This is a genomic window from Pseudomonas sp. AL10 (assembly GCF_029960685.1).
GTDB classification, from domain to species: domain Bacteria; phylum Pseudomonadota; class Gammaproteobacteria; order Pseudomonadales; family Pseudomonadaceae; genus Aquipseudomonas; species Aquipseudomonas lactis.
This window is the reverse complement of the sequence record NZ_JASBQZ010000027.1, coordinates 1-55,888: the sequence shown is the minus strand read 5'-3', so window position 1 is coordinate 55,888 and position 55,888 is coordinate 1. Positions and strand designations below refer to the sequence as shown.

The window sequence follows — 55,888 nt, the reverse complement described above, 5'->3', positions numbered from 1 at the left end:
ACCACGAAGTTGAGGATGTGGGCGGCGGTGTCGTTGCCGATCAGCGAGAAGATCTGCACAAACGGGCTGCCGCTGTAGGCATCGCCTGACGCGCCGAGGGTTTGCAGCAGTTGATCCCACGGGTACAGCGACAACAGTACGGTGAGTGCGCCGACGTAGAAGATCAGGATGCGGTACACCACCTGGTTGATCGCTTTGGGGATCACCTTGCGTGGCTCGCTGGCCTCGGCGGCGGTGATGCCGACCAGCTCCAGGCCACCGAACGAGAACATGATGAAAGCCATCGACATCAACAGCCCCATGCCGCCATTGGGGAAGAATCCACCGTGGCTCCACAGGTTGCTGACCGAGGCTTGCGGGCCGCCGGTGCCGCTGAACAGCAGGTAGCAGCCGAGCACGATCATGCCGACAATCGCCACCACCTTGATGATCGCAAACCAGAATTCGGCTTCACCGAAGAACTTCACGTTCAGGGTGTTGATCAGGTTCACCGCAACAAAGAACACCAGTGCGCTGACCCAGGTTGGAATTTCCGGCCACCAGAACTGGATGTACTTGCCCACGGCCGTCAACTCGGCCATGCCCACCAGCACGTAGAGCACCCAATAGTTCCAGCCCGCCAGGAAGCCTGCGTAACCGCCCCAATATTTATGTGCGAAGTGGCTGAAGGACCCGGCCACCGGCTCTTCGACGATCATCTCACCGAGCTGGCGCATGATCAGGAAGGCGATAAACCCTGCCACCGCATAACCCAGGATCATCGACGGCCCCGCCGACTTGAGCACCCCGGCCGAGCCGAGGAACAAGCCTGTACCAATCGCCCCTCCCAAGGCGATCAGCTGAATGTGCCGGTTTTTCAGGCCTCGCTTGAGGCCCACCGGGTTAACCATGTCATCCGCCATTAACATTCCCTTCTACTTGTTTTTCTCAAGGGTGATTGCACGCCGCATCGGCCCCTCAGAACTGCTGAGGGTCAGATATTACTCTGGGTAAACTTTTCGTAATACAGCTGGACGCCATCAAGTGCCTGATCCACCAGCCATTGTTGGATGGATTCGACCATTGGAGGCGGGCCGCACACGTACATATCCGCCGATCTGTCCCGCAATTCGGCCAGCTCGAAATGCTCGGTGAGGTAGCCGCGTTTGCCCGTCCACTCGGTTGAGGCGTCGCTCAGCACTTCGGTGTAGCGAAAGTTCGGGATTTTTGCCGCGTAGGCGTGGATACGCGCCGCTTCACATAAATCTTCGGCGCCGCGCACGCCGTAGTACAGGTGCACAGGTTGTGTGCAGCCCGTGACGGCCAGCTCATCAAGCATGCCCAGCAATGCCGACAACCCGGTGCCGCCCGCCACCAGTACCAACGGTTGGGTGACGTGCCGCAGATAGAACGCACCCAAGGGCGCCTCCATCAGCATTTCATCACCCACCTGGCAGCGTTCACGCAGGTAGTTGCTCATCACCCCATCGGGCAGCAGGCGCACCAGAAACTGCAATTGACTGCCCGGCCGGTTGGCGAAGGAATAGGAGCGCCAACTATCGGTGCCCGGCACCGACAGACGCGCGTATTGGCCCGGCAAAAAATCCAGAGACTGGTCCAGTTGCACCTGCAAAATGGCGGTGCTGGTCGATACCTGCTGCACCGCGCTCACCGTACCGCGTACCTGCACAGGCCCGGGGGCGTTGCACAGGCTTGAATCGAAGTCGAAATAGAAGGTGGCGTCGGACTTCACCCGGGTCTGGCAACTGAGCATCTTGCGTTGTTGCAGGTCGAGGCTGGAGAGGGCTTCCTCATCGACATAGTCCTGGGTGTACTCGCCGGACTCACAGCGCCCCTGGCAGGTGCCGCACACGCCTTCGCGGCAATCGAGCGGGATCTTGATGCCGTTGCGCAGGGCCGCGTCCAACAGGATCTCATGGGCGCCCATCGGGAAGAACAGGGTCTTGCCATCGGCGAAGCTGAAGGCCACTTTGTGATTCATTCACATAACTCCGTGAATAGGTATGAACCCCCTGTAGGAGCGAGCTTGCTCGCGAAAAACCCAACGATGACGCAGAACATCCTGGATGCTCGCGGCGTACTTACGTTTTTCGCGAGCAAGCTCGCTCCTACAGGGCGATGCACCACCGTTACAGGTGATAGAAATCCAGCACCGAGTTGATGGTGTCGTTGAGCAACAAGGCGTGCTTGCGCATGATCAACCAGCTGTCGCCCGCAGGCTTGAGGCGGTACGTGGCATGCCCGTAAAACTGCTCGGAAGTAGCCAGCCGATAAAACAGCGTGTGCCAATTCAAGCGCACCTCCAAGGTGCCGTCACTTTGTTCGGCAATGCGTACGTTATTGATCAGGTGCAAAGTGCGCGGCATCGGCGTGGCAGAGGCGGCTTTGCCGGTGCGCAGGCGGAACACACGGTCTTCCAGGCCCGAACGGTTGGCGTAGTAGATCAATGACATCTCGCGCTTGGGGTCTTGGGTGTAGACGTGTTCGGAGTCCCATTGCGGCAGGTGGAATTCACTCTGCGGGTCGAACAACTGCACGTAGGCGTCCCAGTCCTGGGCGTCGCACAGCTCGGACTTGCGATAGAAGAACTGCTCGATCTGGTACTGCAATTGCGCATTCATCACTTCACCTCCCGCAGTGCCAGGGCTCGCTGGTCCAAACCCTTTAGCAGGAACTGCTGCCAGTTGCGATGCTGGTTGACGTACAGGCCTTCATGGGTGAATTCGGTACCGGTCATCGCCGGTTGGATGCCGATGGCCTCGCTGTTTGGCGTCGGCCCGGTCTCCCAGCGATGGCTGCCCCGTGAGATGTCGCTCCAGCGTTCCAGGCGGCCCTGAAAGCCACGCTGGGCTTCGCGAAACTCCACCAGGTCATCGGGCGTGCCCATGCCTGAAACGTTGAAGAAGTCTTCGAACTGACGAATCCGGTTTTCGCGGTCGGCGTCGGACTCGCCCTTAACCCCCAGGCACTGGCTGATGATCTCGGTCTTGTTCCAGGCCACCGGGCGGATGATGCGCAACTGCGAGCTGATCTGGTCGAGGAAAAACAGGCTGGGGTAGATATTCAGGTTGCGCAGGCGGTGCATCATCCACTCGGCCTTCTGCTGGCCGTGTTCTTCTACCAGGCGCGGCATGATGGTGGCGTAGCCGGAGCGCACGCTGGGGTTGGGCATGTCGCTAAACAACACGCTGTGGCCGTTGTTGAAGGCGAACCAGCCGTCGTCGGTATTGGCGTCGCCGGCGCCGAGCTTGCTGTAGTCCAACGTCGTGCTGGAACCTGCGCCGTTTTCGGTGTTGACCTGCTGGCGATGCTGCACGGTGGCCACGTAGTTGTAGTGCACGGTGCTGACGTGATAACCGTCCAGGCCGTTTTCGTTTTGCAGCTTCCAGTTGCCGTCGTAGGTGTAGGCGGACTTGCCCGGCAGCACTTCCAGCTCACCGGTGGCCGATTGCGCCACCATCATGTCGAAGAACACTTTGGCATCGCCCAGGAAGTCCTCCAGGCTGTTGGTGCCGTTCACGTCCAGGCTGATAAACACAAAGCCCCTGTAGCTTTCGATGCGCGCTTTTTTCAGGCCGCGGGTGGCCTTGTCGAAACCTTCCGGGTATTCCCCCGGCGCCTTGACCTTTACCAGTCGGCCATCGCTCTTGTAGCACCAGGCGTGGAACGGGCAGGTGAAGGTGGACTGGTTACCCTTGCCCACGCGGGTGAGGGTGGTACCGCGATGCTGGCAGGCGTTGATCAACGCGTTGAGTCGGCCTTCGCCGTCACGGGTGATGATCATCGGCTGGCGGCCGGCGCGCATCGTCACGAAGTCGTGGTTATTGGCCAGTTCGCTTTCGTGGCAGGCGTAGATCCAGTTCTTCTCGAAGATCAGCTCCATCTCCAGGTCGAACAACTCGGGCTCGGTGAACATGTCGCGGGCGATGCGGAACACTTCATCCGCCGGGCGAAAGTCCAGGCAGCTTTCGATAAAGGATTTCCATTGCTCGACGGTTCTTGCACCACTCATGGGAGGCACCTTTTGATCATGGCTAAACGGTGAGCCATTAAGCGGCTGCGATGCGGTGGCGGGCTATCCGCTTAATGGGGGAACGTAGGCCGCAAAGTTGGGCGGCAAATACCCATGACGGTGCGCGCCGGTGACGGCATGCGCTACTGTGATGGCGGGCGATGGTCGAAAAACTCTGGGGTTTATCCACATAGTCGACCGTTGCTATCCACCCAGTGAGCACTGCGCTGGCGTGGCCTGGAATTTGCTGTCGAGGTTCAACGACGCGCCGTCAGAGCGCGCAAACGCCTAACCGCCGTGGGTGCACCCTGATGACTAGTCAGACACGCGATATTCATATTCAACGCTTCGACCTGGAGGGCGCGTGCAGCTGGATGTCCGGCATCTGCGGGCCCCATCGCCTGGCGACGGCAACCCCCGAGCGCCTGCGCTTTCACCACAGCGCCAACGTGTTCAAATCCCGCGCCACCACCCTGGGCGTGATCGAGTACGGCACTGATGTGACCATCGACATCGAAGACGCCGAGCACTTCAGCAGCTACAGCTTGAGCCTGCCACTGGTGGGCGAGCAGGAGCTGAGCAAGAACGGTGAACGTCTCAGTTCCAACCGCGACCAAGGCGTGATCATTTCGCCCAATGAGCATCAGGTGCTGGCGATTTCCGGTGACTGCCGCAAGTTGCAGGTGGTAATCACCCGTGCGGCGATGAGCGAGTCGCTGGAAGGTTTGCTGCAACGGCCCATCGATGCGCCGCTGCGCTTTGAGTCGGTGATGGATGCTGTGGACGGAGCACCGGCTTCGTGGTGGCGCATGGCGCGTTATTTCATCGCCGAACTGGAGCGCAGCAGCGAACTGTACGAGCAGGCGGCGTTTACTCGCGACCTGGAAAGCTCGCTGATCAAGGGCCTGATCCTGGCCCAACCGAATAACTACTCCGAAGAACTGCGCGACGTGCTGGGGGTGAAACTGCCGCACTACCTGATCCGCGCGCGGCAATTTATCCACGACAACGCCCGTGAAGCGCTGCACCTGGAAGACCTGGAAGCGGCGGCGGGCGTGTCGCGTTTCAAACTGTTCGATGCGTTTCGCAAGTACTTCGCACTGTCGCCCATGGCGTATTTGAAGAAGCATCGGTTGGGGGCGGTGCGCCAAGAAATTCTGGAGCAGGGCTCGATCCGCACCATCTCTGAAATCGCCCTGGGTTGGGGGTTTACGCATTTGGGGCGGTTTTCGGCGGAGTACCGCAAGCTGTTCGATGAGTCGCCCAGCCAGACATTGCAGCGCAAGCGCCTGCGCATTACTTGAACTGGATGAAAAACAATCTGTGGGAGCTGGCTTGCCTGCGATAGCGGCCGGCCGATCAACACGATGCCAACTGATCCGCCGCCATCGCAGGCAAGCCAGCGCCCACATGGAGTATGGGGTGCCTGGAGGATCTCAGATCAACTCTTCAACCAGTTGCAGGCAATGAGTCAGCCCCGGCGACTGGTCATTCACCCGCCGGCTGAGGATGATCGGCGAGCTCGCCGTCGCCTCCACCACCGGCGTATAGCCAATATCCGCCCGATGCAGCACCTGCACCGACGCCGGCACCAGCGTCACCCCCATGCCTGCACCCACCAGGCCGATAGCGGTCTGCAATTCGTTGGTCCACTGCGCCACCTTCACGCTCAAGCCATGGGCGTCGAACAGTGCGATCACATGGTCGGCATAACTGGGGCGCGGGTTGCCGGGGTAGAGCACAAAGGGTTCGCCGGCCAACTGGGCGAGGGTGGCCGGGGCGCCCAGCAACGGGTGACCGCTGGGCAGCACGGCCACCAGGCGGTCTTCCACCAATACACGCTGGACGATGGCCGGGTCGTCAATGCGAATACGCCCGAAGCCCACGTCAATGCGCCCGGCCTTGAGCGCTTCGACCTGCTGCAACGTCGTCATCTCCGACAAGCCCAACTCCAGCTCCAGGGCCTCGTGAGTGCGCAGGCGTCGAATCAATTCCGGCAGCACGCCGTACAAGGTCGACGGTGCAAAGCCAATGCCCAGCCAGGTTTTCTCGCCTTGGCCGATGCGTCGGGTGTTGTCGCAGACCTTGCCCAGTTGTTCGAGCAGCACATTGGCATGTTCATAGAAAAACCGTCCGGCCTCGGTCAGGCGCAAGGGCCGGCTGCGTTCCAGCAGCTTCACCCCGAGTTCATCCTCCAGTTGCTGGATCTGCCGGCTCAACGGCGGCTGGGCGATATGCAAGCGTTCGGCGGCGCGGGTGAAGTTGAGGGTCTCGCCCAACACCTGGAAGTAGCGCAGGTGACGCAGTTCCATATCGACTCCTTTTATACCTTGAGGGTATTGCTTGAGACCAATTCTATATTGGAAGCCATAAAAAATGCGGCACAGAATCGGCGCAAATCTATAAAGAACCCAACGGGTATTGCCATGCCGATTTGCGCCATCGAGTCGATTGAAACTGTCATCGTCGATCTGCCCACCATTCGCCCGCACAAGCTGGCGATGCACACGATGCAAAACCAGACCGTCGTCATCATTCGCCTGCGTTGCAGCGACGGCATCGAAGGCATCGGTGAAGCCACCACCATCGGCGGCCTGAGCTACGGCAACGAGAGCCCCGACAGCATCAAGGTCAACATCGACCGCCACTTCGCACCGCTGCTGATCGGCCAGGACGCGAGTAACGTCAATGCCGCCATGTTGCGCCTGGAGCGCAGTATTCGCGGCAACACTTTTGCCAAGTCCGGTATCGAAAGCGCCTTGCTCGACGCCCTCGGCAAACGCCTCGGGCTGCCGGTCAGCGAGCTGCTTGGCGGGCGTGTGCGTGATGCGTTGCCAGTGGCCTGGACCCTGGCCAGCGGTAATACCGAACAGGACATCAACGAGGCCGAGAAGATGCTCGACCTGCGCCGTCACCGCCTCTTCAAACTGAAGATCGGCGCGGGCGAGGTCGACCGCGACCTGGCCCATGTGATCGCGATCAAAAAAGCCCTGGGCGAGCGCGCCAGCGTACGCGTCGACGTCAACCAGGCCTGGGATGAAGCCGTGGCCCTGCGGGCGTGCAAGGTGCTGGGCGAGCACGGTATCGACCTGATCGAACAACCGATCTCACGTAATAACCGTGGTGGCATGGCCCGGCTCAACCTGTCGAGCCCGGCGCCGATCATGGCCGATGAGTCCATCGAATGTGTCGAAGACGCCTTCAACCTGGCGCGTGAAGGCGCGGCCACGGTGTTCGCCCTCAAGATCGCCAAGAACGGCGGCCCGCGTGCCGTATTGCGCACGGCGGCGATTGCCGAAGCGGCCGGCATCGGCCTGTACGGCGGCACCATGCTTGAAGGTGGCATTGGCACCCTGGCCTCGGCCCATGCCTTTCTCACGCTGGACACACTGGCGTGGGGCACTGAATTGTTCGGCCCGCTGTTGCTCACCGAAGACATCCTCACTGAGCCACCGGTGTACCGCGATTTCCAGCTGCATGTGTCCACTGCGCCGGGCCTGGGCCTGACGCTTGATGAAGAGCGCCTGGCGTTCTTTCGCCGTGACAAACACTAAGAGGCCCCTGCCATGTTGTTCCACGTAAAAATGACCGTGAACCTGCCCCTCGACATGCACCCCGAGCGCGCCGCCAGCCTTAAAGCCGAAGAGAAAGCCTTGGCGCAGCGCCTGCAAGAGGAGGGCAAATGGCGCCACTTGTGGCGCATCGCCGGGCATTACGCCAACTACAGCGTGTTCGATGTCGACAGCGTCCAGGACCTGCACGACCTGCTGATGCAACTGCCATTGTTCCCCTACATGGCCATCGAAGTGAATGCGCTGTGCCGCCATCCGTCGTCGATCCATGCGGACGACCGCTGAGACGGCTTGCACCTATAACTACAAGATGAGGAATGCACCATGTCCATCCGTCTGTCCCAGACTGCCCACGCCCAACAGTTTCTCGAAGAAGCCAGCGGTAACCTCAATGACGCGGGCAACCCACGCACCAAGGCGCTGATTTATCGGATCCTGCGCGACACTGTGAACATCATCGAAGACCTGGAAGTGACCCCGGAAGAGTTCTGGAAGGCGGTCAACTACCTCAATGAACTGGGCAAAAACCAAGAGGCCGGCCTGCTCGCCGCCGGCTTGGGCCTGGAGCATTACCTGGACCTGTTGATGGACGCCGCCGACGAGCAGGCCGGCAAGTCGGGTGGTACGCCGCGCACCATTGAAGGCCCGTTGTATGTGGCCGGTGCGCCGCTGTCCAAGTACGAGGCACGGCTGGATGATGGCAAGGACGACGCGGTGCCGTTGTTCATGCGCGGGCAAGTGCGCGATACCGAGGGCACGCCGTTGGCAGGGGCGATTGTGGATGTGTGGCAGGCCAACACGGGCGGGACCTATTCGTGGTTCGACCCGACGCAGTCTGAGTTCAACCTGCGCCGGCGCATCGAGACCGACGCCCAGGGCAACTACCGTTTTCGCAGCATCGTACCTTCAGGCTACGGCTGCCCACCGAGCGGGCCGACGCAGCAGTTGCTCGACCAGTTGGGGCGCCACGGGCAACGGCCGGCGCATATCCACTTCTTCATCTCGGCGCCTGGGCACCGGCACCTGACCACGCAGATCAACCTGTCGGATGACCCGTACCTGCATGATGACTTTGCCTATGCCACCCGGGATGAACTGATTGCCGAGATTCGCTTCAGCGACGATCCGCAGTTGGCTCGGGAGTTTGGCGTGCAGGGGCGCTTTGCGCAGATTGATTTTGACTTTGAGTTGCAGGTGGCGGATGCGCCAATAGAGCAGCAGCGCATGCAACGAGTGCGTGCTCTGGAAGACTGATCAACTCGGTCAACTGTGGGAGCTGGCTTGCCTGCGATAGCGGTGGAACATTCACCACCGCTATCGCAGGCAAGCCAGCTCCCACATTGGTTTTGGGGTGTTTGTGTTATTTGCGCAGGACCAGGTCCAACACCTCATCCCGGTCCTTGATCTTCTGCAGCACAATCTCCGAACGGATATCCATCACTCCCGCCGTGCGGTTCAGGTGGTTCACAATGAAATCCGAAAAGTGCTTGAGGTTGCGCGCCTGCACCCGCAACACATAGTTGCTGGCGCCGGTGATCACATAGGCGCTCGCCACTTCTGGCCAGCCTTGCACCTTCTTGATGAACGTCTCATGCCAGTCCTCCACATCCTGGCGCAACGACAGGTGCACGATGGCTTCCAGCTCGATCCCCAACTGCTCGGCATTCAATACCGCACGGTAGCCGCTGATGATTCCCTCGCTCTCCAGCAGGCGCAAACGGCGCAGGCATGCGGACGGCGACAGCGCGACTTTTTCCGCCAATTCCTGGTTGCTGATGCGGCCATCCTGTTGCAGGAAATGCAGGAGGCGCAGGTCGGTGGCGTCGAGAATCATGCTTGGAAGATATCCGCGTATTTGGAGGTTAAATTCGAATTTCCTACAGCTTAAATAGCCCTTTACCCACCACTTTGCACGAAAATTCTCTAAAAGTTCGTTCATTATTTGGTCCATCCTCACTTATAAAAACCAGGACGACCCATGACCACTCGAAGCCATTGCCAAGCCCTCGACGCCCAGGACCCGTTGGCCTCCCTGCGCGCCCAATTCGCCTTGCCCGAGGGGGTGATCTACCTCGATGGCAACTCCCTCGGCGCGCGCCCGGTGGCGGCGCTGGAGCGGGCACAACAGGTGATCGCCGAAGAGTGGGGCAATGGCCTGATTCGCAGCTGGAACAGCGCCGGCTGGGCGGATTTGTCCCAGCGCCTGGGCAATCGCCTGGCGCCATTGATCGGTGCGCGTGACGGCGAGGTGGTGATCACCGATACCACCTCCATCAACCTGTTCAAAGTGCTCAGCGCCGCCTTGAGTGTGCAGCGCCAACGTACGCCGGCGCGTAAGGTCATCGTCAGTGAAGCGAGCAACTTTCCCACCGATTTGTATATCGCCGAAGGCTTGGCCGAACTGCTGCAACAAGGCTATTCCCTGCGCCTGGTGAACAGCCCGGCCGAACTGCCCCAGGCCATCGATGCAGACGTGGCGGTGGTGATGCTCACCCACGTCAACTACAAGACCGGCTACATGTACGACATGGCGGCGCTGACCGCACTGAGCCACGAGTGCGGCGCGCTGAGCATCTGGGACCTGGCGCATTCGGCGGGCGCGGTGCCTGTCGACCTGCACCAGGCCAATGCGGATTATGCAATTGGCTGCACCTACAAATACCTCAACGGCGGCCCGGGCTCCCAGGCGTTTGTGTGGGTCAACCCGGCGTTGGTCGATGTGGTGCGCCAGCCGTTGTCCGGATGGTTCGGGCATACCCGGCAGTTCGCCATGGAGTCCACCTACGCCCCCAGCGCCGGCATCGCTCGCTACCTGTGCGGTACGCAGCCGATTACCTCGCTGGCCATGGTGGAATGTGGCCTGGAGATTTTTGCCCAGACCGATATGGCCCGCCTGCGGACTAAATCCCTGGCCTTGACTGACCTGTTCATTGCCTTGGTCGAAAGCCGCTGTGCCGCCCACGGCCTGGAGCTGATCACCCCGCTTGAGCACGCCCGGCGCGGCAGCCACGTCAGCTTTGAACACCCTGAAGGTTACGCCGTGATCCAGGCCTTGATCGCCCGAGGCGTGATCGGCGATTACCGTGAACCGCGGATCATGCGTTTTGGCTTCACGCCTTTGTACACAAGCTTCACCGAGGTGTGGGACGCCGTGGAAATCCTCGGAGAAATACTCGACAAGCGCACGTGGGACCAGGCGCAATTCAAAGTGCGCAACAGCGTCACTTAAGAGCAATACAGACCAAATGTGGGAGCTGGCTTGCCTGCGATAGCGTCGGTGCATTCACTACCGTTATCGCAGGCAAGCCAGCTCCCACAGGTTCAGCGTCAGCCATCATCACAATAATAAAGGGGCACACCAGTGACCACGCCAGACAACGGCTTTGCAGAGATTACCCACCGTGAACTGGGCCTGAGGCGCCAGCTCACTTCCGGCCAGATGAGCATGATCGCCATCGGTGGCGCCATCGGTACCGGGCTGTTCATGGGCAGTGCCTACGCCATCGGCTATGCCGGGCCGAGCGTGCTGGTGAGCTACGCCATCGGCGCGTTGATCACCTTGCTGCTGATGGGCTGCCTGGCGGAGATGACGGTGGCCCACTCCACCTCAGGCTCCTTTGGCGCGTATGCCGAGTTCTACATCAGTCCATTGGCTGGGTTCCTGGTGCGGTATGCCTATTGGGCGGCGATTGTGCTGGCGGTGGGCGCCGAGGTGACGGCGGTGGCGATGTACATGAAGTACTGGTTCGCCAACGTGCCGGAGTGGGTGTGGATCGTGTCGTTCTCCAGTGTGCTGATTGTGCTCAATGCGATCAGCGTGAAGACCTTCGGCAACTTCGAATACTGGTTCTCGACGATCAAGATCAGCGCCATTGTCGGTTTCATCATCCTGGCAGTGTATGTGGTGTTCGGCTCTGGCAACCCTGACTACGGCGTGCAGAACTACACGGCCCACGACGGCTTTTTCCCCCATGGCTTGAGTGGCATGTGGATCGCGGTGATCGTGTCGATCTTCAGCTACCTCAGCGTCGAGATGATCGCCGTGGCCGCCGGTGAAGCCGCCGACCCGGAGCAGGCAGTGAAGAAAGCCTTTCGCGCTACCATCGTGCGGTTGGTGGTGTTCTACCTGCTGACCCTGGCGCTGATGCTCGCGATCGTGCCCTGGAACCAGGCCGGCCAGGCCCAGAGCCCGTTTGTCACGGTGATGCAGACCATCGGCATTCCCGGCGCCACTGGAGTGATGAATTTCGTGATCCTGATCGCGGCGCTGTCGGCCATGAACAGCCAGCTCTACATCACCACGCGCATGATGTTCAGCCTGTCGCGCGCAGGTTTTGCACCCAAGTCCATGGGCGCGTTGAGCAAGAACGGCATCCCGCTCAACGCATTGCTGCTGTCCAGCTCGGGCATTGCCCTGGCGACGTTGCTCAACGTGGTGTACCCGGAAAGCTCGTTCACCCTGATGATGGCGATTTCGATGTTTGGCGCGATCTTCACCTGGTTCATGATCTTCCTCACGCACCTGTTTTTCCGCCGCTATCGCAAGCGTCATGGCGGGGCGAAGTTGTCGTTCCAGTTGCGCCTGTTTCCCTACAGCACGTTGCTGGGGTTGGTGCTGATGGGGGCGGTGATGATCACCACCTATTTCACCGACGCCTTCAAGATGACACTGGTGTTTGGCGTGCCGTTCCTGCTGATTCTGTCGGCTGTGTATTACGGGTTCTTCCGCAAGGGCAGGGCCAAGGCCTCGAACAAAGCCCTGGCATAACTCGGCAGGTGCTCGAACGAGCGTGCGCATAACAACAGTTTGCGGCAGGCCCATTCTTCTTGCAGGGGGTGGGCTTTGAAGCTCCGTGCAGGTGGCCAACGGTCCAAGGCGGCCTGAGGCACGATGCCCAGGCCCGCGCCGCCGGCGACCATGCGAATCAACCCATCAAAACCGTCGGCGCGAATGCGCGTCCGCAAGCGAAAGCCTGCATGCAATGCCTGTTCTTCCAGGTATACCGCCAACGCGCTGTTGGCCCCCAGGCCCACGTAGTCGTATTGCAAGCTGTCGATAAAACTCGGGTTGGTCAACGGGTGGTCCAGGGGCATGATCAGCACCAGCGGGTCGTCGCGAAACGCCAGGGTCTGCAAGCCGTGGGTGTCCACTGCATCGGAAATAATCCCCAGGTCGGCCGTGCCCTGGCGCAACGCGTGGGTGATGCGCAGGCTGGGCAGCTCTTGCAGGTCGATATCGAGGTTGGGGTGTTCGCGCAAAAACTGCGCGAGCAGTTCCGGCAGGTATTCGCTGAGGGCGGTGGTGTTGCACAGCAGGCGTACCTGGCCTTTGACGCCATTGGCGTATTCGGCCAAGTCCTGTTGCAGGTGGTCGGCCTGTTGCAACAGTAGGCGAGCATGCCGGGCCAGGGCTTTGCCCGCAGGTGTCGGGGTGACGCCACGGCGGCCGCGCTCGAGAAACGCAATACCCAGTGAAGATTCCATTGCCCGGATGCGTGCACTGGCGGCAGCCAGGGACAGATGGCTGCGGGCCGCGCCGGCGGTGATATTGCCGGTGTCCAGGATGTGCAGGTAGAGGCGCAGGTCGATCAGGTCAAAGTGCATGGCTGCAGGTTTCCGGTGACTGGGCGGGCCTCATCGCAGGCAAGCCAGCTCCCACATTTTGAACTGTGAATACATTCAAATGTGGGAGCTGGCTTGCCTGCAATAGCGGTATCAGCCTCACACAAAACAAGAGGCTGCCTCAGTATATGGCGAATTTCACAAGCTATCGAAAAGCACCAGAATGCAGCCATGAATACCTTCCTCGCGTTCTACCAAAACCTCGGCCCCGCCCTGACCGCGTTGGTCATCACTACCTTCCTACTGGCCGGTACGGTCAAGGGCGTCATCGGCCTGGGCCTGCCCACCGTGGCCATGGGCATGCTTGGCCTGGCTATGTTGCCCGCGCAGGCTGCGGCATTGCTGATCATTCCTTCGACGGTGACCAACCTCTGGCAACTCACCTGTGGCGGCCACTTGGGTGCCTTGCTCAAACGCCTGTGGCCGATGCTGTTGCTGATTTTTCTCGGCACCGGGCTGGGCACCTTGTGGCTGGGCATGGGCAGCGGGCCTTGGGTGGTACGCGCCTTGGGCGCGGCGTTACTGGTGTATGCCTTGAGCGGGTTATTCCTGCCGACCTTCAGGGTCGCACCCCGCACCGAGCGCTGGCTGGGGCCTTTGTGCGGTGTGGTCACCGGCATCATCACCTCGGCCACCGGTGTCTTCGTGATCCCTGCGGTACCGTATCTGCAAGCCCTGGGCTTGAGCCGTGATCAGTTGGTGCAGGCGCTGGGGCTGTCATTCACCGTGTCGACACTGGCGCTGGCCGCCGGGCTGGCTTGGCGTGGTGCGTTGGGCGGTGCTGAAGTCGGTGCATCGGTGTTGGCGCTGTTGCCGGCCTTGCTGGGGATGTGGCTGGGCCAAGTGGTGCGTCGGCGCATCAGTGCCTTGTGGTTCAAACGTGGATTTTTCACCGGCATGGCGTTGTTGGGAGGCCATTTGTTGCTGGCTGGTTAATAATGACCGGGCATTTGTCAGCCGTTTAATGAAGGACTGCCCGTGAAAGCCCGATCTGATGAGCTACAGATTTTTGTCAGCGTGATCGAGTGCGGCTCGATTTCCGCCGCCGCCGAAAAAGTCGGGCAAACGCCATCGGCGGTCAGCCGCACGTTGTCGCGCCTGGAAGCCAAGCTCGACACCACCTTGATCAACCGCACCACGCGGCGCATGGACCTGACCGAAGAGGGCAAGTACTTCTTCGAACAGGCCAAGGTGATCCTGGCGCAGATGGACGAGCTGGAAGAGCGCCTGTCCTCGCGCCAGAAAAAACCGGCCGGGCGCCTGCGTATCAACGCCGCCGTGCCGTTCATGCTGCATGGGATCGTGCCGTACATCGCCGAGTTTCGCAGCCTCTACCCGGATATCCAGCTGGAGCTCAACAGCGATGATTTGATCATCGACCTGCTGGAGCAAAGCACCGACATCGCCATTCGCATCGGCGCCCTGGCCGACTCGACCCTGCATGCGCGCTTTTTGGGCAGCACGCCGCTGCATATCCTGGCCAGCCCCGGCTACCTCAAGCAGTTTGGCACGCCGACGACCGTTGCCGAGTTGGCTGATCACACCTTGCTGGGCTTCACCCACACCGAAACCCTCAACCACTGGCCGCTGCGCCATGGCGAAGGTGACCGCTGGCTGATCCAGCCCGGCGTCAGCGCGTCCAGTGGTGAAACCTTGCGGCAGTTGGCGCTGGAAGGGCAGGGCATTGCTTGCCTGTCGAACTTCATGACGGTGCACGACCTTGAAGCCGGGCGCCTGGTGCCGTTGCTGGAGTCGTTCAACAGTGGCTATCGCCAGCCGATCCACGCGGTGTTCTACCGCAACTCGCAATTGGCGTTGCGCATCCAGTGCTTTCTGGACTTTATTCAGGCCAAGCTGGCGCGGTATGCGAGCTGATTCGTGATCTGAGCGCAAGAGTGAATTGGGCCGCACGGGCTTATTCGACAGCGGTGTGGGTTGGATACTGGACGCATTACTTACCCAGTCAGGAGCAACCTCCATGAATGTATTCGTTACCGGCGCCGCAGGGTTTATCGGCGGTTCCATCGCTACCGGCCTGGTCAACGCCGGCCATCACGTCACCGGCCTGGTGCGCAGCGCTGAACAAGCCACCGAAATGACCGCCCTGGGCATCACGCCCGTGATGGGCACCCTCGATGACGCCGTCGTATTGACCGAGCAGGCGCACAAAGCCGATGCGGTAATCAATGCCGCCAGCAGCGATCACCGCGCCGCCGTGGAAGTCTTGTTGGCAGCCTTGAAAGGCTCTAACAAGCCGTTCCTGCACACCAGCGGTTCGAGCATCGTGGGCGATGCGTCGGGCGGCAAGGCCAGTGAAACTATCTACTTCGAAGACAACCTGCCTGAGCCGACCGTCGACAAGGCCGCCCGTGTGGCCATCGACAACCTGATTCTCGCGGCCGCCAACGACGGCGTGAATTCGGCGGTGATCTGCAACACCCTGATCTACGGCCACAGCCTGGGCGTGAAGCGTGACAGCGTGCAATTGCCGCGCTTGCTCAAGCAGGCACGCAAAAGCGGGGTGGTGCGCCATGTGGGCCCTGGGCAGAACATTTGGTCCAACGTGCATATTGAAGACGTGGTGGCCTTGTATCTGCTGGCGTTGACCAAGAACGTACCGGGCACTTTCTATTTTGTGGAAAGCAGCGAAGCGGCGTTCATCGACATGACCACGGCGATTGCCCAAGCCCTAAACCTGGGCAAGCCACAGGATTGGCCATTGGCCGAGGCTGAGGCCGAGTGGGGCTATGAAATGGCCAACTACGGGTTGGGCTCCAATAGCCGAGTGCGTGGCAAGCAGGCCCGTGAATTGTTGGGGTGGGCACCTAAGCGCACTTCGGTGGTGGAGTGGATTCGCGACGAGATGGTGTGATGTTCGCTTAGCACCGCGGTGCTGCCTTCGCAGGCAAGCCAGCTCCCACATTGTTCAGGTGTGAACCCTGTCAAATGTGGGAGCTGGCTTGCCTGCGAAAGGGGCGACTCGGTGCATCGGACCAGACACTTCACTAGCCCCACCCGCCGCAATTCCGTACCATTCCCCGCCTTATCCCCCGCAATTCCCTGGTACTCCATGAACCTCACCCGTCTGCGCGCCGACGCCCTGGCCGGCCTCACCACGTCTTTCGCCTTGCTGCCCGAATGCATCGCCTTTGCGCTGGTGGCCCATCTCAACCCGCTGATGGGCCTCTACGGCGCCTTCATCATTTGCACCCTCACCGCATTATTCGGCGGCCGTCCCGGTATGGTGTCCGGTGCGGCAGGTTCGATGGCAGTGGTGATCGTCGCGTTGGTGGTGCAGCACGGCGTGGAGTATTTGCTGGCGACGGTGTTGCTCGGCGGGTTGATCATGGTCGCTTTCGGCCTGCTGCGCCTGGGCAAGCTGGTGCGCATGGTGCCGCATTCGGTGATGCTCGGCTTCGTCAACGGCCTGGCGATCATCATTGCGCTGGCGCAACTGGAGCATTTCAAGAGCGGTGAAACCTGGCTCAGCGGCACGCCGCTGTACGTGATGGCCGGGCTGGTGGCGGCGACCATGGCCATTGTGTACCTGTTGCCCCGCCTGACCCGTGCCGTGCCGCCCGCGCTGGTGGCGATTCTGGGGGTGGGCCTGGCGGTGTACCTGCTGGGTTTGCCGACCCGTACATTGGGGGATATGGCGCACATTGCCGGTGGCTTGCCGACCTTCGCGCTGCCGCAGATCCCCTGGACCCTGGAAACCCTTGGCATCATCGCGCCCTACGCGTTTTTGATGGCGATGGTCGGCCTGTTGGAAACCCTGCTGACCCTCAACCTCACCGACGAAATCACCGAGACCCGTGGTTATCCTGACCGCGAAAGCGTGGCCCTGGGCGCGGCGAATATGGTCTCGGGCCTGTTTGGCGGCATGGGCGGTTGCGCGATGATCGGGCAAACCGTGATCAACCTCAGCTCCGGCGGGCGTGGGCGTTTCTCCGGGGTGTTTGCCGGGGTGATGATTCTGTTGTTCATTCTGTTTCTGTCGCCACTGATCGAGCGGATTCCGCTGGCGGCGTTGGTGGGCGTGATGTTCGTGGTGTCGCAACAGACCTTCGCCTGGGCGTCGTTGCGGGTGATCAACAAGGTGCCGCTCAATGATGTGCTGGTGATTATGGCGGTGACGATCATCACCGTGTTCACCGACCTGGCCACCGCCGTGCTGTGCGGTATCGTCATCGCCGCGCTGAACTTCGCCTGGCAGCAGGCGCGGGAACTGTACGCTGATGAACATCTGGAGGCCGATGGCAGCAAGCTCTATCGGCTGCACGGCACGTTGTTCTTCGCCTCGACCACGCCGTTTTTGAATCAGTTCGACCCAGCCAACGACCCGGCCCAGGTCACGCTGGATTGCCGTCACCTGAGCTTTGTCGACTATTCGGCAATTGCCGCGCTGATGACCCTGCGCGAGCGCTACACCAAGGCCGGCAAGCACCTGCGGGTGCTGCATTTATCCGAGCGCTGCAAAAAGCTGCTCAAGCGCGCCAAGGTTCATCACGACTGAACCCCTTCCTCTGTAGGAGCGAGCTTGCTCGCGAAAATCGTCAACGATAACGCGGGCATTCTGATGCACTACGGCGTTCTCGGGTTTTTCGCGAGCAAGCTCGCTCCTACAGGGGGCAAGGTCGCGATTACGGGCCGACCAGGTCTTCCAGCTCCTGGGCACGGGTTTGGGTCATGTCCAGCACGCAGCCTGTGCCATTGACCTGATCAATCGTGCCGCCGGTGGCGCTGCCGGCGAAGGCGCAATTGGCGTCGCGGTATTTGATCCACAGGCGCTGCACGTCTTGCAGTTGTTGTTTGCGCGCGCCTTCCTGGGCGGCGAGGGCGGTCTTGTAGGCGCGGTTCAGGCGGTCGTCCTGCACCTTGGTTTGCTTGGCATTGCAATTGACCATGTCTGCGGTGGTATTGGCGCTGTCCATGCATGTTTTCAAGGCAGCGTTGTCGGCGGCATAAGCGCTGCCGCACAAGAGCAGGACGCTGGCGGCAATTGTGGTGCGAATCATGAGCGGTTTCCTGGGCAGTGGATGCGCAGTCTATGACTCAAGGGCGGCGTTTGAGTTTCCGCCTTCTCTGATCTTCATGTAAGAACACCCCTCGAATTTTCATCCGTTAACGTCGGGCATATCCCCAAGCGACAGCGCTTATCCGTGGGCGAAAATTACTTTCATAAAAATTGAAAATCCTCCTCGGGAATGATTTATGAGTTTCACAACCTATTCGACGTGACCCTTTCCGAGGAGTACCGCATGGCCGCATTACCGGGCTTCGGGCTGTTGGCATACGCTGCCATCGCCATCATTGCATTGATCGTGCTGATTGCACGCTACCGACTCAATCCCTTTATCGTGATTACCCTGGTGTCCATCGGCCTGGCGCTGATGGCCGGGATGCCAGCGGACACCATCATGGGTTCGTACGAGGCGGGTGTCGGCAAGACCCTGGGGCATATCGCCCTGGTGGTGGCGCTGGGCACCATGCTCGGCAAGATGATGGCCGAGTCGGGTGGCGCCGAGCAGGTGGCGCGCACGCTGATCAACCGCTTCGGTGAGCGCAATGCCCACTGGGCGATGGTGTGTATTGCATTCCTGGTGGGGCTGCCGCTGTTTTTCGAAGTCGGCTTTGTGTTGCTGGTGCCGATTGCCTTTACCGTGGCGCGGCGCGTGGGCGTGTCGATCCTGATGGTCGGGCTGCCGATGGTCGCTGGCCTGTCGGTGGTGCATGCGTTGGTGCCGCCGCACCCAGCGGCAATGATGGCGGTACTGGCCTATAACGCCTCGGTCGGGCAGACGGTGCTGTATGCGATCCTGATTGGCATCCCCACGGCGATCATTGCCGGGCCCGTCTACGCCAAATTCATCGTGCCGCACATTCACTTGCCAGCGGAAAACCCGCTGGAGCGCCAGTTTATCGAGCGTGAACCGCGTACGCGCCTGCCCAGTTTTGCGCTGACCATGGGCACTATCCTGTTGCCGGTGGTGTTGATGATGATCGGCGGCTGGGCCAACGTGATTTCCACGCCGGGCAGCGGGTTCAACCAGTTCCTGTTGTTTATCGGCAACTCGGTGATCGCCCTGTTGGTGGCGACCCTGGTGAGCTTCTGGACCTTGGGCCTGGCCCAGGGCTTTAACCGCGAGTCGATCCTCAAGTTCACCAACGAATGCCTGGCGCCGACCGCCAGCATCACCTTGCTGGTGGGCGCGGGCGGCGGGTTGAACCGCATCCTGGTGGATGCCGGGGTCACCCATGAAATCCTCGGCCTGGCCCATGCGTTCCAGTTGTCGCCGCTGGTGATGGGCTGGTTGTTCGCCGCGTTGATGCGCGTTGCTACCGGCTCGGCCACGGTGGCCATGACCACCGCGTCCGGGGTAGTCGCGCCGGTCGCCTTGGGCCTGGGTTATCCCCACCCTGAATTGCTGGTGCTGGCGACCGGTGCAGGCTCGGTGATCTTTTCCCACGTGAACGACGGCGGCTTCTGGCTGATCAAGGAATACTTCAATATGACGGTTATCCAGACCTTCAAGACCTGGACCGTACTGGAGACCTTGATTTCGCTGGTCGCCTTCGGCCTGACCTACGGTCTGTCCCTTTTTTTATGAGCCTGTAACCCGGAGCCCCCATGGACATCCTCTATCAGATCCGCGCCCGCCAGGACGCTTTCAGTGCCGGCGAAGGGCGTATCGCCAAGCTGATGCTTGAGGATGTGGGCTTTGCCGCCTCCGCCAGCCTGGAGGAACTGTCGCAACGGGCTGAGGTAAGTACCGCCACCTTGTCACGCTTTGCCCGCAGCGTGGGCTGCCGTGACTTGCGCGATTTGCGCCTGCAATTGGCCCAGGCCAGTGGTGTGGGCAGCCGCTTTCTCGACCCGGCGGGCAAGCCAGAACAGTCAGCGTTTCATCGGCAGATCCTGGGGGACATCGAGGCGACGTTGCGTCAGCACCTGTCGGGTTTCAACCAGCGCAGTTTTGGCGATGCGGTCAAGCTGTTGGGCAAGGCGCGGATGATCCATGCGTTCGGCATGGGCGGGCCGTCGAGCCTGTGCAGCGATGAGTTGCAGGTGCGCCTGGTGCGGCTGGGTTATCCGATTGCCGCCAGCCATGACCCGGTGATGATGCGTGTCACGGCGGCGACCCTGGGGCCCGAACATGCCGTCATTGTCTGCTCGCTCACGGGCCTGACCCCTGAATTACTTGAAGTGGTGACGCTGGCGCGCAACTACGACGCGCGGATCATTGCCATCACCCTTGCCGATTCGCCCCTGGCGCAGTTGGCAGATGTCGTGCTGCCGCTGCAATCGGCGGAAACCAGTTTTATCTACAAGCCTACTGCGGCCCGCTACGGCATGCTGCTGGCTATCGACCTGCTCGCCACTGAGTTGGCGCTGGCCCTGCCGGACGATAACCAGGAACGCCTGCGCCGGATCAAACTGGCCCTGGACGATTACCGCGGCGGCCCTGGCAGCCTGCCGCTTGGAGACTGATATGAAGTACGACACGTTGATTCGCCAGGCGCTGATCATCGATGGCAGTAACACCCCAGGGTATGTCGCCGATGTGGGCGTGCACGCAGGGCGCATCCGCACGATTGGCGACTTGTCCACAGCCCAGGCCGAGCAGGTCATCGACGCCCATGGCCGAGTATTGGCGCCGGGCTTTATCGACGTGCACACCCACGATGACACGGTGGTGATCCGCCAGCCGCAGATGCTGCCCAAGCTCAGCCAGGGCGTGACCACGGTGATTGTCGGCAACTGTGGCATCAGCGCCGCGCCGGTCAGTTTGCGCAGCGACCCGCCAGACCCGATGAACTTGCTGGGCAGCCGCGAAGCGTTCTCTTATCCACGGTTTGCCGACTACCGCGCCGCGGTGCAACGAGCCTGCCCGGCGGTGAACGTCGCCGCGTTGATCGGCCACACGGCGCTGCGCAGCAACCATATGGACGACCTGCACCGCACCGCCACACCCTATGAAATCGCGGCCATGCGCGTGCAGTTGCAGGAAAGCCTGGAGGCCGGTGCCCTGGGTTTATCCACAGGCCTGGCCTACGCCAGCGCGTTCAACGCCGAGACCGATGAAGTGCTGCAACTCACCCAAGAGTTGACGGCCTACGGCGCGGTCTACACCACTCACCTGCGCAGCGAGTTCGAACCGGTGCTGGAGGCGATGGATGAAGCGTTCTTGATCGGCCGAGAGGCGAGGGTGCCGGTGATCATTTCCCATCTTAAATGCGCCGGCGCCGGTAATTGGGGGCGCAGCCCACAGCTGTTAGCGGCCTTGGAAGCGGCGGCCAAAGATCATCCGGTGGGCTGTGATTGCTATCCTTATGCAGCCAGCTCCTCGACTCTGGACCTCAAGCAAGTGACCGACGCGTTTCGCATCACCATTACCTGGTCTACACCGCACCCGCACATGGGCGGGCGCGATTTGCAGGACATCGCTGGCGAGTGGAACGTTTCGCTGTTGGAGGCCGCTCGCCGTTTACAGCCGGCAGGGGCGGTGTATTACGGGATGGATGAGGCCGACGTTCGGCGCATCCTCGCGCATCCGTTGTCGATGGTGGGCTCGGACGGCTTGCCTGAAGACCCGTTTCCTCATCCACGCTTGTGGGGGGCCTTCCCACGGGTACTCGGGCATTTCAGTCGGGATGTCGGTTTGTTCCCTTTGCACACGGCGGTGCACAAGATGACCGGCTTGTCGGCGGCGCGTTTTGGGCTGGCCGAGCGTGGCGAGATCCGTGAAGGCTACTGGGCTGACCTGGTGTTGTTCGACCCCCTGCGGGTGCGGGATGTGGCGGATTTCACCGCACCGCAGCGCGCAGCTGAAGGGATTGATGGCGTGTGGGTCAATGGCGTATTGAGCTATCGCGATGGGCAGGCGAACGGCGCGAGAGCAGGCCGGTTCCTGGCGCGTAGCGGGGATTTGCGTGGTGGGTTTACGGCTCTATAGTGGGGCTTCTTTTATACGGAGCTGTCGCCATGCACTTAGGAAAAGTCGTCCCCATTCTGCGGATTTTCGACGAGGTCAAAGCCTTGGAGTTCTACGTCGACTTCCTGGGGTTCAAGGTCGATTGGCAGCATCGTTTCGAAGCGAATTTCCCGTTGTACCTTCAGGTCTCGCTGGGGGAATGCGTGCTGCATTTGTCCGAGCATCATGGTGATGCTTCGCCGGGGGCGGCTGTGCGAATTCAGGCCCAAGGGGTCGATGCGTATCAGCAGCAGTTGCTGGGCAAAGAGTACCGATATGCCAAGCCTGGGGTTGAGGACACGCCCTGGGGTTCGCGGGAAATGAGCATCCGTGACCCGTTTGGAAATCGGCTGGTGTTTGTCGAGGACAGCGAGGTCTGAAGGGTAAATGGCAGGCAAAAAAAAACCGCCTTAGTAGGGCGGTTTTTTATTGCAAACCCAGTGAGTGGCTGGGGTTTGCTATCTCAAAGGACGCATTGACCCGCAGGTGGATACTAACTGCCGGTCACGTCGTCACGCAAGACGGAACGATGGCCGGCATGGATCCTTTAGGCATCTTTCTCTTGCCTGATTTTGACTGCAAAAGCTTGCAATGAATCTATCGGCGATACTGGATATTTGACCACTGTTAGACACACCTTAGACGGGAATGTTGGTTAGGATCTTCCCCGTTCTGCGTTTGTCGCTTTTGGGGGGGCCGGGTACGCGCGCGAATTCTGGACTGACCGCCACGGGCTAGTAATCCGTGCCGGATTGATGCGGAAGGCCCACTAGCCCGGCCACCTCAAAGGACGCATTGACCCGCGTCCAAAGGCTCACGTGTTCCGGTAAGTGCGCTGGAGGTAAGGCCCAACTCAAGGAGGGCCGAGTATGTCTAAGTTTGCACGACGTACGTGGAACCTCGTAGTGAATGCTCTACGTGTTTATCACGTGTGGACATTCCTGCGGGACAGCTTTGATGACCTGTAAGGTCTGAGAAGTGGAGCCGCCTCGGCTTAAATTGAGGCGGCTTTTTTGGTTTTTTAAACCCGGAAATGACTGACCATCTGCTGCAACTGGCTACCCAACCGTGCCAGCTCCACACTCGATTTGGCCGTCTCATCACTGGCCGTAGCGGTCTGCTCGGACACGTCCCGCACATTCACGATACTGCGGCTGATCTCTTCCGCCACGGCGCTTTGCTGTTCGGCGGCCGCGGCAATCTGCTGGTTCATCGACTGGATATTCGACACGGTGCGGGTGATGTTTTCCAAGGATACCCCGGCCTTGCGCGTCAGTTCGACGCTACTGTCGGTCAGGCTGCGGCTGTTGTTCATCACGCTGGCGACTTGTTGGGTGCCGTTCTGCAAGCCTGCCACCAGGCCTTCGATTTCCTCGGTGGATTTCTGTGTACGCTGCGCCAGGCCGCGTACTTCGTCGGCGACCACGGCAAAGCCACGGCCGGCTTCCCCGGCACGCGCAGCTTCAATGGCGGCGTTGAGGGCCAGCAGGTTGGTCTGTTCGGCCACGGCCTTGATCACGTCCATCACGCTGCCGATCTTGTTGCTCTCTTGTTGCAGGTGCGTCATGGCGTCGGTGGAGCGCGCTACTTCGGCCGCCAGGCGTTCGATCTGGGCGATGGCTTCGGCCACCACTTTATCGCCTTCGCGGGCCTGGCCGTCAGCGTCGGAAGCGGCTTGGGAAGCTTGCTCGGCATTACGCGCAACTTCCTGCACAGTGGCAGTCATTTCATGCATCGCGGTGGCGACCTGATCGGTCTCGATCTTCTGGCTGTTCACGCCGGCGCTGGTTTGCTCGGTCACGGCTGACAACTCTTCGGCGGCGCTGGCGATCTGAGTGACGCCGTCGCGGATGCCGCTGATCAGCTCGCGCAAGGTGGTGCCCATGCGCTGGATGCCTTGCTGCAACACGCCCAGTTCATCACGACGGGTCACTTGGATATTGTGGCTCAGGTCGCCCGAAGCGATGCGTTCCACCACGGCCAGCGTCTCCTGGATCGGACGGGTGATCTGGCGCGTGATCACCCACGCGGCAATCACGCCGACCAACAGGGCCAGTAAGGTGCTGATCAACTGCAGGCTGCGGGCCTGGGTGCTTTCAGCGTCGCGACGTTCCAGTTGGATGTCGTACAGCTTGTCGCTGATCGTCACGATATCGGCGCCCTGGGTGGTCATTTCGGCACGGGCGGTGACGATATTGGCGTTGGCCGCTTTGTAGCTCTGTACCGCGCTGCGATAAGCAACGAGGGCGGTTTCAAGTGCTGACAACGCGCTTTGCTGCCCAGTACCGAAGGCAACGCTGAGGCCTTTCAAACCCGCCACAGCTTTCTCCAGCTGTGTAGCAGCGCGCGCTTCGGTTTCTGCGTTGGGGCTATTGGTATAGCCGCGCACCTCGTAGCGAGCCTGCAGGAATTCGTTCTTGGCCTGGGTCACGGCCAGGAACTGCGTGAAGCGCTCCGGGCTGTCGGGTGACTGCTGCACACTGGTTTCCAGCGCATTGATCTGTGCGTTGGCGATGTCTGCCTTGGCGCCCATGACGTCGCGCGCAGCATTGCCATTGCGATAGGCCTCGCGCATTTTGTTCAGGGACTGGCGGTAAGCGGTAATGACGGCTTTCTGCTCATTGAGCAGCTTGAGGTTTTCCGGGCTCTTGAAGCTGTCCAGCAATTTCTGTTGTTGAGCTGCGAAGGCATCCAGGCTGGTCTGCACGTTCTGCGCCACGGCCTCGTCGCCATTGGCCAGCATGTATTGCAAGCGCACGATACGCAGCTTGGTCAACGAGGCGTTGAGCTGAGTGATATCGCTCATCCAATTGCTACGGTCGATCAAGCCGCCCAGGCTGGTCCAGCCCGTGAGTGCGAGGACTGAAGTGAGGACCAACACCAGGCCGAAGCCCAGGCCGAGTTTGAGATTGACACTGATGTTACCGAACCAGCTGTTCATCGAAAGCTCCTTGAAGAGTGATGTCTGTCTGCTGGACGGTGTGTTGTTGTTTGAGCCAGCCAAGATGTGTAGGGCTGTATCGGCGGCAAAGGATGATTCTGAAGTACTTTTCTTGCGGGGTGACGAAGGGGCGCCATTACCGTGCCGCAATGGCGATCCGATGCGCTCAGGACTCCGCCGTGTTGGGCACCACGGTAAGCCTGAGGCAGGAGGCGGCGGCGTGGCTCAGGTGCACCCTATTGTGGGCAACCCGAGGGTGGCTGGCTTGGCCTGAAGGCTCGCCGCTGTTGGGGTTGACGTCAAAGCGCGGGAAGTTGCTGCTGGCGATATCCAGGCGCAACCGATGGCCGCGCTTGAACAGGTTGCAGGTGGCGAAAGGTTCGATCAGCACCTTGACCCGTTCGCCGGGCTCCAGGGCCGTCGGCTGTTCCCATGAGTCGCGATAACGGCAGCGGCGGATGCCGTCGGTGATGTTCATCGCAAAGCCCTCGGGGTAGTCGGCGCTGGGCGGGTACACGTCCACCAGCTTGGCGGTGAAGTCGGTGTCGGGAGCATCGCTGTCGATCCACAGCTCGATCTGCACGTCACCGGCGACGATCAGGTCGTCGTCCAGAGGCTCGGTCTGGAACACCAGAACGTCATCGCGCTGAGCCAGGGGGCGGTTATCCCCTTGGGTGCCGAAAAAGTCGGGACGCTCCCGTTGGTCGAAGGCCCCGCCAACAAACACAGGGGCGCCGGAGGTCAGCGCGCCGCCGATGGTCGGGACCGGGTGGGCGGGGTCGGCGCGGTAACTCAAGTGGGCGTCAGCCTCGACAGGTGCCGTGCGGCTCAACTGCCTGTGTGCATTCAGGTAGAGGGTCAATGTCTGGCTGCCGGGGAGTGGCCATTGCGTGGTGTGCAGCCAGCGGCCGCCATGCTGCAAACGTCCGTTCTCATCGCGGTTACCGCTGCCACCGCCCATCAGGAACACCTGCACGCTGGCCGTCGTGGTGTGAGGCGATGGTTTGAGGGAATGCTCGAACCACGCCAGGCGGCAACTGAGCCAATCCTGATCGACCTGCCCATCGAAGGTGGCTTGCTGGCCGAACTCCACATCGCCGCTGTGGCTGATATTGCGGTCGCCATGCAGCCATGGGCCCATCACCAACCGCTGGCGGGCAGTGCCGTTCTGGGTGAAGGCGCGGTAGTTGGCCAGGGTTGAACTGACGTAGGCGTCGTACCAGCTGGACATGAACAGTACCGGGATATCGGGCAGTTGCGCGTAGTGGCCTTCGGCGTAGATGCCGGACTGTTGCCAATATTCACTGAAGGTGCCCTGGGCCCATTGGTCCAACACATAGGTTTCGTATTCCGGCACGTGGCGAAGCGGCGATTGGCCGGGTTGCCATGGCATGCGCGTGAACCACTGATGGATATCCTCTTGCTCTAACGCCTCACGAATCTGAGGGTTGGCCAGGGCCGCCGGGCTTTCCTTGGCCTGGCGAAAGGCCCAGGTCGCTTGCTTGAGTTCAAAGGCGCCGCCTTGGCGAATCCCGCACTGGTAAGCATTGGCGAAGCCGCCGCTGTCCAGCACCATGCTGCCAAGGCCCGGTGGGTGCAGGCAGGCCATCGCCAACTGCGTGTGGGCCGCGTAGGACAGGCCCATGCTGCCGATCCTGCCGTTGCACCAGGGCTGTTGGACGATCCAGGCCAGGGTGTCGAAACCGTCCTCACCCTCGGCCGTGTATTTGGTGAACGTGCCTTCGGAGGCGTAGCGCCCACGGCAGTCCTGGAAGATCGCGACAAAGCCTTGCTCGGTAAACCGTGCGGCCATTTGTGCACGGGAGATGTGTTGGCCGTCGAGCTGTTTTTCCGAGCGCGAGGGCTTGCTTTTGTCGTAGGGCGTGCGTTCGATCACCACCGGAAACGGCCCTTTGCCGCCCGCTGGCAGGTAGATATCGGTGGCTAGGTGGATGCCGTCACGCATCGGGATCATTTGGTCAGGCAGAATTTGCATGCAGATAACACTCATCGATTCAGTACCCGCTCGTCACCGCAATGGCCAGCAACACCATCGCCAGCACGGCGTAGATCAGGAACAGCGGCAGGATGTAACGCGCCCATTGGCCCCAGCCGACATTGGCGGTGGCCAACAGCACCAGCAGGCCGCTGGAGGTGGGGGTGATCATGTTGGTCAGGCCGTTGCCCATCAAGAATGCGAACACCGTGGTCTGCGGGCTGACGCCGGACAACTGGCCCAAGGGCCCGAAGATCGGCATGGTCACCGCCGCCTGGCCTGAGGTGGATGGGATCAGTACATCGAGCCCCAGTTGCGCGAAGAACATGCCATAGGCCGACACGATCGGGCCGTGGTCGCCCACCAGGTTGGCCAGGCTGTTGACGATGGTGTCCAGTACCTGGCCGGTACTGAGGATGATCTCTACGGCGGTGGCCAGGCCGATCAACACGCCGGCGATCAGCACCTTCTTCATGCCATCGACAAAGGCACTGGCAGCAGTGCTCGCGCCGAGCCCGGCGATCACACTGAAGGCCAGTGTCAGCAGCAGGTAGAACGCCGACAGTTCATGGTATTTCCAACCCCAGCGGTTGGAGGCGTAGACCAGGAAAGCGATGCCCGTCAGCAGTACGATCAGGTTGATCAGATGGCGCAGGGGCAACGGCGTACTTTCGAAAGTGATCTGCGCCGTGGCATCGTAACCGTGCTTGCGAATACTCCACAGCACGAAGGCAATGCCCACCAGCAGGAAGCTGCAGTAGGCGAGCACACGCATGCTCAGGCCACTGAAGATCGGCAGCCCGACCATCGGCTGCGCCACGGACAGCGCCACGGGATTGGAAATAGAAGCCAGGTAGCCGATCTTCACCGAGATCGTGACGATGGCCAGCCCGATCAGGTTCGATAGCCCCAGCCGATTAGCCATGGCAACCATCAACGGCACGATGAGGATAAATTCCTTGGCCAGCCCCATGAAGGTACTGCCGGCGGAAAACACCAGCATCAGGCATGGCACCAGTACATAGATATTGCCCCGGGTCAGCCCCAGCATGCGTTCCAGCCCGGCGTCGATCACTCCGGCCTTGTTCAGCACCCCGAACATGCCACCGATGAACAGCACCATGAAAATCAGCGCCGCACGTTTCTCGATGCCCTGGGGAATGGCCATGAAACCTTCCACCAAGGACACCGGGCGGGCCACGGTGTCGCCGGCTTTGCGCGGCTCCAGGCTGAACAGTTGGCCCAGGGAGTCGTGTTTTTCCAGCACCTGGTAAGAGCCCGGTATCACCAGGCCATTCTGGCGCTGGAACGTGCCCGAGTTCACCGCGTAGGTAAACGCCACTGCGAGCAGGACGATGCTCAGCAGGATGATGGCGGGATTGATCTGCTTGCGTTGCGTGGTATTTCCCACCGCTGCTTGGGTAGGGATGCTCTGGGATTCGCTCATGCTAGTGGCCCCGGCGTGCGCCGTTATTGTTATAGGGGTGACACGTGTGGGGCGGACACTAGGGCAAAGTTTTCGCGGCGACAACGTTATGCGTGGGGTGGGTTGGGCTATGCGTTTTGTGCGGCCAGACCCTGCTTGAGGTGCTCGGCAAACGCGTGTACCAGTTGCGAGCGCGGCTCATTGGCGCGAAACGCCAGGCCGAATGCGTAGGGCAGCGCCGGGCGAAACGGGCGGGTGACGATGGGCAAATGCCGGAAGTGGCTGGCCAGCAGACCATTGACGATCGACACCCCCAGGCCCTCGGCAACGAAGCTGCACGCTGCCCCGACCGAGTGCACCTCGACCCGCACCTGCGGTGTGAGGTTGGCGGCACGAAACACCTGGTTCAGCTCGGCCCGCAATGCGCGTTGCCGGCCGAGCATCACCAACGGCACATCGCGCAGGTGCTGCACTTGGATGCAGGCGTGACGGGTCAGCGGATGGTCGGCGGGCATCACGCAGACGCCTTCGGTTTGTAGCACCGGCTCGACATCGAAGTCAGGTATTTCCGTGGGCAGGCGTACAAAGCCCAGGTCGGCGGAACGGTCCAGCACCGCACGCTCGATCGTGTCGTAAGAACCGGTCAGCAGTTCCACGACAATGTCGTCATGCTCCTTGAGAAACTGCGCCACGATGCGTGGCAACAGCTCCTGGGTCATGCTGGTGGGTACCGCGACCTTGAGCAGGCTTTTGCGCGAACGCCCTACACGCATCTCGTCAGCCAGGCGCTGGATACGCTGCATCCCATCGACCAGTCCGGCGACTTCGGTGAGCAGTTCCTCGGCCTCTGGCGTGGCCATCAGGCGGCCTTTCTTGCGCAGGAACAGGGCAAAACCCACATGCTCTTCCAACTGGCTCAGCAGGCGGCTGACTGCCGATTGCGAGAGGCCCATGCGTGTCGCGGCACCGATGGTCGAGCCGGTAGACATGATCGCTTTGAAAGCTTCGAGTTGCTTGAGATTCACCGTGTTCTTCCTGTCGGTTGGCAAGGGCGGCGGGTGCTTCACGCATAGCCTGATGCGCTTCTCGCATAACGTTGTGGGGCAGTTGATGAGCCGTTAGTGTCCGCTGCAACGCGACATGCCGTCCAGCCTGTCGCGCCTGCGCAACTGCCCATAAAAAAACACAACACGGCATTGAGGAACGGTTTATGCGTGATTTTTTCACGAGGGGGGGAATAGTCTCCGCGGGGTTGCTAGCGAGCTTGTCGCCTGCAGTAATGGCCCAGGGGTTCTGGGAGGATTCCCAAGGCCGATTGACCTTGCGTAACTTCTACTTCAACGACGGCTACCGCGACGGGGGCGAAGACCGCAAGGAGTGGGCCCAAGGCTTCCTGCTCAATCTGCAGTCAGGTTATACCGAGGGCACTGTTGGGTTTGGCCTGGATGCCCTGGGGCTGGCGGGCTTGCGTCTGGACTCCAGCCCGACCCACGCCGGCACGGGTTTGCTGCCGGTGCATGACGATGGTCATGCGGCCAGCGAGTTTTCCAGCCTGGGAGTCACGGCCAAGCTGCGCTGGGGCGACGCGGTGGTGAAAACCGGTACGTTGCTGCCAAAGATCCCGGTGCTGGTGCACAACGATGGCCGCCTGTTGCCGCAGACCTTCCAGGGCACTCAAGTGGAATACACCGGCATTCGCGACCTGTACCTGCACGCCGGGCACCTGGATAAATTCAAGCTGCGTAACTCCACCGACAGCGTGGATATTTATCCCCAGGGCTACAGCGGCAAGAAGGGCAGTGACTTCGATTTTGCCGGCGCCACCTATGCCTTTACGCCGAAGCTCAGCGGCACCTGGTACTACGGTGAAATGCGCGAATTCTATCGCCAGCAATTCTTCGGCCTGGTGCATAAGCAGCCGCTGGGCAACGGCACACTGACCAGCGACTTGCGCTACTTCATTAGTAACGACGCGGGTGAGGCGCGTAACGGCGAGGTCGACAGTGACATGTTCAGCGGTCTGTTCACTTACCGCCTGGGCCCGCAGGCGCTGGGTGTCGGCTATCAGAAGGTCAGCGGCGAGACCGCGCTTCCGTATGCCAGCGTCTCGACCGTGTATTCCTTCAGTAACGCCGGTGTGGGCAAGTTCATCCAGGCGGGTGAGCAAACCTGGATGCTGCGCTACGACTATGACTTGGCGGCGGTACTGCCTGGCTTGAGTTTCATGACCCGCTACTACAAAGGGCAAAACGGCGACTTCAAAGGGCGTGAGGCACGGGAGTGGGAATCCGACACGAATCTGCGGTACGTGGTTCAGGACAGCACCTTCAAAGGCCTGGGTGTGGAGGTGCGCAAGGCCACTTATCGCTCAACCTATGCCAGTGACCGGGACAACTACCGGTTGTACCTGACCTATGATCTGGCGCTTTGGTAGCCGGGGTGGGGCTGATCACGGCCCGCTCATGTGTGCTAGTCTGCGGGCCCTTTTAGTTCTGGGCGGCGCGGGAAACTGTGGCGTCCTACAGCGGAGCCTCTTCATGTCCGAAGTTAATCTGTCCACCGACGAAACCCGCGTCAGCTACGGTATCGGCCGTCAGTTGGGCGACCAACTGCGTGACAACCCGCCACCGGGCGTCAGCCTGGACGCGATCCTGGCCGGCCTGACCGACGCGTTCGCAGGCAAGCCTAGCCGTGTTGACCAAGAGCAAATGGCGGCCAGCTTCAAAGTGATCCGTGAAATCATGCAAGCCGAAGCCGCTGCCAAGGCTGAAGCTGCAGCAGGCGCTGGCCTGGCTTTCCTGGCGGAAAACGCCAAGCGTGATGGCATCACCACCCTGGCTTCCGGCCTGCAATTTGAAGTGCTGACGGCTGGTACCGGCGCCAAGCCGACCCGTGAAGACCAAGTGCGTACTCACTACCACGGCACCCTGATCGACGGCACTGTGTTCGACAGCTCCTACGAGCGCGGCCAGCCTGCAGAATTCCCGGTTGGCGGCGTGATCGCCGGCTGGACCGAAGCCCTGCAACTGATGAATGCCGGCAGCAAATGGCGCCTGTACGTGCCGAGCGAACTGGCTTACGGCGCTCAAGGCGTTGGCAGCATCCCGCCGCACAGCGTTCTGGTATTCGACGTCGAGCTGCTCGACGTTCTGTAAGACCCGCTGGTTACCTGTTGGGACGAACGCGTTCGCCCCAACAGGCATTTGCCAGTTTCTTCATGGATGGAACTTGCCATTAAGCTCCGTCGCCGGGCGCAACGCTCGTGCATAGCAGAACAGAAACAGATTCCTCACCACTTCCTTCAGCACCCCAGGCTCACTGGAACTCAGGCCATTGACGTCCAGATCGCCCTGGTCCTGCAGCTCGTTCAGCGCTTCTTCTTCAAGCACCGCACAGACTTCACCGGTTTCCCGATGCAGGATTCGCAGGTAAGGGTGAGGGCGATCCAGCCAGGCATCTATCAAATAAGTCATGGTCGTTCTCCTTGATGGGTTTCAATGAGAATAATTCTTATTCGTAGAATAGCAAGCGTCTATTGGCAGTTTCTGTTTTTTTCTGTGTGGGTATTGCGTTCGATCAACGCAGAGGGCAAAACGCCACCCCGCGGCGGGCGCGGGATGGAATGCAGCAGGATCAGACTTTGCGCACGAACTCGGACTTGAGCTTCATGGGGCCGATACCGTCGATCTTGCAATCGATATCGTGGTCGCCGTCGCACAGGCGGATGTTCTTGACCTTGGTGCCGACTTTGACCACCAGGGAAGTGCCCTTGACCTTGAGGTCTTTGATCACTGTGATGGTGTCGCCGTCCTGCAGGACGTTGCCCACAGAGTCTTTCTTCACGGTTTCATCGCCAACCACTTCGGCCTCGCCAGTGGCGGACCATTCATGGGCGCATTCCGGGCAGATCAGCTGGGCGCCGTCTTCGTAGGTGTATTCGGAATTGCATTTGGGGCAGGGAGGCAACGTGCTCACTAAAGCTCCTAGAAAGTCAGGGATGGCTAAAAGTCGCACATTATATAGGGTTTTAAACGCGGATGGGGTTGGACTCGTCCTAATGTGGGAGCTGGCTTGCCTGCGATAGTGGCAGTGAATTCACTCCAGTTATCGCAGGCAAGCCAGCTCCCACATTAAACAGCGCGGAATCAGTGAGTACGGGCGACCGCAAACTCACTCAGCTCAACCAGGGCATCCCGGTATTCACTGGCCGGCAGGGCTTCCAGGCAGGTGATCGCCCGCGCCACGTAGTCACGCGCCAGTTGCGCGGTGTACTCCAGGGAACCCGAGGCTTCCACGGCGGCACGGATGGCCTCCAGGTCTTCGATGCCGCCTTTCTGAATCGCCTTGCGCACCAGAGCGGCCTGTTCCGGCGTGCCTTCGCGCATGGTGTAGATCAGCGGCAAGGTCGGCTTGCCCTCGGCCAGGTCGTCACCGACGTTCTTGCCCAGGGTTTCGGCGTCGCCCTTGTAATCGAGCAGGTCATCCACCAGTTGGAACGCCACGCCCAGGTGGTCACCGAACGTGCGCAGCGCCTCGGCCTGTTCGGCGGTGGCGCCACACAGCGCGGCGGCACTGTGGGTAGAGGCTTCGAAGAGCATCGCGGTTTTGCCGCGAATTACTTCCATATAGGTTTCTTCGGTGGTGCTGGCGTCGCGGACTTTGGACAGCTGCAACACTTCGCCTTCGGCGATGATGCGTGTGGCCTGTGAAAGAATCTTCATCACGGGCATCGAGCCCAGCTCGACCATCATTTCGAACGAGCGCGAATACAGGAAGTCGCCCACCAACACGCTGGGCGCGTTGCCCCACATCGCGTTTGCGGTCTCGCGACCACGGCGCATGCCGGACATGTCGACCACGTCGTCATGCAGCAGGGTGGCGGTGTGCAGGAATTCGATGGTGGCAGCCAGCAGGCGCAGGTCGTCGCCTTGACGGCCCAGGGCCTTGCCGCACAGCAACACTAATAAAGGACGCAGGCGTTTGCCGCCCGCCGACGTAATGTAGTCGCCAATTTTGGAGACCAGCGGCACTTTAGACGTCAGCTGCTGCTTGATGATGCCGTCGACGGCGCTAAAATCGTCCGCGACCGCGCGGTAGAAAGCTTGGGGTTGCATCAGCGACAGTCGCTCCAGAAGGGTTGCGCGGCATGCTAGGACCCTCACCCCGCAGTGTCAAGGCGCGATAGACGGCCCCTTGCAACACCTCTTTACCTTGCGTACAATCGCGCACCCTGAACTTCCTGGGCAGCACCTGCCTTACGCAATTGCATTCGGGACGTCCATCCCATGCAGCCATGCCAGCCAATACCTCTTCTTATAAAGCGCTGGGTGAGCAGGATTATCGGAGAAATACCATGTCGTACGCAGTAATTGTTACTGGTGGCAAGCAATACAAAGTCGCCCCAGGTGAATACCTGAAGATCGAGAAACTGGAAGTCGCTACTGGCGAATCCGTTACTTTTGATCGCGTTCTGTTGGTCGCCAATGGCGATGACGTGAACATCGGCGCTCCAGTTGTTGCTGGCGCTACCGTTGTGGCTGAAGTGATCTCCCAAGGTCGTCACGATAAAGTCCGCATCATCAAGTTCCGTCGTCGTAAGCACCACATGAAGCGTATGGGCCACCGCCAGTGGTACACCGAGATCAAAATCACCGGTATTCAGGCTTAATTTCAGCCTAATTCCTCACTAGGAGAATTGACTCATGGCACACAAAAAAGCTGGTGGTAGTACCCGTAACGGTCGCGACTCAGAAGCCAAACGCCTTGGCGTGAAGATGTATGGCGGCCAGAAAATCATTCCGGGCAACATCATCGTGCGTCAGCGCGGCACCCAATTCCACGCCGGTTACGGTGTTGGCATGGGTAAAGATCACACCCTCTTCGCTAAAATCGAAGGCGTGATCAAGTTCGAAGTAAAGGGCGCGTTCAACCGCCGTTACGTGAGCGTTGTCGCAGCTTAATTGCGAGATCGCTGGAAAAGCCCTGTCTTGCGACGGGGCTTTTTCGTTTGTGGAGTGAGTCTCTTGCAAAGCTGTCTGTGATGAGCTCAGGCGCTGGTTTGCGGTCGCTGATTGAGGTCGCTGCGCTCATTTTTGCAAGAGTCTTATGTCTTGGTTTCTTAAGCTCGTCCATGCGGCGAGAGGCGTTTTGTTATGAAGTTCGTTGATGAAGTTTCCATCCGAGTAAAAGCAGGCGACGGCGGTAACGGTTGCATGAGTTTCCGTCGCGAAAAATTCATCGAAAACGGTGGCCCGAACGGCGGTGACGGCGGTGACGGCGGTTCCATCTACATGATGGCCGACGAGAACCTCAACACTCTGGTCGACTACCGTTACACCCGGCACTTCGATGCCGAGCGTGGCTCCAACGGCGGCAGCACCGACTGCACCGGTAAAAAAGGTGAAGACCTGGTACTGCGCGTACCGGTCGGCACCACGATCATCGACTCCGCGACCCAGGAAGTGATTGGCGACCTGACCAAGGCCGGCCAGAAACTGATGGTTGTGCAGGGCGGCTGGCACGGTCTGGGTAACACCCGCTTCAAGTCCAGTACCAACCGTGCACCGCGCCAGACCACGCCGGGCAAGCCCGGCGAGCAGCGTGACCTCAAGCTGGAAATGAAAGTACTGGCGGACGTGGGCCTGCTGGGCCTGCCGAACGCGGGTAAAAGTACCTTCATTCGCTCGGTATCGGCCGCCAAGCCGAAAGTTGCCGACTACCCGTTCACGACCCTGGTGCCAAACCTGGGTGTGGTCAGCGTAGACCGCTGGAAAAGCTTCGTGGTTGCCGACATTCCTGGCCTGATCGAAGGCGCTTCCGACGGCGCAGGCCTGGGTATCCGCTTCCTCAAGCACTTGTCCCGCACCCGTTTGCTGCTGCACCTCGTCGATATGGCGCCGCTGGATGACACCAGTGCCGCCGATGCCGCCGAAGTCATCGTCAGCGAACTGACCAAGTTCAGCCCGGCCCTGGCCGAGCGCGATCGCTGGTTGGTACTGAACAAGTGCGACCAGATCCTGGAAGAAGAGCACGAAGAGCGCGTCAAGGAGATCGTTGATCGCCTGGAGTGGGAAGGTCCGGTCTACGTCATCTCGGCCATCGCCAAAGAAGGCACCGAGCGCCTGACCCGCGACATCATGCGTTACCTGGAAGACCGTGCCGACCGCCTGGCGGCCGACCCGGTGTACAAGGCCGAACTCGCCGAGCTCGACCAGCAGATCGAAGACGAAGCCCGCGCCCAGTTGCAGGCCCTGGACGACCAGCGTGCCCTGCGTCGCAGCGGCGTGAAGTCGGTCCACGACATCGGCGACGATGATTGGGACGAAGAAGACGTGGATGATGAAGACGGTCCGGAAATCATTTACGTGCGTGACTGATCCGTTGCGATAAACTTGAACGCCGCTCCTTGGAGCGGCGTTTTGGTATCCGGGTATAACGTTATGGGCAGCGCTGGGTCGCGCGGCCCTCACTCTAAGGTTGAAGATGATGCGGAGCAAAGTGACAGGTGCGCAGCGCTGGGTCGTGAAAATCGGCAGTGCGCTGTTGACGGCGGATGGCAAAGGTCTGGATCGCGCAGCCATGAGCGTCTGGGTCGAGCAGATGGTGGCCTTGCATGAAGCAGGCGTTGAGTTGGTGCTGGTGTCGTCCGGAGCGGTTGCCGCCGGGATGAGCCGCCTCGGCTGGACCGCGCGACCCAGCGCGATGCACGAACTGCAAGCCGCCGCCGCCATCGGCCAGATGGGCCTGGTGCAAGCCTGGGAGTCCAGCTTTGCCGAGCACGGCCGCCACACGGCGCAGGTGCTGCTGACCCACGACGACCTGTCCGACCGCAAGCGCTACCTCAACGCCCGCAGCACCTTGCGCGCGCTGGTGGAGCTCAAGGTCATCCCGGTCATCAACGAGAACGACACCGTGGTCACCGACGAAATCCGCTTCGGTGACAACGACACCCTGGCCGCCCTGGTGGCCAACCTGGTAGAGGCCGACCTGTTGGTGATCCTCACCGACCGCGATGGCATGTTCGACGCCGACCCGCGCAACAACCCCGATGCCCAGCTTATCTATGAAGCCCGCGCCGATGACCCGGCGCTGGATGCGGTCGCCGGCAGTGTCGGCGGTGCCCTGGGCCGCGGTGGCATGCAGACCAAGCTGCGCGCTGCGCGCCTGGCCGCGCGTTCGGGGGCCCACACCATCATCGTCGGCGGGCGCCTGGAGCGCGTGCTCGATCGCCTCAAGGCCGGTGAGCGCATCGGTACGTTGCTGTCGCCGGAGCGCGGCATGCTGGCGGCGCGCAAGCAATGGCTGGCCGGTCATCTGCAAACCCGTGGCACCCTGGTGCTGGACGCAGGCGCAGTAGCGGCGTTGTCCCAGGGCAACAAGAGCCTGCTGCCGGTGGGTGTGAAGTTGGTGCAGGGCAGCTTCCGCCGTGGCGAGATGGTGGTGTGCGTTGCGCCAGACGGTCGCGAGATTGCGCGCGGCCTGGCCAACTACAGCGCCCTGGAAGCACAGAAGATTATCGGACAACCCTCCGACGCCATTGTCGGACTCTTGGGTTATATGGCAGAACCGGAACTGGTTCACCGCGACAACCTGATCCTGGTCTAACCATAGGAAATACACGATGCGCGTGATGAAGGGATTGCTCGGCCTGCTGTTGGCCATGCCACTGCTGGCCTCGGCCGAAGAGGTCGGCCAGGTGTCGACGGTGTTCAAGTTCGTCGGCCCCAACGATCGGATTGTGGTCGAAGCGTTTGACGACCCCAAGGTCGATGGCGTGACGTGCTACCTGTCCCGCGCCAAGACCGGCGGCGTAAAGGGCGGCCTGGGCCTGGCCGAAGACCGTGCCGAAGCCTCGATCGCCTGCCGCCAGGTGGGCCCGATCCACTTCAAGGGTGAGCTCAAGGACGGCGACGAAGTGTTCAAGGAGCGCACCTCCCTGGTGTTCAAGACCATGCAGGTCGTGCGTTTCCTCGACAAGAAGCGCAACACCTTGGTGTATCTGGTCTACAGCGACCGGCTGATCGAAGGCAGCCCGCAGAATGCGGTGACGGCGATTCCGATTTTGCCCTGGCCGACCGCTCAGTAACCTGCAGGCGAGTTTCGTCATCGGCGTCTATGATTGCAGCTTTGCCGGTTGTAAGCTCCGAAGGGCTGCAATGCAAAGAACATGGGATATCTGGAGTTCGTCATGAGTGCTTTCCACGATCTGAAACTCAAAGCCTTGGACGGACAAGCGCTACCGCTGGCGCCTTTCAAGGGCCAAGTCGTGCTGGTGGTCAATGTGGCGTCCAAATGTGGTTTGACCCCGCAATACGCGGCGTTGGAGAACCTCTACCAGCAGTACAAGGGCCAAGGGTTTACGGTGCTCGGCTTGCCGTGCAATCAGTTTGCCGGTCAGGAACCGGGCAGCGAGGAAGAAATCCGCGAGTTCTGTAGCCTGAACTATGGCGTGACCTTTCCACTGGGCAGCAAGATCGACGTCAACGGCCCTGATCGGCACCAGTTGTACCGCTTGCTGGCGGGCGAGGGCGCTGAATTCCCCGGGGATATCACCTGGAACTTCGAGAAATTCCTGTTAGGTAAAGATGGCCGCGTACTTGCGCGCTTCTCACCCCGTACGCCCCCAGAAGATCCCTCCATCATCCAGGCCATCGAAAAAGCCCTGAGCTGACTCCCATCCGCTGTAGGAGCAAGCTTGCTCGCGAAAAACGCCAACGATAACGCGCGCCTCCTTAAATACGCGACGTCCTCAGGTGCTTCGCGAACAAGCTGGGAATGCCACCCTGGACGCTCCGCGTCCCGCTTTTACCCCTTAATCATTTAGATCAATAGTGCTACTCAGCGCTGCAAGCTCTCCATATTATCCGCATCATAAATTCAGTCCCCCGTGGAGCGTTCCATGCCCGTCCAAGCCTTGTTCAAACCCTTCCAGCTCGGTGCATTGCAACTGTCGACCCGCGTGGTCATGGCGCCCATGACCCGTTCGTTCTCCCCAGGTGGCGTACCCAACTCCAAAGTCATCGAGTACTACCGTCGCCGTGCCGCTGCCGGTGTGGGCTTGATCATCACTGAAGGCACGGTGGTCGATCATCCAGCCTCCAACGGCTACCCCAACGTGCCGCATTTTTACGGTGAAGCCGCCTTGGCTGGCTGGAAGAAAGTGGTCGATGCGGTCCACGCTGAAGGCGGCAAGATTGTCCCGCAGCTGTGGCATGTGGGCAGTGTGCGCCGTATCGGCACAGAGCCTGACGCCAGTGTGCCGGCTTATGGCCCGATGGAAAAGCTCAAGGACGGCAATGTCGTTGTGCACGGCATGACCAAACAGGACATCAAGGAGGTGATCAACGCCTTCGCCCAAGCCGCCAAGGATGCCCAGGCGATCGGCATGGACGGCGTGGAAATCCACGGTGCCCACGGCTACCTCGTCGACCAGTTTTTCTGGGAAGGCAGCAACCAGCGCACGGACGAATACGGTGGCAGCCTGGCCAACCGTTCGCGCTTTGCCATTGAGCTGATCCAGGCGACCCGCGCCGCTGTCGGCCCGGACTTTCCGATCATCTTGCGTTTCTCCCAGTGGAAGCAGCAAGACTACACCGCGCGCCTGGTACAAACCCCTGAAGCGTTGGGTGAGTTCCTCAAGCCACTGGCTGACGCTGGCGTGGATATTTTCCACTGCTCCACTCGCCGTTTCTGGGAGCCGGAATTTGAAGGCTCCGACCTCAACCTGGCCGGCTGGACGCGTCAGCTCACCGGCAAGCCAACCGTCACGGTGGGCAGCGTAGGCCTGGATGGCGAGTTCCTGCAGTTCATGGTCAACACCGACAAGGTCGCCCAGCCTGCCAGCCTGGAGAAACTGCTGGAGCGCCTGAACAACGATGAGTTCGACCTCGTGGCCGTAGGCCGTGCGCTGCTGGTGGACCCGGATTGGGCCGTGAAGGTACGCGAAGGGCGCGAGGGTGACATCTTGCCCTTCAGTCGTGAGGCGCTGACAACGCTGGTGTAAGGGAAGTGCTCCCTGTGAGGGTCACAGGGAGCACTTCGCCTCAGTGATTAATACTCTGGGCGCTTGTTCAGCTCTTTGCTGTGATCAGTCTTGAGTGCGTCTTTATGCCCTGGCTGGCCGTAAGTTGACGGCTCTGCGCGGGATTGATCCAGCCATTGTTGCTGTTGGGTCCATTGTGCCGTTGGCATGTTCACGCCATTGCGTACACCCATTCCATAAATTGCCATTTCGCGGTCTCTCTATTCGTTGAAAGGCCTGCTCTATTGCAGGTGCTTCTGATTGGCACCGCACGGCTGCTGGTTCCTATTTTAAATATTAGGCAAAACTTAAAGGGCGTACCCCAGGCGCTTCCCTGCCTGTTGCGAAATACGCCTTCAAGGCACGTAAGGTTGCGCTGAGAGGGCATAACGCTGCGCACACACACCGCGTAACTGCTGCTCGAATTGCTCGATAATCGCCGGCCAGCCCTGGCGGCTGGCATGCTGGCGGGCGTTCAGTCGCATACGGCGTAAACCTTCTGCATCCTCCAGTAGCCAGTTGGCGGCCTCGCAAAACGCACGCTCATCCCCTGGCATCGCCAGCACGCCGTTGTAGCCGTGGCGTAGATGCTGGCTTGCGGCAGCCTGGTCATAAGCTACTACTCCAAGCCCCGACGCCATGGCTTCCAATACCACGTTGCCGAAGGTTTCGGTCAGGCTGGGGAACAGGAACATATCGCCGGATGCGTAGTGCCGCGCCAGTTCCTCACCGCGCAAGGCACCGCAGAAAACCGCTTCGGGCAGGTCCTTCTCCATCATGGCCCGCTGCGGGCCATCGCCGACGACGATCAGTTTCATCTGGCGTAGCGGGTACCTGTCCTGCAGGGTGTCGAAGCAGCGTTTGAGCAAGCCCAGATTCTTTTCCTGGGCCAGTCGCCCGACATGCAGTACGGCGATCTGGTTACTGCTCAACCCCCAGCTTTCACGTAGTGTGTTATCGCGCTTGGCCGGGTGGAACAATTGGCGGTCGACCCCCCGGGACAACAGGTCCAGGCGCTCAAAATGTCGGCGCTCCAACTCCAGGCGCTGGCTGGCACTTGGCACCAGGGTCAGGCTTGAGCGGTTATGAAACCAGCGCAGGTAATGGGTGACCACGCGGCTCAACAGGCTCAAGCCATACTGGTTCGAATACTGCTGGAAATTGGTATGAAAGCCGCTGACCACGCTGATGCCCAAGCGCCGTGCGGCGCGCAACGCCGAGAGCCCCAGCGGCCCCTCCGTGGCGATATACAGCACATCGGGGCGCTGGCGCGTCCAGCGTCGCAATAACTTACGCATTGACGATTGGCCCCATTGCAGCCCTGGATAGCCCGGCAGTGGCCAGCCGCGGCACAGCAGCAGTTCATCGTCGCTGGGGCGGCTTTGGTCGGCACTCTGGCGTGGGCGTACCAGCTCGACCTGATGGCCGCGTGAGCGCAAGCCCTCGCACAGGCGGCCAAGGGTATTGGCCACCCCGTTGATTTCCGGCGGGAAGGTTTCGGTAATGAGGGTGATGTGAAGCGAGGCTGTCGTCATGACCCACAGTGTCGGCGTGGGCCATGTCGCCATTGTGTCAGTGCGATGATGGATTTATGACTTGACCACCGCTTGCTGCGCCATCGCTTCGGCGCCTTGCTCACGCACCCAGAACAACGTCGCCCCGGCCACCGCCGCTGGCATCATTAACAGGTTGACCACCGGCACCAGCAGCACCAGGTAAACAATGCCGCCAAAGCTCATGCTCTGCCAGCGCTTCTGGCGCAGCCAGGCGAGCATTTCGTTCCAGCCCAGCTTGTGGTTGTCGGCAGGGTAGTCGATGTACTGGATCGCCATCATCCACACGCCAAACAACAGCCACAACGGCGCCGCGATCAGGTTGACCACTGGGATGAACGACAGGATAAACAGGCCGATGGCACGTGGTAGGAAATAACCCAGCTTGCGCATCTCCCGCGCCAGGGTGCGCGGAACCATGGCGGCCAGTTCAGCCCAACTGAACGGCGGGAAGTCATCGGTGCCACGTACCACGACCTCAACCTTCTCGGCGAGAAACCCGTTGAACGGTGCGGCGATGATATTGGCGAGCATGGTGAAGGTGAAAAACACCATCAGCACCACCAGCACCACAAACAGCGGCCACAACAGGTAATTCAAAAAACCTAGCCAGTGGGGCAGCGTCGGCATCAAGCTATCGACCCACAGGCTGAACTGATGGCCGGCAAAATAGATCAACCCGACGAACAGCACCAAGTTGATCGCCAACGGTAGCAACACGAACAGGCGCAGGCCAGGGCTCAACACCAGTTTGAGGCCTTCACGCAGGTATTGCGGGCCGGAAAGGGCAGGGGCGGGCATGGAGTACTCCGAGCAAATGGCGAACGCGCCGACCTTACCGGCTTTGCACCTGTTGTGAAAGCGCGGGCAGGCAGGCGACATCCAGGGTTACAAAGGTGTCGATTAACTTAATTGCGCGCATAGAGAACACCTATGAGCTGGATTGTTAATGCGTATTTCCTTAATCTTGCCCCCCTCGATACGCTGCACCCATTATTTTCAGGACCTGGCGAGTTAAAGCCTTCCCCAAGTGCTTCGCGGTCCTTTTTTATTCCCGCCGCCCTGTGGTTTGGGCGGTCGGTAGGAGTGAGTCATGTCTGATACCCGTCATTCCCGAGTGATTATTCTCGGTTCCGGCCCTGCCGGTTACAGCGCCGCTGTCTACGCTGCCCGGGCCAATCTCAAGCCGCTGCTGATCACCGGCATGCAGGCGGGCGGTCAGTTGACCACCACTACTGAAGTCGACAACTGGCCGGGCGATGTCCACGGCTTGACCGGCCCGGTGCTGATGGAGCGGATGAAAGAGCACGCCGAGCGCTTTGAAACCGAGATCGTCTTCGACCATATCAACAAGGTCGACTTCTCGAAAAAGCCTTATAGCCTGACCGGTGACAGCGGTGTGTACACCTGCGATGCGCTGATCATCGCCACCGGCGCCAGTGCTCGTTACCTGGGCCTGCCGTCGGAAGAAGCGTTCATGGGCAAGGGCGTTTCGGCCTGCGCCACCTGCGATGGTTTCTTCTACCGCAACAAGCCGGTTGCCGTGGTCGGCGGTGGCAACACTGCCGTTGAAGAGGCGCTGTACCTGGCCAACATCGCCAGCACCGTGACCCTGGTTCACCGCCGCGAGACCTTCCGCGCCGAGAAGATCCTGATCGACAAGCTGCACGCCCGTGTCGCCGAAGGCAAGATCATCCTCAAGCTCAACGCCACCCTGGATGAAGTCCTGGGCGACAACATGGGTGTGACCGGTGCCCGCCTGAAAAACAACGACGGCAGCTTCGACGAGCTGAAAGTCGACGGCGTGTTCATCGCCATCGGCCACACCCCGAACACCTCGCTGTTCGAAGGCGTGCTGGAAGCCAAAGACGGGTACCTGGTGGTGCAAGGCGGCCGTGAAGGCAATGCGACCGCGACCAACATCGAAGGTATCTTCGCTGCGGGCGACGTGGCAGACCACGTTTACCGCCAGGCCATCACCTCGGCCGGCGCCGGTTGCATGGCGGCCCTGGATGCCGAGCGTTACCTCGACGGTTTGAAGGACGCTTCGTTCTAAACCCGCTGACTAAAAAAAACCGGCGAAAGCCGGTTTTTTTATGGTGCGATCTAACCTACTCCGCTAAACAAATGTGGGAGCTGGCTTGCCTGCGATAGCGGTGTGATAGTCACCACCGCCATCGCGGGCAAGCCCGGCTCCCACATTGAGCGGGGTTGGTTATGAAATCAGCGGCGGGTCAGAGGCTGTTCAGCAAATTTCACTGCGGCCAACCCATGGGCAATCAACGCTCGGATATTGCCATGGTCACTGCCCTCAGGCGTCGCCACCACCGACCGGTAATGCTCACCAAACGCCAGCAGTGCTTCCTTATCACTCAACCCTTCCAGCAGCGCCAAACCCAGGGTCTTGCACGAACCTTCGTTCTGTCCGGCAGCGTTTTCCACACCGCCGTTGGTGAAAGCTTGCGGCTGGTAGTTGTAACCGGCCGCGACGAACGCCAGGGTGTCGGCAAAGAGGTGTTCGCCACTGTTGAGGCTGGCGCGCAGGGTGTTCAAATCAGTCATGAGGCTTACCTTTGGCAAACGCGGCCTGTTGGTCGGCGTTGGCTTCTTGCTGGTATTGGGCTTTCCACTCGGCGTACGGCATGCCGTACACCACTTCACGGGCGTCATCGAGGCTGAGCTCGATCTGGCGTTCGTCAGCTTCGGCCTTGTACCACTTGGACAGGCAGTTGCGGCAGAAGCCGGCAAGGTTCATCAGGTCGATGTTCTGCACATCCTTGCGGCTGTCCAGGTGGGCTACCAGTCGGCGAAAGGCGGCGGCTTCGAGTTCGAGGCGTTGTTGGTCGTTCATAGGGCTCACTTGCTATCAGCGGCTGGCGGCCAGAGTGATCGAAACCGACTCGGCAAAACGCAGCGCGTGGGGTTTGTCTACTTCGACTTCGGCGTACAGCACCGATTCGTTGCTCATCACCAGGTCCAGCAATTCCTGGGTCAGGCGCTCCAGCAGGGCAAAGCGATTGCCTTCGACGTGAGCGATGATGGCCTTGGTGATGGTGCGGTAGTTCAGGGCGTGGTCGATGTCGTTGTCACGCACGGCTTCCTGGGCGGCATACAGGATGGTCAGGTTGATCAGCACATCCTGCTTGTTGAGGATCTCGTCCTCGTTGATGCCGATAAAGGTGCGCAGGCACAGGTCCTTGACCCGGATACGCGCCATGCCTGGTTGAAGTTGTGGCATTGCTACTTGCTCCGTCCAATCAGTTGCAGGAACTCCATGCGGGTGGTGTTCGACTCGCGAAAGGCGCCGAGCATCACCGAGGTGTTCATGGTTGAATTCTGTTTCTCCACGCCTCGCATCATCATGCACATGTGCTTGGCTTCGATCACCACCGCCACGCCGGCGGCCTGGGTCACGTCCTGGATGGCATCGGCGATTTGCCGCGTGAGGTTCTCCTGGATCTGCAGGCGCCTGGCGAACATATCGACAATGCGCGCCAGTTTTGACAGGCCCAGCACCTTGCCGGTCGGAATATAGGCCACATGGGCCTTGCCAATAAAGGGCAGCAGGTGATGCTCGCACAACGAGTACAACTCGATGTCCTTGAGGATCACCATCTCGTCATTGTCTGACGCGAACAGCGCGCCGTTGACGATCTCCTCCAGATTCTGCTCATAGCCATGACACAGGTACTGCATGGCCTTGGCCGCGCGCTTGGGCGTATCGAGCAGGCCCTCGCGCTGCGGGTCTTCGCCCAGGCCCTTGAGGATCTCGCGGTAGTGGTGGGGCAGGGATAAGGTCATACAACATCCTCAAAAACGGCTTACTTGATATGCCGCCCACCGTTGACGGTCAGGGTGGTACCGGTGACATAGGGGTTGTCCAGCAGGTAACGCACGCTCTGGTAGATCACCTCGGGCCCGGGCTCGATGCCCAGGGCCGACTTGGCCAGGACCTTGGCGCGATAGGCCGCGTCATCGCCTTCGTTGAACATCACCATCGCCGGGGCGATGCCGTTGACCTTGATCAGCGGCGCGAACTGTGCGGCAAACGATAACGTGAGGCTGTCGAGCCCGGCCTTGGTGGCGCAATAGGCGATGTGCTGCCGGCTGCCCTTGCGCACCACGTCATCGCTGATATGCACGATATCGGCGGGTGTCGAGCGTTGCAGCAAAGGTGAACAATGCAGGTTGATCAGGTACGGCGCAAGCATGTGCACGCTGAACATGTCGATAAAGGCACGGCTTTCGTCGCCCGGGGTTTCGGCGACCCAGGCGGAAGCGTTGTGGATGATCGCCCGCAGGTTTTGGGTATGGGTTTTGACGGCGCCAATGAACGCCAGCACTCCGGCTTCGCTGGAGAAGTCGGCAAACACGCCGATGGCGCCCCGCTCACGCAGTGCCTGCACGCCGGGGCGTTCGCTGCGGTAGCTGAAAATCACCGATTGGCCTTCATCCAACAGGCGCTGGGCACAATGCAGGCCGACACGCTGGCCGGCACCGGTGATCAGGATCGGAGCGTTGGTTGCATTCATGGGAGGCTCAAGTCGCTGGCAGGCTCAAACTATACCAGCGCCCCGGCCTCCCTGTACTCAAGCGGCGGCTTCAGTGACTTTGCGAGGGGGCGAAGGGTGCAGCCAGTTCGCCAGCAGGTGGGTCGACAGCGGGATAAAGAGATATACCATCAACGGGGTCAGGGCTGCGGTGCTCACCAGTACGCGGCTGAACAGGTCCAACTCGCTGAGCAGCGGCCCCAGGCCGAAGTTGAACAGCAACGATACCGGGAAAAATGCCAACCAGATGGCTACCGCCTGTTTCCAGCGTGGCGGGCGGGCACCCACTGCGCCAAACCAGCCATCGATACCGCTGACGCGGTGTTCCGACGGGTCGGCAAACAGCTCGCTGCCACGGCTTAGCCACGCGCCGCGCGAGGCGGAGAATTCCCACGCATGCAGGGTTTTTTCATCGGCAAAGCGGAAGATGATCTGGAACTCATCATCATGGGGTGGTGGGGCCAGCACGCCGGAACCCAAGTAACCGGGGAAGTCAGTCGCCAATTGCTCGCCTTCGCGCAGCCAGGCCATCAACTCTTCGTAGCGACCCTTGGCCACGCGGCGCGCAACCATCAAGGTGACGGGTGAGGTAGACATCGTATATCTCCAAGTCAGCAGGTGCGCCAGACCGGGTAGGCGGCGCACGAACGAAGCTGCGGGGTGATGCAGCGACGCAAAAGAACAGGCAAGGATTATTCCGGATTTGCCCAAATACGCCAGAAACTTCGGATGGATCGCCGTAGATCTTGAATCATGCAGATCAATCGGCGTTAAATGGTATTCAAATTCATACAATTTTTTAGACCGCTGATGCCCGAAATCACTGCGCCTCTTCGCGAAACGACACCCGACAGCCACACTGACTGCGAGGGGCTGTTTCCGATTCGTGAAGTGGCAAGACTCACAGGTGTGAACCCGGTGACGTTGCGTGCGTGGGAGCGTCGCTACGGTTTGATCCAGCCTTTACGCACCGAAAGTGGGCACAGACTTTACTCAAGCACCGATATTGAAACCGTGCACCGCATCCTCGACTGGATCGAGCGGGGCGTGGCGGTGAGCAAAGTCGGCAAGCTTTTGGCACGCGACCCACAGCCCAACGAGCCGGCTACCGCGTCACGCAGCGATACCGAACTGGAGTGGCGCCAATGGCAGGCGCAACTGCGGCAGGCCATCAGTGCTTTTGATGATCGTGAGCTCGACCGGTTGTACGGCCAGATCTTCAGCGTCTATTCGACGACCGTGGTGTTCCAGGACATTTTGGTCCCGCTGTGGCAACAGTTGTTACGTCACCAAGGCCGCTTTGGCCAAGCCAGCGAGTGGCTGTTCTTCGACAATTTCCTGCGCTCGCGGGTCGCACGGTGCCTGCAAATGGCCTGTGCTTCGCCAGCGCCCAGGGTGTTGCTGTCAGCCATTGCCGGAGAGTGCCGCGAGCTGGAGTTGCTGGTGGCGGGCTTGTTGATGTCGAGCGATAAACTGGCGGTCAAGGTCTTGGGCGTTGGCCAGCCACTGGATGAGTTGACGCTGATCTGCGAGCGCACCCGACCGCAAGCCTTGGTGCTGTTTTCCAACCACGCCCCTGGCACAGAGTTGGCGTCGCGGCTCAATCGCCTGGCCTTCACCCTCGATTGTCCGTTGTTACTGGCTGGAGAAGCGTCGGACCTGGCAGAGCACAGCCTGGAGGGTTCGTCGATTGGTTGCCTGGGCAATGACGGACGCTTGATGCCGCGCCGCTTGCAGCAACTGCTCAGCGGCCATCTGGAGCCCGAGTCTCAGGCGTGAACGTGCGGATGCACCAGGCGGTGTTGGTGCAGGATGAACTGGCGTAGCCGTTCGATCTCATCGGCATCGCTTTGGCTCAGGCGATAGGCGAACAGGCCGCGGGCGGTTACCCGCTCCAGCGTACCGCGCAGGGCGATGCGTTCGTAGCCGGAAGGGCTGAACCACAAAGAAAAGGTCTTTGGCGGTTTGACCCGGCCACGCACTTCTACCAGCACCCCTTTGAATGACACTTCGTGCACCCACAGCGCGCTGGGGTAGCCCTTGATGTTTTCCAGCGCCACCGGCGTTTCAAGCGCCAGGCGCCATGGGCGGATCATCGGCCCATCTTCAAAAATACTCGGTACGCCCAGGCGCAAATGCACAGCATGAAACTCATCTTCCACCAGGTGCAACGGGAAGGTGAGTTGCTGGTTGTCGAACTGCGCCTGGATGGTGACCTGGTCGTGGGCGGCCAGCCGCGTGAGCAAATCGCGAATCTGTGCGCCGCCATTAACCGTCAGGCTCGACCATGCATCCCGCAGGTTGAGCTGCGGGTTGTGCTGCATGTCCTGGATAAAATCCAGCTCGTCCTGCGTCAATAGCGTGTCGCGTTGCATTGATCTAGCTCAAGGCTGAGGCATTAAAAAGCCATTATCGCTCTAAAGACCGCGTTTTTTACAGTTTGTTAAATCCACTCGTCGCCTTGAGTGTGGCGATCTCACTTTTGAGCTCGGCTAACTGGGCTTCCAGTTGGGCGACGCGCTGCTGTGCCTTGACTTGGGTGGTGACGTCTTTTTGCACACCAACGAAATAGGTTTGCTTGTCGACCTCGTTGTACACGGTTGAAAGCGATAGCTCGTTCCAGAAAGGCGTGCCGTCCTTACGGTAGTTACGCAGTATCTCTCGGCAGGCGCCGCCGCTGTCGAGCGCATCACGAATGGCGATCAAGGCCGGTTGGTCGCGGTCCCCCGCCTGCAGGAAGCGGCAGTCCTGATAGAGGATCTCGTCCAGCGTGTAGCCGGTCAGCCGTTCGAAGGCAGGGTTGACGTAGATCAGCGGTTTTTCCCGGCCTTCGCGCTCGGCAACAACGATTCCGTCGTTGGACGCATTGACGACCATTTGCAGCAGTTTGGCGTTAATCATAGAGCGGTCCCTGGCCTGGTTTTGACCCTGCCAGTTTATGGCAAGTCTTGAATGTTGCACGGTGCGCACTGAAATATTGGCACAGGCTGCTAATATCCCACGCTTTCACTCAACTACAGGATCAGATTGATGAAAGTCGCCATCCTCTCCGGCTCGGTCTACGGTACGGCTGAAGAAGTCGCTCGCCACGCGGAAAAAATCCTCAAGGACGCAGGTTTTGATGCCTGGCACAACCCTCGTGCCACGCTGGCAGACGTGCAGGCCTTTGCTCCCGATGCATTCCTGGCAGTGACCTCGACCACCGGCATGGGCGAGCTGCCCGACAATCTGCAGCCTCTGTACTCAACCCTCCGCGACCAACTGCCCGCCGCCTGGCGCGGCCTGCCGGGAGCGGTCATCGGCCTGGGCGACGCCAGCTATGGCGATACCTTCTGTGGCGGCGGTGAACAAATGCGCGAATTGTTCGCCGAAATGGGCATCCGCGAAGTGCAGCCGATGCTGCGCCTGGATGCCAGCGAGAGCGTTACCCCGGAAGCCGACGCCGAGCCTTGGCTGGCCGATTTGATCACCGCGTTGCGCGGTTGAATCCCAAGGAGCGCCGTTGTTGACGGCGCTTGTCTGACACGTATTTGTACTATTCTCTTGACTGACTCGCTCAGTCATCAAGCTGGCTGCTAAGGAAACTCCTTACGCCTCGGCGTCTGACTAGACTGGCTCTCACTTTAGACACCATAAGAAGTGCGCCAAGGAGGTCATTGCCATGAGCCTAGCCCCTGCTCCATCGCCACAAAACGTCAAAGCCCAGGTCAGCCCCGCTGAATGGCAAACCCGTGTGGACCTGGCGGCCTGTTATCGGCTGGTGGCCATGCACGGCTGGGATGACCTGATCTTCACGCATATTTCGGCGAAGGTGCCGGGCACTGAAGATTTCCTGATCAACCCCTATGGGCTGATGTTCCACGAGATCACCGCGTCGAGCCTGGTCAAGGTTGACCAGGCCGGCAATAAGCAAATGGACAGTTCCTACGAGATCAACCCCGCGGGCTACACCATCCACAGCGCCATCCACGAAGTGCGCCACGACGTGACCTGCGTGCTGCATACCCACACCGCTGCGGGTGTGGCGGTATGTGCGCAAAAGCAGGGCGTATTGCCCATCAGCCAGCAATCGCTGTTCGTGCTGTCGAGCCTTGGCTATCACGCCTATGAGGGCGTGGCGCTCAATCACGAGGAAAAGGCCCGCCTGCAAGCGGATCTGGGCCAGAACAATTTCCTGATGCTGCACAACCACGGCCTGCTGACCTGCGGCGGCACCATCGCCGATACCTTCCTGATGATGTTCACCTTCCAGCGCGCCTGCGAGATCCAGGTGCTGGCCCAGAGCGGCGGCACCGAGTTGATTGCCATCGAGCCGCAGATTCTCGCCGGTGCCAAGGCGATGGTGGCAGCTGTCACAAAAAGCGCCCAAGGTATGGGTGGTGCGCTGGCCTGGCCGGCGCTGCTACGCAAATTGGACCATCAGGACCCCGGGTATAAAAGCTGATGCCACTCGCCGAGATACCGCTCAGAGCCTGGCGCAAGCGCGGCCAGGACTTCGTCTTTCGTGGTCACTCCGTGCGGTATTGGGTGGCCGGGCAGGGCGAGCCGTTGCTGCTGATTCATGGTTTCCCCACGGCCAGTTGGGACTGGCATTACCTGTGGCAGCCCCTGGCCCAGCGCAACCTGGTGATCGCCTGCGACATGCTCGGCTTTGGCGACTCCGCTAAACCCTTGAACCACGAGTATTGCCTGCTGGAACAGGCCGACTTGCAACAGGCGCTGCTTGAGCACCTGCGGGTAGAGCAGCCAGTGCATGTATTGGCCCACGACTATGGCGACAGCGTCGCCCAGGAATTATTGGCCCGGCATTACGAGGGACGATTCCAGATGGCGAGCTGCGTATTTCTCAACGGCGGCCTGTTTCCCGAAACCCATCGGCCGACGCTGGTGCAAAAGCTGCTGCTCAGTCCTCTGGGCTGGATGATCGGGCGGGCCTTTGGGCGCAATGCCTTGGCCAGCAGTTTCAACCAGATCTTCGGCCCCCAGACGCGGCCCAGTGAAAGCGTGCTGGATGACTTCTGGAGTTTGATCAGTTGCAATGACGGCCCGCGTATCCTGCACAAACTCATCGCCTACATTCCCCAACGCCGCCGCCTGCGCGAGCGCTGGCTGGCGGCCATGCAGCAAGGCGAAGTGCCGCTGCGGGTGATCGACGGCGAGGTAGACCCGATTTCCGGTGCCCATATGGTCGAGCGTTATCGCCAACTGGTGCCCGATCCCGACACGATATGGCTGGCCCATATCGGCCACTACCCGCAGATCGAGGCGCCGGTCCAGGTGCTCAGGCACTACCAAACGTTTCGTGAGCGCATCGGCCAGCCTTCACCGCGTGCGGCCTATTCCTGAGCCTGCGCATCATCCCGCTGCCTTATCAGGCACCATTCAGCCGTGGGCGTCTTTATTGTGACCAAAGGCTGCGTGCGTGACACTCTGCCTATTCCCATTGTCGCCAGCGGAGTTCGGTATGAGTGAGTCAGTGCAGTTCCAGGATAAGGTCGTGATCGTCACCGGCGCCGGTGGTGGCTTGGGCCAGGCCCATGCGCTGCTGTTCGCCAAGCACGGGGCCAAAGTGCTGGTCAACGACCTGGGTGGCTCAACCCAAGGCGAGGGGGCCAATGCCTCGGCGGCTGACCGGGTGGTGGCGCAGATTAGCGCGGCGGGCGGCATTGCCGAAGCCAACCATGACTCCGTCACCGACGGCGACAAAATCGTACAGAACGCCTTGGATGTTTTCGGCCGGGTCGACGTGGTGGTCAATAATGCCGGGATCCTGCGCGACAAGACTTTCCACAAAATGGACGACAGCGACTGGGACCTGGTTTACCGGGTGCATGTCGAAGGCGCCTACAAAGTCACCCGCGCCGCCTGGCCGCATTTGCGCGAGCAGGGTTATGGCCGGGTGATTTTCACGGCGTCGACGTCCGGTATCTACGGCAACTTCGGCCAGTCCAACTACGGCATGGCCAAGCTGGGCTTGTATGGCTTGACCCGCACCCTGGCGCTGGAAGGGCGCAAGAACAACATCCTGGTCAACGCGATTGCTCCTACCGGTGGCACGCGCATGACCGAAGGGCTGATCCCGCCGCAAGTGTTCGAGCGCCTCAAGCCGGAACTGGTCAGCCCATTGGTGGTGTTCCTGGGCAGTGAAGCCTGTGAAGAAACTGCCGGCTTGTTTGAAGTGGGGGGCGGCTGGATCGGCAAGACCCGCTGGGAGCGTAGTCTGGGTGTGGGTTTTGATCCAGAGGCCGGTTTTTCGCCGGAAGATGTGGCCGCGCACTGGCAGCAGATCTGCGATTTCGAAGGGGCTGCGCACCCCAAGGACAACATTGAGGCGTTGAAGGAAATGATGGCTAACTTGCAGAAGTTCAGCCTCTGATCATTGCCGGTAAATCAATGAATCCCACGGGGCGTCGATGACGCCCCGTTTTATTTGGGGCATAAAAAAGGCCGCTGCATAGGCAGCGGCCGAAGTAAGACGTTGGATCAAGGAGCGACAAATCAACGTCAGTGAACACCGGGAACAGACTGATTACTGGATCAATCCGTTATAAATCGGCTTTTCTCCCCGATGCGGGAGCGGGCGTTTGCCCTGAAAGCCAGGCAAGAATAATCGGTTGTAACAGAATGAGTAATAGCAAATCGGGACAAGGACTATTACCAGATCGGCAATAATTACAAGGCGCCATCGATTCTTCTGATAACCCTTCATCCATCGCATGCATGCCACCAGGCCAACGCCCGGCCAGAGAACCCTTTCATCCTTTCGAGCGACAACACGAATACCTCCTTGGTGCGCTTATCGCTCCTCAAGGGCGGCAGTAGGGTGGGGCCTTCTGTCACTCACCGGGGAAGACGCATGACAAAAACAATAATGCGCGCCATCTTCACGCCACAGGCGCTGGCCACTGCGGTTGCGCTGGGCTGCTGTGCCCAGGCGCAGGCTGTTTCGTTCAATATCGGCGAGATCGAAGGGCAATTCGACTCCTCGCTGTCCGTCGGCGCCAGTTGGGGCATGCGCGATGCCGATAAAAGCCTGGTCGGCACGGTCAATGGCGGGACGGGCCAGGCGTCCACCGGGGATGACGGGCGCCTCAACTTCAAGAAGGGCGAGACCTTCTCCAAGATCTTCAAGGGGCTGCACGACCTTGAGTTGAAGTACGGCGACACCGGCGTATTCGTGCGTGGCAAGTATTGGTACGACTTCGAGCTCAAGGACGAAGACCGCGAGTTCAAGCCCATCAGCGACCACAACCGTAAGGAAGGCGCCAAGTCCAGCGGTGCGCAGATCCTCGATGCCTTCGTCTACCACAACTACTCCCTGGGCGACCTGCCCGGCACCGTGCGCGCCGGCAAGCAGGTGGTCAGTTGGGGCGAAAGTACCTTCATCGGTAACTCCATCAACAGCATCAACCCGATCGACGTGTCGGCGTTTCGCAGGCCCGGTGCCGAGATCAAGGAAGGCTTGATCCCGGTGAACATGCTGTTTGCCTCCCAGAGCCTGACCAATCAACTGACCGTGGAAGGTTTCTACCAACTGGAATGGGACCAGACGGTGCTCGACAACTGCGGCACCTTCTTCGGTGGGGACGTGGCGGCGGACGGCTGCACCAATAACTACACCGTCGGCAGCCCAGCGATCCGACCGCTGCAACCGGTGGCGGCTGCCTTTGGCCAAGGGTTTGGCGTGACCAATGAAGGGGTGATTGTACGGCGTGCCGGTGACCGCGATGCGCGTGACTCCGGCCAGTTCGGCGCGGCCCTGCGCTGGCTGGGTGATGACACCGAATACGGCCTGTACTTCATGAACTACCACAGCCGCACACCGACCGTCGGCACCCTGACCGCCAATACCAACCTGGCGACCATCGGGCGCATCATCAACACCGCCAACAGCCTGGCACCTGGCTCCGGTGCCGGTTTGGCGCAAAGCACCATGCTCGGCCGTGGCCAGTACTACCTGGATTACCCCGAAGACATCCGCCTGTTCGGCGCCAGTTTCTCTACTACCTTGCCCACGGGCACGGCGTGGACCGGCGAAATCAGCTATCGGCCCAATGCGCCGGTGCAGCTCAACACCACTGACCTGACCCTGGCCCTGGTCAACCCCATCGCGGGCCAACTCGCTTCACCCATCCGCAGCAATTTCGGCGATGACAACAAAGGCTACCGCCGCAAGGAAATCACTCAGATCCAGACCACCATGACCCAGTTCTTCGACCAGGTACTGGGCGCCGAGCGCCTGACCTTGGTGGGCGAAGCGGCGGTGGTGCACGTCGCCGGCCTGGAAGACAAAAGCAAACTGCGCTACGGCCGAGACTCGGTATACGGCGCCTATGGTTTTCAAGGTGACACCGACGGTTTTGTCACCTCCACCTCATGGGGCTACCGGGCGCGGGCGATCCTTGACTACAACAACGCCATTGCCGGTGTGAACCTCAAGCCCAACCTGTCCTGGTCCCATGACGTGGCCGGTTACGGCCCCAACGGCCTGTTTAACAAAGGCGCCAAGGCCATCAGCGTCGGCGTGGATGCGGACTATCGCAGCACCTACACCGCAAGCCTGAGCTACACCGATTTTTTTGGCGGTGACTACAACACCCTGACCGACCGCGACTTCCTCGCCCTCAGCTTCGGCGTGAACTTCTGATCTGGCTTAAAAGAAGGACAAGACCCTATGCGTAAGATGATTGCAGTGTTGGCCCTGAGCGTATTGGCCGCCAACGTAATGGCGGCAGTATCGCCCGAAGAAGCCGCCAAGCTCGGCACCACCCTCACCCCGGTCGGCGCCGAAAAAGCCGGCAATGCCGACGGCTCGATCCCGGCCTGGACCGGCGGAATCCCGAAAAACGCCGGCGCGGTGGACAGCAAGGGTTTCCTGGCTGACCCCTTCGCCAACGAAAAACCGCTGTTCGTGATCACCGCCGCCACGGTGGACAAGTACAAGGACAAACTCTCCGACGGCCAAGTGGCGATGTTCAAGCGCTACCCAGAAACCTACAAGATCCCGGTGTATCCCAGCCACCGCACGGTCAACTTGCCGGCGGACATTTACGAGTCGATCAAGCGCAGCGCCGTGAATGTGAAGGCGATCAACGATGGCAACGGCCTGGAGAATTTCACCGGCAACCGTTACTACGCGTTCCCTATCCCCAAGAATGGCGTGGAGGTGCTGTGGAATCACATCACCCGTTACCACGGCGGCAACCTGCGGCGCATCATCACCCAGGCCACGCCGCAGACCAATGGCAGCTACACGCCGATCCGCTTCGAAGAAGAAGTGGCGGTGCCCCAGGCCATCCCGGATATCGACCCGGCCAAGGCCGCCAACGTGCTCAGCTATTTCAAGCAGTCGGTCACCGCCCCGGCGCGGCTGGCAGGCAATGTGCTGCTGGTGCATGAAACCCTTGACCAGGTGAAGGAACCCCGCCTGGCCTGGATCTACAACGCCGGCCAGCGCCGTGTGCGGCGCGCGCCGCAGGTGTCCTACGACGGCCCAGGCACCGCCTCCGATGGCCTGCGTACCACCGACAACTTCGATATGTTCTCTGGCGCGCCCGACCGTTATGACTGGAAACTGGTGGGCAAGAAGGAGATGTACATCCCCTACAACAGCTACAAACTCGATTCGCCGAGCCTCAAGTACGACGACATCATCAAGGCCGGGCATATCAACCAGGACCTGACCCGTTATGAACTGCACCGCGTGTGGGAAGTGGTCGGCACCGTCAAGCCTAACGAACGGCACATCTACGCCAAGCGCCACATGTATATCGATGAAGACAGCTGGCAGGTTGCGCTGGTAGACCATTACGACGGTCGCGGCCAACTATGGCGCGTTGCCGAAGGCCATTCGCAGTTCTACTACGACCACCAGGTGCCGGCCTACACCGTGGAAACCCTGTACGACCTGATTGCCGGACGCTACATCGCGCTGGGCATGAAGAACGAGGAGAAGAGCAGCTTCGTGTTCGGTTTCGCGGCCAAGGCGGCGGACTACACCCCGGCGGCACTGAGGACGGAGGGTGTTCGCTGACTCCGCATCGAAGTAGTGAGGTTGAAAAGGTAGGAGCTGGTTTGCCTGCGATAGCCATAGGTATCTACACAACGCTGTAACGGTGGACGGTAACCACGATGCGAAGCGAGTCGCTCTTGATTGGCTCTTGATCTTGATCTTAGGCGCCCCGTTAAACCACGCTGGCGGATTACGGGCACACCGAGCCT

General features: G+C 60.4%; 57 protein-coding genes (1 of these 57 cut by a window edge). 31 read left to right on the top strand and 26 right to left on the bottom strand.

The annotated features are described in order from the left end of the window. From QK296_RS20945 to antA, 4 genes are all read right to left on the bottom strand, one after another. Positions 1-902: the 5' portion of an amino acid permease gene (locus tag QK296_RS20945; RefSeq protein ID WP_005791366.1), read on the bottom strand. The gene continues 499 nt to the left of window position 1, outside the view; the window shows 902 of its 1,401 coding nt (coding positions 1-902); its start codon is at positions 900-902; the stop codon falls past the left edge of the window. Between the two features lie 71 nt (positions 903-973). Further along, complete coding sequence (gene antC, locus QK296_RS20940; protein ID WP_094774908.1) at positions 974-1,981, bottom strand: anthranilate 1,2-dioxygenase electron transfer component AntC; 1,008 nt, start codon at positions 1,979-1,981, stop codon at positions 974-976. Between the two features lie 148 nt (positions 1,982-2,129). Next, on the bottom strand, positions 2,130-2,621 hold the full coding sequence (antB, locus tag QK296_RS20935; RefSeq protein WP_003194110.1) for an anthranilate 1,2-dioxygenase small subunit: 492 nt from the start codon (positions 2,619-2,621) through the stop codon (positions 2,130-2,132). Next, the gene (antA, locus tag QK296_RS20930) at positions 2,621-4,012 is read right to left on the bottom strand and encodes an anthranilate 1,2-dioxygenase large subunit (protein ID WP_047711775.1); all 1,392 of its coding nucleotides are present in this window, start codon (positions 4,010-4,012) and stop codon (positions 2,621-2,623) included. The genes antB and antA overlap by 1 nt, the downstream gene beginning before the upstream one ends. 311 nt (positions 4,013-4,323) lie before the next feature. On the opposite strand from antA, the gene QK296_RS20925 reads away from it, so the two are divergent. Next, positions 4,324-5,316, top strand: coding sequence for a helix-turn-helix domain-containing protein (locus QK296_RS20925; RefSeq protein ID WP_034133665.1), 993 nt, complete (start codon positions 4,324-4,326; stop codon positions 5,314-5,316). Positions 5,317-5,448: 132 nt separating this feature from the next. Here the strand turns inward: QK296_RS20925 and QK296_RS20920 are convergent, their stop codons facing one another. Beyond that, complete coding sequence (locus QK296_RS20920; protein ID WP_282391256.1) at positions 5,449-6,324, bottom strand: LysR family transcriptional regulator; 876 nt, start codon at positions 6,322-6,324, stop codon at positions 5,449-5,451. A gap of 114 nt (positions 6,325-6,438) precedes the next feature. On the opposite strand from QK296_RS20920, the gene QK296_RS20915 reads away from it, so the two are divergent. The 3 genes from QK296_RS20915 to catA are packed head-to-tail and all read left to right on the top strand — an operon-like array spanning position 6,439 to position 8,838. After that, the gene (locus QK296_RS20915) at positions 6,439-7,566 is read left to right on the top strand and encodes a muconate cycloisomerase family protein (protein ID WP_094774919.1); all 1,128 of its coding nucleotides are present in this window, start codon (positions 6,439-6,441) and stop codon (positions 7,564-7,566) included. 12 nt (positions 7,567-7,578) lie between these two features. Continuing rightward, positions 7,579-7,869 carry a muconolactone Delta-isomerase gene (gene catC, locus QK296_RS20910; RefSeq protein ID WP_003194105.1) on the top strand — a complete coding sequence of 97 codons (291 nt, stop codon included), beginning with the start codon at positions 7,579-7,581 and terminating at the stop codon, positions 7,867-7,869. A 39-nt stretch (positions 7,870-7,908) separates the two neighbouring features. Beyond that, a complete protein-coding gene (gene catA / locus QK296_RS20905; protein WP_094774904.1) occupies positions 7,909-8,838 on the top strand; it encodes a catechol 1,2-dioxygenase in 930 nt (309 codons plus the stop codon). A 106-nt stretch (positions 8,839-8,944) separates the two neighbouring features. On the opposite strand, the gene QK296_RS20900 is transcribed toward catA, so the two are convergent. Further along, positions 8,945-9,418: an Lrp/AsnC family transcriptional regulator gene (locus QK296_RS20900; protein WP_003194103.1), complete on the bottom strand. Its 474-nt coding sequence runs from the start codon at positions 9,416-9,418 to the stop codon at positions 8,945-8,947. Between the two features lie 144 nt (positions 9,419-9,562). Here QK296_RS20900 and kynU point away from each other — a divergent pair, with 144 nt between their 5' ends. Further along, positions 9,563-10,813, top strand: coding sequence for a kynureninase (gene kynU, locus QK296_RS20895; protein ID WP_120248521.1), 1,251 nt, complete (start codon positions 9,563-9,565; stop codon positions 10,811-10,813). Positions 10,814-10,945: 132 nt separating this feature from the next. Then, complete coding sequence (locus QK296_RS20890) at positions 10,946-12,352, top strand: amino acid permease (RefSeq protein ID WP_003194101.1); 1,407 nt, start codon at positions 10,946-10,948, stop codon at positions 12,350-12,352. On the opposite strand, the gene QK296_RS20885 is transcribed toward QK296_RS20890, so the two are convergent. Beyond that, complete coding sequence (locus tag QK296_RS20885) at positions 12,298-13,188, bottom strand: LysR substrate-binding domain-containing protein (protein ID WP_003194100.1); 891 nt, start codon at positions 13,186-13,188, stop codon at positions 12,298-12,300. The genes QK296_RS20890 and QK296_RS20885 overlap by 55 nt on opposite strands. Before the next feature lie 189 nt (positions 13,189-13,377). Between QK296_RS20885 and QK296_RS20880 the strand changes: the two genes are divergently transcribed. The 4 genes from QK296_RS20880 (at position 13,378) to QK296_RS20865 (ending at position 17,722) form a co-directional block, all read left to right on the top strand. Continuing rightward, the gene (locus QK296_RS20880) at positions 13,378-14,142 is read left to right on the top strand and encodes a sulfite exporter TauE/SafE family protein (RefSeq protein ID WP_003194099.1); all 765 of its coding nucleotides are present in this window, start codon (positions 13,378-13,380) and stop codon (positions 14,140-14,142) included. A gap of 42 nt (positions 14,143-14,184) precedes the next feature. Further along, entirely contained in the window at positions 14,185-15,081 is an 897-nt protein-coding gene (locus QK296_RS20875; RefSeq protein ID WP_120248525.1) for a LysR family transcriptional regulator, read from the top strand. A gap of 103 nt (positions 15,082-15,184) precedes the next feature. Then, positions 15,185-16,078, top strand: a complete 894-nt coding sequence (locus tag QK296_RS20870; protein WP_169856347.1) for an NAD-dependent epimerase/dehydratase family protein — start codon at positions 15,185-15,187, stop codon at positions 16,076-16,078. A gap of 198 nt (positions 16,079-16,276) precedes the next feature. Further along, positions 16,277-17,722, top strand: a complete 1,446-nt coding sequence (locus QK296_RS20865; RefSeq protein ID WP_034128761.1) for a SulP family inorganic anion transporter — start codon at positions 16,277-16,279, stop codon at positions 17,720-17,722. 127 nt (positions 17,723-17,849) lie between these two features. On the opposite strand, the gene QK296_RS20860 is transcribed toward QK296_RS20865, so the two are convergent. Further along, a complete protein-coding gene (locus QK296_RS20860) occupies positions 17,850-18,224 on the bottom strand; it encodes a lysozyme inhibitor LprI family protein (RefSeq protein ID WP_003194095.1) in 375 nt (124 codons plus the stop codon). A 243-nt stretch (positions 18,225-18,467) separates the two neighbouring features. On the opposite strand from QK296_RS20860, the gene QK296_RS20855 reads away from it, so the two are divergent. From QK296_RS20855 to QK296_RS20840, 4 genes are read left to right on the top strand one after another with little or no spacing between them, the layout of a single operon-like run. Then, complete coding sequence (locus QK296_RS20855) at positions 18,468-19,817, top strand: gluconate:H+ symporter (RefSeq protein ID WP_241666007.1); 1,350 nt, start codon at positions 18,468-18,470, stop codon at positions 19,815-19,817. A 20-nt stretch (positions 19,818-19,837) separates the two neighbouring features. After that, on the top strand, positions 19,838-20,698 hold the full coding sequence (locus QK296_RS20850; protein WP_003194093.1) for a MurR/RpiR family transcriptional regulator: 861 nt from the start codon (positions 19,838-19,840) through the stop codon (positions 20,696-20,698). A gap of 1 nt (position 20,699) precedes the next feature. After that, positions 20,700-22,163, top strand: coding sequence for a D-aminoacylase (locus QK296_RS20845; protein WP_282391255.1), 1,464 nt, complete (start codon positions 20,700-20,702; stop codon positions 22,161-22,163). Between the two features lie 29 nt (positions 22,164-22,192). Beyond that, the gene (locus tag QK296_RS20840) at positions 22,193-22,561 is read left to right on the top strand and encodes a glyoxalase superfamily protein (RefSeq protein ID WP_014719894.1); all 369 of its coding nucleotides are present in this window, start codon (positions 22,193-22,195) and stop codon (positions 22,559-22,561) included. 641 nt (positions 22,562-23,202) lie between these two features. On the opposite strand, the gene QK296_RS20835 is transcribed toward QK296_RS20840, so the two are convergent. From QK296_RS20835 to QK296_RS20820, 4 genes are all read right to left on the bottom strand, one after another. Next, positions 23,203-25,122 (bottom strand): methyl-accepting chemotaxis protein, encoded by a 1,920-nt coding sequence (locus tag QK296_RS20835; protein ID WP_282391254.1) that lies wholly within the window; start codon positions 25,120-25,122, stop codon positions 23,203-23,205. 166 nt (positions 25,123-25,288) lie between these two features. Continuing rightward, positions 25,289-27,118 (bottom strand): CocE/NonD family hydrolase, encoded by a 1,830-nt coding sequence (locus tag QK296_RS20830; RefSeq protein WP_137203862.1) that lies wholly within the window; start codon positions 27,116-27,118, stop codon positions 25,289-25,291. A 19-nt stretch (positions 27,119-27,137) separates the two neighbouring features. After that, entirely contained in the window at positions 27,138-28,565 is a 1,428-nt protein-coding gene (locus tag QK296_RS20825) for an AbgT family transporter (RefSeq protein ID WP_094774896.1), read from the bottom strand. Between the two features lie 107 nt (positions 28,566-28,672). Beyond that, positions 28,673-29,569 carry a LysR family transcriptional regulator gene (locus tag QK296_RS20820; RefSeq protein WP_034133650.1) on the bottom strand — a complete coding sequence of 299 codons (897 nt, stop codon included), beginning with the start codon at positions 29,567-29,569 and terminating at the stop codon, positions 28,673-28,675. Positions 29,570-29,823: 254 nt separating this feature from the next. Here QK296_RS20820 and QK296_RS20815 point away from each other — a divergent pair, with 254 nt between their 5' ends. After that, complete coding sequence (locus QK296_RS20815) at positions 29,824-30,978, top strand: OprD family porin (protein WP_236202807.1); 1,155 nt, start codon at positions 29,824-29,826, stop codon at positions 30,976-30,978. A gap of 103 nt (positions 30,979-31,081) precedes the next feature. Beyond that, on the top strand, positions 31,082-31,699 hold the full coding sequence (locus QK296_RS20810) for an FKBP-type peptidyl-prolyl cis-trans isomerase (protein ID WP_003194089.1): 618 nt from the start codon (positions 31,082-31,084) through the stop codon (positions 31,697-31,699). Positions 31,700-31,759: 60 nt separating this feature from the next. Here QK296_RS20810 and QK296_RS20805 read toward each other — a convergent pair whose 3' ends face one another. From QK296_RS20805 to QK296_RS20795, 3 genes are all read right to left on the bottom strand, one after another. After that, a complete protein-coding gene (locus QK296_RS20805; RefSeq protein WP_003194088.1) occupies positions 31,760-32,017 on the bottom strand; it encodes a hypothetical protein in 258 nt (85 codons plus the stop codon). A 160-nt stretch (positions 32,018-32,177) separates the two neighbouring features. After that, complete coding sequence (locus QK296_RS20800) at positions 32,178-32,519, bottom strand: zinc ribbon domain-containing protein YjdM (RefSeq protein WP_003194087.1); 342 nt, start codon at positions 32,517-32,519, stop codon at positions 32,178-32,180. 170 nt (positions 32,520-32,689) lie between these two features. Then, complete coding sequence (locus tag QK296_RS20795) at positions 32,690-33,658, bottom strand: polyprenyl synthetase family protein (RefSeq protein WP_003194086.1); 969 nt, start codon at positions 33,656-33,658, stop codon at positions 32,690-32,692. A 239-nt stretch (positions 33,659-33,897) separates the two neighbouring features. On the opposite strand from QK296_RS20795, the gene rplU reads away from it, so the two are divergent. The 7 genes from rplU to QK296_RS20760 all read left to right on the top strand — a co-directional run bounded on the left by rplU (position 33,898) and on the right by QK296_RS20760 (position 39,546). Further along, complete coding sequence (gene rplU / locus QK296_RS20790) at positions 33,898-34,212, top strand: 50S ribosomal protein L21 (RefSeq protein ID WP_007950961.1); 315 nt, start codon at positions 33,898-33,900, stop codon at positions 34,210-34,212. A gap of 34 nt (positions 34,213-34,246) precedes the next feature. After that, positions 34,247-34,504 carry a 50S ribosomal protein L27 gene (rpmA, locus tag QK296_RS20785; RefSeq protein ID WP_003176049.1) on the top strand — a complete coding sequence of 86 codons (258 nt, stop codon included), beginning with the start codon at positions 34,247-34,249 and terminating at the stop codon, positions 34,502-34,504. A 192-nt stretch (positions 34,505-34,696) separates the two neighbouring features. Beyond that, positions 34,697-35,920, top strand: coding sequence for an Obg family GTPase CgtA (gene cgtA, locus QK296_RS20780; protein WP_003194084.1), 1,224 nt, complete (start codon positions 34,697-34,699; stop codon positions 35,918-35,920). 109 nt (positions 35,921-36,029) lie between these two features. Continuing rightward, entirely contained in the window at positions 36,030-37,148 is a 1,119-nt protein-coding gene (gene proB, locus QK296_RS20775) for a glutamate 5-kinase (protein ID WP_003194083.1), read from the top strand. 16 nt (positions 37,149-37,164) lie between these two features. Beyond that, positions 37,165-37,629, top strand: coding sequence for a CreA family protein (locus QK296_RS20770; RefSeq protein ID WP_003194082.1), 465 nt, complete (start codon positions 37,165-37,167; stop codon positions 37,627-37,629). Between the two features lie 102 nt (positions 37,630-37,731). Then, positions 37,732-38,214 carry a glutathione peroxidase gene (locus QK296_RS20765; RefSeq protein ID WP_003194081.1) on the top strand — a complete coding sequence of 161 codons (483 nt, stop codon included), beginning with the start codon at positions 37,732-37,734 and terminating at the stop codon, positions 38,212-38,214. Positions 38,215-38,442: 228 nt separating this feature from the next. Further along, on the top strand, positions 38,443-39,546 hold the full coding sequence (locus tag QK296_RS20760; protein ID WP_282391253.1) for an NADH:flavin oxidoreductase: 1,104 nt from the start codon (positions 38,443-38,445) through the stop codon (positions 39,544-39,546). A gap of 47 nt (positions 39,547-39,593) precedes the next feature. Here QK296_RS20760 and QK296_RS20755 read toward each other — a convergent pair whose 3' ends face one another. The 3 genes from QK296_RS20755 to cysZ all read right to left on the bottom strand — a co-directional run bounded on the left by QK296_RS20755 (position 39,594) and on the right by cysZ (position 41,918). After that, positions 39,594-39,773 carry a hypothetical protein gene (locus QK296_RS20755; protein WP_003194079.1) on the bottom strand — a complete coding sequence of 60 codons (180 nt, stop codon included), beginning with the start codon at positions 39,771-39,773 and terminating at the stop codon, positions 39,594-39,596. Positions 39,774-39,920: 147 nt separating this feature from the next. After that, positions 39,921-41,099: a glycosyltransferase family 1 protein gene (locus QK296_RS20750; RefSeq protein ID WP_282391252.1), complete on the bottom strand. Its 1,179-nt coding sequence runs from the start codon at positions 41,097-41,099 to the stop codon at positions 39,921-39,923. A gap of 54 nt (positions 41,100-41,153) precedes the next feature. Next, a complete protein-coding gene (gene cysZ / locus QK296_RS20745; protein ID WP_003194077.1) occupies positions 41,154-41,918 on the bottom strand; it encodes a sulfate transporter CysZ in 765 nt (254 codons plus the stop codon). 292 nt (positions 41,919-42,210) lie between these two features. Between cysZ and trxB the strand changes: the two genes are divergently transcribed. Beyond that, positions 42,211-43,173 (top strand): thioredoxin-disulfide reductase, encoded by a 963-nt coding sequence (gene trxB, locus QK296_RS20740; RefSeq protein WP_003194076.1) that lies wholly within the window; start codon positions 42,211-42,213, stop codon positions 43,171-43,173. Between the two features lie 167 nt (positions 43,174-43,340). On the opposite strand, the gene QK296_RS20735 is transcribed toward trxB, so the two are convergent. Genes QK296_RS20735 through QK296_RS20710 form a run of 6 tightly spaced genes read right to left on the bottom strand, consistent with a single transcriptional unit; the run spans position 43,341 to position 46,264 of the window. Beyond that, the gene (locus QK296_RS20735; RefSeq protein ID WP_014719883.1) at positions 43,341-43,679 is read right to left on the bottom strand and encodes a HopJ type III effector protein; all 339 of its coding nucleotides are present in this window, start codon (positions 43,677-43,679) and stop codon (positions 43,341-43,343) included. After that, complete coding sequence (locus QK296_RS20730; protein ID WP_003194074.1) at positions 43,672-43,968, bottom strand: DUF1244 domain-containing protein; 297 nt, start codon at positions 43,966-43,968, stop codon at positions 43,672-43,674. Before QK296_RS20730 ends, QK296_RS20735 begins: the two co-directional genes overlap by 8 nt. A 15-nt stretch (positions 43,969-43,983) precedes the next feature. Then, on the bottom strand, positions 43,984-44,355 hold the full coding sequence (gene folX, locus QK296_RS20725; protein ID WP_003194073.1) for a dihydroneopterin triphosphate 2'-epimerase: 372 nt from the start codon (positions 44,353-44,355) through the stop codon (positions 43,984-43,986). Between the two features lie 2 nt (positions 44,356-44,357). Further along, positions 44,358-44,918: a GTP cyclohydrolase I FolE gene (gene folE, locus QK296_RS20720; protein ID WP_003194072.1), complete on the bottom strand. Its 561-nt coding sequence runs from the start codon at positions 44,916-44,918 to the stop codon at positions 44,358-44,360. 20 nt (positions 44,919-44,938) lie between these two features. After that, complete coding sequence (gene folM / locus QK296_RS20715) at positions 44,939-45,649, bottom strand: dihydromonapterin reductase (protein WP_034133642.1); 711 nt, start codon at positions 45,647-45,649, stop codon at positions 44,939-44,941. A 57-nt stretch (positions 45,650-45,706) separates the two neighbouring features. Beyond that, complete coding sequence (locus QK296_RS20710; protein ID WP_120248536.1) at positions 45,707-46,264, bottom strand: antibiotic biosynthesis monooxygenase; 558 nt, start codon at positions 46,262-46,264, stop codon at positions 45,707-45,709. A gap of 213 nt (positions 46,265-46,477) precedes the next feature. Here QK296_RS20710 and QK296_RS20705 point away from each other — a divergent pair, with 213 nt between their 5' ends. Further along, positions 46,478-47,446 carry a MerR family transcriptional regulator gene (locus QK296_RS20705; protein WP_282391251.1) on the top strand — a complete coding sequence of 323 codons (969 nt, stop codon included), beginning with the start codon at positions 46,478-46,480 and terminating at the stop codon, positions 47,444-47,446. On the opposite strand, the gene QK296_RS20700 is transcribed toward QK296_RS20705, so the two are convergent. Beyond that, a complete protein-coding gene (locus QK296_RS20700; protein ID WP_116666704.1) occupies positions 47,437-48,042 on the bottom strand; it encodes a hypothetical protein in 606 nt (201 codons plus the stop codon). The genes QK296_RS20705 and QK296_RS20700 overlap by 10 nt on opposite strands. A gap of 58 nt (positions 48,043-48,100) precedes the next feature. Further along, positions 48,101-48,568 carry a PAS domain-containing protein gene (locus tag QK296_RS20695; RefSeq protein ID WP_003194067.1) on the bottom strand — a complete coding sequence of 156 codons (468 nt, stop codon included), beginning with the start codon at positions 48,566-48,568 and terminating at the stop codon, positions 48,101-48,103. A 129-nt stretch (positions 48,569-48,697) separates the two neighbouring features. Here QK296_RS20695 and QK296_RS20690 point away from each other — a divergent pair, with 129 nt between their 5' ends. From QK296_RS20690 to QK296_RS20665, 6 genes are all read left to right on the top strand, one after another. Continuing rightward, complete coding sequence (locus QK296_RS20690; protein ID WP_003194066.1) at positions 48,698-49,153, top strand: flavodoxin; 456 nt, start codon at positions 48,698-48,700, stop codon at positions 49,151-49,153. Between the two features lie 175 nt (positions 49,154-49,328). Continuing rightward, a complete protein-coding gene (locus tag QK296_RS20685; RefSeq protein ID WP_003194065.1) occupies positions 49,329-50,111 on the top strand; it encodes a class II aldolase/adducin family protein in 783 nt (260 codons plus the stop codon). Further along, positions 50,111-51,013: an alpha/beta hydrolase gene (locus tag QK296_RS20680; protein WP_282391250.1), complete on the top strand. Its 903-nt coding sequence runs from the start codon at positions 50,111-50,113 to the stop codon at positions 51,011-51,013. Before QK296_RS20685 ends, QK296_RS20680 begins: the two co-directional genes overlap by 1 nt. Positions 51,014-51,131: 118 nt before the next feature. Next, positions 51,132-52,043 carry an SDR family oxidoreductase gene (locus tag QK296_RS20675; RefSeq protein WP_282391249.1) on the top strand — a complete coding sequence of 304 codons (912 nt, stop codon included), beginning with the start codon at positions 51,132-51,134 and terminating at the stop codon, positions 52,041-52,043. Between the two features lie 480 nt (positions 52,044-52,523). Further along, positions 52,524-54,314, top strand: a complete 1,791-nt coding sequence (locus QK296_RS20670) for a DUF1302 domain-containing protein (protein WP_282391248.1) — start codon at positions 52,524-52,526, stop codon at positions 54,312-54,314. A gap of 27 nt (positions 54,315-54,341) precedes the next feature. Further along, positions 54,342-55,700 (top strand): DUF1329 domain-containing protein, encoded by a 1,359-nt coding sequence (locus QK296_RS20665; protein WP_282391247.1) that lies wholly within the window; start codon positions 54,342-54,344, stop codon positions 55,698-55,700. The last annotated feature ends 188 nt before the right edge of the window (positions 55,701-55,888 follow it).

Bases quoted from the DNA above. Each gene is read 5' to 3' on its own strand.
- QK296_RS20880 (WP_003194099.1), top strand. From the start codon at position 13,378: ATGAATACCTTCCTCGCGTTCTACCAAAACCTCGGCCCCGCCCTGACC.
- QK296_RS20830 (WP_137203862.1), bottom strand. From the start codon at position 27,118: ATGCAAATTCTGCCTGACCAAATGATCCCGATGCGTGACGGCATCCAC.
- proB (WP_003194083.1), top strand. From the start codon at position 36,030: ATGCGGAGCAAAGTGACAGGTGCGCAGCGCTGGGTCGTGAAAATCGGC.
- QK296_RS20850 (WP_003194093.1), top strand. From the start codon at position 19,838: ATGGACATCCTCTATCAGATCCGCGCCCGCCAGGACGCTTTCAGTGCC.
- QK296_RS20915 (WP_094774919.1), top strand. From the start codon at position 6,439: ATGCCGATTTGCGCCATCGAGTCGATTGAAACTGTCATCGTCGATCTG.
- QK296_RS20700 (WP_116666704.1), bottom strand. From the start codon at position 48,042: ATGCAACGCGACACGCTATTGACGCAGGACGAGCTGGATTTTATCCAG.
- QK296_RS20695 (WP_003194067.1), bottom strand. From the start codon at position 48,568: ATGATTAACGCCAAACTGCTGCAAATGGTCGTCAATGCGTCCAACGAC.
- QK296_RS20835 (WP_282391254.1), bottom strand. From the start codon at position 25,122: ATGAACAGCTGGTTCGGTAACATCAGTGTCAATCTCAAACTCGGCCTG.
- folX (WP_003194073.1), bottom strand. From the start codon at position 44,355: ATGCCACAACTTCAACCAGGCATGGCGCGTATCCGGGTCAAGGACCTG.
- QK296_RS20920 (WP_282391256.1), bottom strand. From the start codon at position 6,324: ATGGAACTGCGTCACCTGCGCTACTTCCAGGTGTTGGGCGAGACCCTC.
- QK296_RS20710 (WP_120248536.1), bottom strand. From the start codon at position 46,264: ATGTCTACCTCACCCGTCACCTTGATGGTTGCGCGCCGCGTGGCCAAG.
- catA (WP_094774904.1), top strand. From the start codon at position 7,909: ATGTCCATCCGTCTGTCCCAGACTGCCCACGCCCAACAGTTTCTCGAA.
- QK296_RS20860 (WP_003194095.1), bottom strand. From the start codon at position 18,224: ATGATTCGCACCACAATTGCCGCCAGCGTCCTGCTCTTGTGCGGCAGC.
- QK296_RS20690 (WP_003194066.1), top strand. From the start codon at position 48,698: ATGAAAGTCGCCATCCTCTCCGGCTCGGTCTACGGTACGGCTGAAGAA.
- rpmA (WP_003176049.1), top strand. From the start codon at position 34,247: ATGGCACACAAAAAAGCTGGTGGTAGTACCCGTAACGGTCGCGACTCA.
- QK296_RS20730 (WP_003194074.1), bottom strand. From the start codon at position 43,968: ATGAACGACCAACAACGCCTCGAACTCGAAGCCGCCGCCTTTCGCCGA.
- QK296_RS20670 (WP_282391248.1), top strand. From the start codon at position 52,524: ATGACAAAAACAATAATGCGCGCCATCTTCACGCCACAGGCGCTGGCC.
- antB (WP_003194110.1), bottom strand. From the start codon at position 2,621: ATGAATGCGCAATTGCAGTACCAGATCGAGCAGTTCTTCTATCGCAAG.
- antC (WP_094774908.1), bottom strand. From the start codon at position 1,981: ATGAATCACAAAGTGGCCTTCAGCTTCGCCGATGGCAAGACCCTGTTC.
- antA (WP_047711775.1), bottom strand. From the start codon at position 4,012: ATGAGTGGTGCAAGAACCGTCGAGCAATGGAAATCCTTTATCGAAAGC.
- QK296_RS20735 (WP_014719883.1), bottom strand. From the start codon at position 43,679: ATGACTGATTTGAACACCCTGCGCGCCAGCCTCAACAGTGGCGAACAC.
- QK296_RS20825 (WP_094774896.1), bottom strand. From the start codon at position 28,565: ATGAGCGAATCCCAGAGCATCCCTACCCAAGCAGCGGTGGGAAATACC.
- folM (WP_034133642.1), bottom strand. From the start codon at position 45,649: ATGAATGCAACCAACGCTCCGATCCTGATCACCGGTGCCGGCCAGCGT.
- QK296_RS20805 (WP_003194088.1), bottom strand. From the start codon at position 32,017: ATGACTTATTTGATAGATGCCTGGCTGGATCGCCCTCACCCTTACCTG.
- cysZ (WP_003194077.1), bottom strand. From the start codon at position 41,918: ATGCCCGCCCCTGCCCTTTCCGGCCCGCAATACCTGCGTGAAGGCCTC.
- QK296_RS20810 (WP_003194089.1), top strand. From the start codon at position 31,082: ATGTCCGAAGTTAATCTGTCCACCGACGAAACCCGCGTCAGCTACGGT.
- rplU (WP_007950961.1), top strand. From the start codon at position 33,898: ATGTCGTACGCAGTAATTGTTACTGGTGGCAAGCAATACAAAGTCGCC.
- QK296_RS20840 (WP_014719894.1), top strand. From the start codon at position 22,193: ATGCACTTAGGAAAAGTCGTCCCCATTCTGCGGATTTTCGACGAGGTC.
- kynU (WP_120248521.1), top strand. From the start codon at position 9,563: ATGACCACTCGAAGCCATTGCCAAGCCCTCGACGCCCAGGACCCGTTG.
- QK296_RS20855 (WP_241666007.1), top strand. From the start codon at position 18,468: ATGGCCGCATTACCGGGCTTCGGGCTGTTGGCATACGCTGCCATCGCC.
- QK296_RS20900 (WP_003194103.1), bottom strand. From the start codon at position 9,418: ATGATTCTCGACGCCACCGACCTGCGCCTCCTGCATTTCCTGCAACAG.
- QK296_RS20665 (WP_282391247.1), top strand. From the start codon at position 54,342: ATGCGTAAGATGATTGCAGTGTTGGCCCTGAGCGTATTGGCCGCCAAC.
- QK296_RS20885 (WP_003194100.1), bottom strand. From the start codon at position 13,188: ATGCACTTTGACCTGATCGACCTGCGCCTCTACCTGCACATCCTGGAC.
- QK296_RS20865 (WP_034128761.1), top strand. From the start codon at position 16,277: ATGAACCTCACCCGTCTGCGCGCCGACGCCCTGGCCGGCCTCACCACG.
- QK296_RS20795 (WP_003194086.1), bottom strand. From the start codon at position 33,658: ATGCAACCCCAAGCTTTCTACCGCGCGGTCGCGGACGATTTTAGCGCC.
- QK296_RS20685 (WP_003194065.1), top strand. From the start codon at position 49,329: ATGAGCCTAGCCCCTGCTCCATCGCCACAAAACGTCAAAGCCCAGGTC.
- QK296_RS20925 (WP_034133665.1), top strand. From the start codon at position 4,324: ATGACTAGTCAGACACGCGATATTCATATTCAACGCTTCGACCTGGAG.
- QK296_RS20680 (WP_282391250.1), top strand. From the start codon at position 50,111: ATGCCACTCGCCGAGATACCGCTCAGAGCCTGGCGCAAGCGCGGCCAG.
- folE (WP_003194072.1), bottom strand. From the start codon at position 44,918: ATGACCTTATCCCTGCCCCACCACTACCGCGAGATCCTCAAGGGCCTG.
- QK296_RS20750 (WP_282391252.1), bottom strand. From the start codon at position 41,099: ATGACGACAGCCTCGCTTCACATCACCCTCATTACCGAAACCTTCCCG.
- catC (WP_003194105.1), top strand. From the start codon at position 7,579: ATGTTGTTCCACGTAAAAATGACCGTGAACCTGCCCCTCGACATGCAC.
- QK296_RS20815 (WP_236202807.1), top strand. From the start codon at position 29,824: ATGGCCCAGGGGTTCTGGGAGGATTCCCAAGGCCGATTGACCTTGCGT.
- cgtA (WP_003194084.1), top strand. From the start codon at position 34,697: ATGAAGTTCGTTGATGAAGTTTCCATCCGAGTAAAAGCAGGCGACGGC.
- trxB (WP_003194076.1), top strand. From the start codon at position 42,211: ATGTCTGATACCCGTCATTCCCGAGTGATTATTCTCGGTTCCGGCCCT.
- QK296_RS20675 (WP_282391249.1), top strand. From the start codon at position 51,132: ATGAGTGAGTCAGTGCAGTTCCAGGATAAGGTCGTGATCGTCACCGGC.
- QK296_RS20760 (WP_282391253.1), top strand. From the start codon at position 38,443: ATGCCCGTCCAAGCCTTGTTCAAACCCTTCCAGCTCGGTGCATTGCAA.
- QK296_RS20770 (WP_003194082.1), top strand. From the start codon at position 37,165: ATGCGCGTGATGAAGGGATTGCTCGGCCTGCTGTTGGCCATGCCACTG.
- QK296_RS20705 (WP_282391251.1), top strand. From the start codon at position 46,478: ATGCCCGAAATCACTGCGCCTCTTCGCGAAACGACACCCGACAGCCAC.
- QK296_RS20765 (WP_003194081.1), top strand. From the start codon at position 37,732: ATGAGTGCTTTCCACGATCTGAAACTCAAAGCCTTGGACGGACAAGCG.
- QK296_RS20755 (WP_003194079.1), bottom strand. From the start codon at position 39,773: ATGGCAATTTATGGAATGGGTGTACGCAATGGCGTGAACATGCCAACG.
- QK296_RS20870 (WP_169856347.1), top strand. From the start codon at position 15,185: ATGAATGTATTCGTTACCGGCGCCGCAGGGTTTATCGGCGGTTCCATC.
- QK296_RS20845 (WP_282391255.1), top strand. From the start codon at position 20,700: ATGAAGTACGACACGTTGATTCGCCAGGCGCTGATCATCGATGGCAGT.